The sequence below is a fragment of the Cryobacterium sp. SO1 genome (assembly GCF_004210215.2).
In the GTDB taxonomy this organism is placed as follows: domain Bacteria; phylum Actinomycetota; class Actinomycetes; order Actinomycetales; family Microbacteriaceae; genus Cryobacterium.
The window spans coordinates 3,913,548-3,967,132 of sequence record NZ_CP067394.1 but is presented as its reverse complement, the minus strand read 5'-3'; the positions used below and the strand labels follow the sequence as shown (position 1 = coordinate 3,967,132).

Genomic DNA, 53,585 nt, shown 5'->3' with positions numbered 1-53,585 from the left:
GCCGGTGGAGGTGAGGGTGGTCGAGGTGGCGAACAGGGTGGAACCGAGGATACCGAACCGGGTCTCCTTGCCCTCCATCGCGCCACCGGCCAGGCCGGGCGCGGCGCCGGCGCCGTTCAGTTCGAACAGGGTGAGCGCGGTGAGCGAGATCACGAAGATCGTGGCCATGGTGGCCAGGATCGTGTAGCCCTGGCGTTTGTCGCCCACCATGATGCCGAAGGTGCGCGGCAGGCTGAACGGGATGGCCAGCATCAGCACGATCTCGAACAGGTTGGTGAAGCCGCTCGGGTTTTCGAACGGATGCGCCGAGTTGGCGTTGAAGAATCCGCCGCCGTTGGTGCCGAGCACCTTGATCGCCTCCTGGGAGGCCACCGGGCCTCCCGGGATCGACTGGGTGGCGCCGGTCAGAGTGGTCCCATCGGTGAACCCGGTGAAATTCTGGATCACCCCGCCAGCCAGCAGCACGATCGCGGCCACCACCGCCAGCGGCAGCAGCAGCCGCAGCACCCCGCGGGTCAGGTCCACCCAGAAGTTGCCGATGGTGCCGGAGCGGCGCAGCATCAGGCCGCGCACCAGGGCGATCGCCACGGCCAGTCCCACGGCCGAGGAGACGAAGTTCTGCACCGCCAGGCCGGCCAGCTGCACCGTGTAGCCCAGGGTCACATCGGGGGAGTACGACTGCCAGTTGGTGTTCGTCACGAACGAGATCGCGGTGTTGAACGAGAGCCCCTCCGGCACGGCGTCAAAACCCAGCGAGTACGGCAGCACCGCCTGGGCGCGCTGGATCGCGTAGACGAACAGCACCCCGATCAACGAGAAGGCGAGCACGCCGCGCAGGTATGCCGACCAGGTCTGCTGGCTGCGGGCATCCACCCCGATCAGCCGGTAGAAGCCGCGCTCGATGCGTAGGTCCTTGTGCGAGGTGTAGACGGTGGCCATGTAGTCGCCGAGCGGGCGGTAGATGACGGCAAGAACGGCAACAAGGGTGAGGGCCTGCAGGATGCCCAGCCACACGGACACTAGAACCGCTCCGGTTTCACCAGGGCGAAGACCAGGTAGCCGATGGCGGCCACGGCGAGCACGGCCGCAATGATGTCAAACACGATCACAGCTTGGCCACCCCCCAGGCCACCAGGCCGATGAGCGCGAACACGGCGATCACGCCGAGCACGTAGACAAGGTCGAGCATGTGATTATCTCCATCCGTTGGCCGCCGGTCTGCCGGCCGGCACCCGTGCTCCGCACGAGCACGAACCGAGTAAACACCCACCCGAACCGCCCCACCGGTTTCCTAACGAACCCCTAACGCCCGGCTCGATCCGGCGGCCCGTGGCCGCCTCACGCCCGATCCGGCCCGGCCGTTGTGCATAACTCCTGCTGGATTCTTGGAACACGCCAGAACCGGCCGATACGCCCTCATCCGGCCGGATTGCAGGAGTTACGCACTATGCCCGCGGCGTGCCGGGCATGAAAAAGCCCCGGTGTCGCTCGCGCTTTGGGGGAAAGGGAGCTGGCACCGGGGCCAATCATGGGAGTGGGGGAACTCCTGGTGTAACCGTACGCCCTGTGGGCTGCATATGCGCTGCACAGAACCTAAGAGTTTTCTATATGCCACCCGTGATACCGCTCTTAGACGGCTGGCTGCAGTGACGCTGCTCAGGCGCCCTTGGCGGGCGAGCGCAGCAGCGTGAATGAGCCGTCCCGCACGATCAGGGTGCTCACCGGAGCCGCCACCTGCTGGGCCGGGTCACTCGAGGCGGCGAGTTCCCACTCCCCGTTGGGTGCCGCGGGAACGGTGAACTCCACCCCATTGGCGGCGGCGTTCAGCAGCAGTGCACAGGCGTCCGCGCCGTCGTGCTCGAGCACGAAGGTGAGCGCGTGGGCGTCGTCGTCGGTCCAGTCCGCGTCGGTGAACTCCTCGGCATCCGCCCTGAGAACCCGCACGGTGTCCACAGCGTCGGGGCCCGGCGCCTGCCGGAACCAGGCCGGCCGCAGCGCCGGGTTCTCCCGGCGCAGCTCGAGCAGGGTGCGGGTGAAAGCCAGCAGGTCGGTGTCGGCGTTCGCCCAGTCGAACCAGGAGATCTCGTCGTCCTGGCAGTAGGCGTTGTTGTTGCCGCCCTGGCTGCGGCCGAGTTCGTCACCGCCGAGGATCATCGGCACGCCCGCGGAGAGCAGCAGGGTGGCCAGGAGGTTGCGGCGCATCCGCTCGCGGCGTTCGTTCACCTCGTTGTCGTCGGTGGGACCCTCGACGCCGTTGTTGGTGGACTGGTTGTCGCTCTCACCGTCGTTGTTGTCTTCGCCGTTGGCCTCGTTGTGCTTCTCGTCGTACATGGTGAGGTCGGCCAGGGTGAAGCCGTCGTGCGCGGTCACGAAGTTCACGCTGGACAGCGGCGAGCGGCGGTCGGCCTCGTACACGTCGGGGCTACCGAGCACCCGTTCTGACAGGGTGCTGAGCAGCGAGGCGTTGCCGTGCCAGAAGCCGCGCACGTCGTCGCGGAATTTGCCGTTCCACTCGGACCAGTCGGCCGGGAAGCCGCCGACCTGGTAGCCGGCGGTGTCCCAGGGCTCGGCGATCATCTTCACCGGCGCGAGCACCGGGTCCTGCTGGATGAGGGTGAGGAAGGCGCTGTGCAGGTCGGCGTCGCCGCCCTGCCGGGTGAGGGTCGTGGCCAGGTCGAAGCGGAAACCGTCGACGTGCATCTCGGTGACCCAGTAGCGCAGCGAGTCCATGATCAGGCCGAGCGCGGCCGGGTGGCTCACGTTCACGCTGTTTCCGGTGCCGGTGGTGTCGAAGTAGTTTCCCTTCTCGCCCTCCACCAGGCGGTAATACGCCTCGTTGTCGATACCCTTGAACGACAGGGTCGGGCCCAGGTGGTTGCCCTCGGCGGTGTGGTTGTAGACCACGTCGAGGATGACCTCGAGGCCGGCGGCGTGCAGGGCCTTGACCATTTCTTTGAATTCGTTCACCTGCGCGCCGGTGTCGCCGGCCGCGGCGTAGTCGCCGTGGGGCGCGAAGAAACCGATGGTGTTGTAGCCCCAATAGTTGCGCAGGCCCTTCTCCTCGAGGTGGCTGTCCTGCACGAACTGCTGCACCGGGATGAGTTCGACCGCGGTCGCGCCGAGGTCGGTTAAGTGCTTGATTGCCGCCGGGCTGGCCAGGCCGGCATAGCTGCCGCGGATGTCTTCGGGCACGTCCGGATGCGTCTGGGTGAAGCCCTTGACGTGCACCTCGTAGATCACCGATTCGGCCAGCGGGGTGAGCGGTGCCGCGTCGTCGTCCCAGTCGAAGGCCGGGTCGGTGATCACGCAGAGCGGCGTGCGTCCGGCGGAGTCGCTCGTGTCCATCTCGTCGGGATTCTGCTGGTCGTGGCCGAAAACCTCCTGGCCCCAGGAGTAGTCTCCCGACACCGCGGTGGCGTGCGGGTCGAGCAGCAGCTTGTGCGGGTTGTGGCGCAGTCCGTTGGCGGGATCCCACGGGCCGTGCACCCTGAGGCCGTACCGGGTGCCCACTGCGGCGCCGGGCACGATGCCGTGGAAGACGTGGCCGGTGCGCTGGGTGAGCGCCGTGCGGGTTTCGGTGCCGTCGTCGTCGAAAACGCAGAACTCGACGCTGTCGGCGGTCTCGGAGTACACCGCCATGTCGACGCCCTCGTCGACGAGGGCGGCACCCAACGGGTAGGGCAGGGAACGGGACGCGGCGACGGTCATGATGCTCTTTCGTTCTCAATAATTCGCACGAGGGTGCGAGAGATTGGAAACGATATCCGTCCGACAGCCGGCGAAACTGAGAAGAGGCTGAGTCCCGATCTTGTCGGTGGACGCTGCTAGTGTGCTGTCTCAAACAGGCGGGACGCCGGCTGAACCGTCGGCCGCCTCCGTTCCCGCTGGTGAAGAAGGGAATCCCATGAAGGCATCCGCAGAGCTCGGCAGCAACCTGCAGTCGGTCCTCGTCGACCTGATCGAGCTGCACGTCCAGGGCAAGCAGGCGCACTGGAGCGTGGTGGGGAAGAACTTCCGCGACCTGCACCTGCAACTCGACGAGATCATCGACGACGCCCGGATCTTCACCGATGAGCTGGCCGAGCGGATGCGTGCGCTGGACGCCCTGCCCGACGGGCGCACCGAGACGGTCACCAAGACCACGCATCTGCCCAAGTTCCCCGCCGGCGAGGTCGACACCACCGAGACCGTGGGACTGGTGACGGCTCTGCTGACCGCAACCGTCGACAACATCCGGGAAGTTCACGAAGCTGTCGATGAAGAAGACCCGGCCAGCGCCGATATCTTGAACGGCTTCATTCTCAAGCTGGAGCAGTACATCTGGATGGTCAGCGCGGAGGACCGGAAGCCCCGGCAGCCCACCGCGAAGGATTCCACCCGTCCGGTCGGCAAGGCGTAACTCGCCTCCGGCGGTCGGATCCACCGGAATCCGGCCGCCGCCGTGACGAATGGGCGCCTGGATGCGTCATAGGTAGACGAGACTCGCACGCTCCAGTCCGCCCACCCGGTGTGACCTGCCCGCCAGATGCGATCGGCGAAGCAGGGCACGCTTTTCTAGGAACAGAGGATGAACCCCGTGACCCAGGTAATCGAAACGATCGACGTAGCCGTTCCCGTGCGCACCGCGTACAACCAGTGGACCCAGTTCGAGTCTTTCCCGCACTTCCTCGACTTCGTCGAGAGCATCCGTCAGATCGACGACACGCACACCCACTGGAAGGTGAAGATCGGCGGAGCCGAACGTGAGTTCGATGCAGAGATCACCGAGCAGCACCTCGACGAAAGGGTGGCCTGGAAGAGCATTTCCGGCGACGAGAAGCACGCCGGCGTGGTCACGTTCCACCGCCTGAGTGACACGACGTCGAGGGTGACCGTGCAGCTGGACTGGGAGGCCGAAGGCTTCCTGGAGAAGGTCGGCGCCGTGTTCGGCGTCGACGACCACGTGATCCGCAAGGACCTCAAGCAGTTCAGAACTTTCGTGGAGGACCCGGCCAACCAGAGCGGCGGCTGGCGCGGGGACGTCTCCGTCTGACCGACCCGGCGGTGCACGCGTTGCCGGGAGTCGGTCCATCGGCACCCCGGGCCGACCTCTGGCCGGGATGCAGTGGCCAGACTATGCTCCCCTCCGACGGACGCAGCAGCTCGCGGCGTTGAAATCCGTCTGGAGCAGCGCTCCGAGGGTGCTGCGGATGGGCCGGACCGGTGACCGAAGTGCAGCACACGACGGGCGGCGCCCGGCACGGGCGACTGAAGAGGTCGCACGCCGTGACGGGCATCCTGAGCACTGTGGCCCTGAGCCTCGCGGTGCTTCTTGTCAGCACCACCGCTCTGGCGGCGTTCGCGCTCTGGCAGGTCAGCAGTACGGTGGCCGCCAACTCGATCGACATCAACAGCGACGGCGACGGCATCGGCGACGGCCCGCCGCCGGGGATCGGCAGCTACGAGAACGGCTTCAACCTGCTTATCGTCGGTGTGGACAACGACGCGTCCCAGGGGGCGGCGTACGGCGAGCGGGCGACCACCCTCAACGACGTCAACATTCTGGTGCACGTGTCGGCGGACCACACGAACGCCGTGGTCGTGAGCATTCCCCGGGACCTCATCGTGGCGCATCCGGAGTGCACCGACGCCGGCACCGGCGAGGTGTACGGCGCGCTGCAAGCTGCCCCGGTCAACGAGGCGATGGGGCGCGGCGGGCTGCCCTGCGTGGTCGATACTGTGGAGGAGCTCACCGGGCTCGATATTCCGTACGCGGGGCTGGCATCCTTCGCCGCCGTCGTGCGGCTCAGCGATGCCGTCGGCGGCGTGCCGGTCTGCCTGACCGAGCCCGTCGACGATCCGCAGGCAGGCCTGTCGCTGCCCGCCGGCACCAGCATCGTGGCCGGCGACACAGCCTTGGCCTTCCTGCGCAGCCGCCACGGCGTCGGCGACGGCAGCGACCTGTCCCGGATCACGTCGCAGCAGCTCTACCTGGCCTCGCTGATGCGCACCGTCCGCGGTGACGGCACCTTCACCGACCTGCCCAGGCTGTACTCGCTGGCGAACGCGGCGGCCGGCAACATCCACCTCTCCACCAGTCTCGCCCACACCGACACCATGGTGTCGATGGCCCTGGCGCTGGCGGACATCGACCTGGACCGGCTGGTCTTCGTGCAGTACCCGGGCAGCACGGAGGATCCGGACTTCCCGGGCCGGGTGGTGCCCACGCGGGACCTTGCCGACATTATGTTCGCCAAAATCGCCGCCGACGAGCCGTTCTCGTTGGCTCCCTCCGCAGGGACCGACGAACCCCTGGTGCTCTGGCCGCCCGCGGAGACCGCAGAGGTGCCGGCCGGCGCGGAACCTGCCGAACCGGATGCCACGGCGCCGCCGACGGCGACACTACCGGCCACGGCGGCCCCGGAGCGGCTGGACGGCCTCACCGGGCGCACGGCCGCCGACGACTCGTGCGCCCAGGTGAAAACGGGGTGAGCGGTTACCTCAGTTCCGCCGACTACACGTGGTCCATGTCGTCGAAGGCCTTGTTCGCGCCGGCCATCGCCCAGACGAACGAGTAGCTGCCTCGTTCACCCTGCCGTCGTCGGTCGCGGCGACCCTGGTCTACGTCACCCGCTGGCTCACCCTGGAGCCCGGCGATGTGGTGCTCACCGGTGCTCCGGGCACCGATCTGCTCGGTCTGCGCCGAGTTGCCCGCGTGCGGCCCAACTCGGGGACGCGGACGTACTAGACCCGAACGGCGGCTCAGCCGGCCTTGGACCAGGCTTCACGCAGACACTCGAGCACGCCGGGGTCCAGGTCCGCCGGTGAGTGCAGTTCTAGGTGGTGCATGAAGTGGTTGAGGGTGGGCTCCACGACCTCGTTCCACCGTGCCGACGTGTCAAACCTGTCCAGGTCGACCGACAGCACGAGCGGGGCGACGTCGCCGGGGAGGTACTGACCCGGCAGCCACGTCCACGCGAACGACCGCTGCCGGCGGAAAGCGATTTGACTGGTGGTGACGCGGACTTCGGTCTCGCCGATCGACAGGATGACCGACCGCACGGCGTCGAACAACGCCCGCGCGCTCGGATCCCTGCCCACGAAGTACTGCTCGAGTGGAATCAGTTCCCCGTGACTGGTCATGCCTGCAGGGTAGTCCCGTCCGCCCGCACTGGAGTAGTTTGGCCGCGGAACGACCGGGGAGCGGGCGCATCCGGTGCAGTGGGCGTGCCTTCACCAGGAGTGCGTTCATGAGTGGCGCGTTCACGAGGAGCGCGTTCATGAGTAGAGGACGGCCATGTTGCGAAAACTGGGTGTGAACGTCGCCCGCCATCGTCTGATCTCCCTGCTGTGCTGGGTGGTGGCGCTCGGCGCCTGCGTGGCCACGGCGCTGCTCGGGGTCGGTGGCGAGACCCTCTTCCAGCGGCTCTCCAGCGCGGGGCCGTCGGTAGAGGGCGAGGCGTCGACCGCCGCCGACCTGATCGCGGGCCCGGAGAACGAGCAGACCGAGTCCCTGTCGCTGCTCGTGCACCCCACCGATCTCGGCTCGCCCGACCTCGCGGCGATTTTGGACTCCGCCACCCTCCGCCTGGAGCAGGTCAACGGGGTCAGCCAGGTTATCAACCCGCTTGTCATCCCACCCCTGCCCGACGGGAGCCCGAACCCGGCGGCCGCGCCGCTGCTCTCCGCGGACGGGGAGGGGATGCTCTTCACCGTGGCCATGGAGACCACCGACGGCACCGTCAGGGACCCGCTGCTCACCTACGTTCAACGCCGGCTGCAGGTGGCCGCCGACGAGATCGGCCAGCTCGACCCGAACGCCCAGGTGGAGGTCGGCGGCACTCCCCTGATCGTGGAGTCATTGATCGCCGTCGCCGAGTCCGACCTGCAGAAGGGCGAACTGATCGCCCTGCCGATCGCGCTCCTGGTCATGCTGATCATCTTCGGCGGCTTCCTCGCGGCCGGCATCCCGCTGGTCGGTGCCATCGCGTCGATCATCGGCGCGCTCGGGATGCTCTTCGCGTTCACGTTCGTGATGGACATCGGCATCACCGTGATGAACGTGATCACCGTGATCGGCCTCGGTCTCTCGATCGACTACGGGCTGCTGATGGTAAGCCGGTTCCGGGAGGAATTCCGGGCGCGGCTGGGCGGAGGCGGCCCCGGTGCCCCGCCGGGCCCGCACGGTGAGCCGTTTGCGGAGGTGCCGCCGCTGCAAACCGCAGAACTGGCCACCCTGCCGCACCACCGGCACAGCCGTCACGAACTGATGCTCCAGGCCGTGGGCAGCACGGTCAACACCGCCGGCCGCACCGTCCTCTACTCCGGGCTCACCTTCGCGATCGCCACCGCGGGGCTGCTCGTGTTCGAACCGTCGATCATCCGCGCCATCGCCATCGGTGCGGTCTGCGTGGTGCTCATCGCCATCCTCACCGCACTCGTCCTGGTGCCGGCGCTGCTCGGCTACCTCGGCGAACGGCTGGTGCAGCCCGGGGTGCTCACCCGCATCCCGGGCGTGGGAGCCTGGCTCACCCGGTTCGGCGACATCGCGCCGGAGGAAGGCGTCTTCTCGAAGCTGGCCCGGCTCGTGCAGCGGGCGCCGGTGCTCGTGGCGCTCGGCGGTACCGCCGTGCTGCTGCTGCTCGGCAGCCCGGTGCTGTCGGTGACGGTGGCCAACAGCGCCGACGACGCCATCCCCCGGTCGTCGAGCCAGTACGACTTCATCACCACTCTGAACGAGGAGTTCCCGCTGGCCACTGCACCACGGGTGCAGCTGGTGTCCAGCACCGACGAGTCCGGGGCGGCGGCTTGGGCGGCCGACGTCGGCGCCCTGCCCGGGGTGACGGATGTGGCGCCGCCGGTGGAGACCAACGGCTACTGGGTGTCCAGGGTCACCGTGGACACGCACCAGGGCGCCAACGTGGTGCGGGACATCCGGGCGGACCGGCCGGCCTTCGACAACCGGGTCGGCGGCGCGGACGCGCAGGCCGTGGACTACCTCGACTCGCTGGCCAGCGGTGCCCCCTGGGCGGTGCTGATCATCGCCGTGGCCACCTTGGTGTTGCTGTTCCTGATGACCGGATCGGTGATCATCCCGCTCACCGCCCTGGTCATCAGTGTCATCTCGCTGGGCGCGGCGGCCGGCGTGCTGGTGTGGGGGTTCCAGGAGGGCAATCTGTCTGGGGTGCTGAACTTCGATCCCGACACCATCTCCGGTGTCGACGCCCTCGTGCTCACCCTGGTGCTCACCTTCGGCTTCGGCCTGGCCATGGACTACGAGATGTTCCTGCTCGCCCGGATCAAGGAACACCACGACCGCGGCGAGAGCACCCGCACGGCCATCGAGACCGGCCTGCAGAGCTCTGGCCGCATCATCACTTCGGCGGCGTTGATCATCGTGCTGGTCTTCGCGGGCTTCGCCACCGGCGACCTGATGCAGATGAAGCAGATCGGCACCGCCCTGGCGGTGGCGGTGTTGCTGGATGCGACGCTGGTGCGGATCGTGCTCGTGCCCGCGGTGATGACCTCGCTCGAGCGCATCCTCTGGTGGGCGCCGCGCTGGAGTGCCCCCATCCACACCCGCTTCGGCCTGCGCGAATAGCCGACCACGCGCCCACCCAACTGTTCCCGCTCCGGACTTCTGCACCCGGCGCACCGGGCGCACAAGTCCGTTTGGGGAACAGTTGGGCCGCGCCGGGGGCGGGACAGTGCAGCCGCGCAGGTCGACCAGAGTCGCATCGTCTGCGGCCGTTTCCATGGCAATGCCGGCGACCTCGGCGAACGGCAGCACCCGGTCGGGCGAGGCCGCCCCGATCTTTTCGGCGCTGGCCACGGGGCCGCCGTCATCGAACCGTTCGCTGTAGTGCGGGTTGCCTGGATCGTTGCCGGACGCGGCGCCGAATGATCTCTTCGGCCACCGCCAGGTTCAGCAGCCAGGCAAGGCCCATGATCACCGTCCGGGAGGGCTCGTCGGCGGGCCCGAAAAGCATCGCGCCGGGGATGAGCAGGAGCGCCTGGGTGCCGGCTGCCACCGCGATCGCGTAGGCCCGGGTCATCCAGCTGCCGTGGCCGACGAGGTCGCGGCGCGAGATCGCGCGGATGCCCAGGGCGAGGCTGGCCACCATCGCGGCCCCGAAGAACAGGCGGAGCAGCGACATGACCAGGCCGTCGCCGGGCGGGTGCGGGTAGAACGCGGCCATCCACATGCCGGAGAGGGCAGCGAACAGCCCGGCCGGGAGCAGGAGGATGCGGCCCGCGACCCGGTGCCAGCCGGCGCGGCCCCGGCGCAGGGCCGGCACGAACTGGAACGCTCCGACCAGGCTGAAGACCGTGGCGCCGACAATATGCGCCAGCACCGGAACCGGGGAGTCGAGGAACCGGGCGTTGTGCACGGTCGGCACGGCCCCGCCGGTCAGTTCGCCGAGCCGGGCGGCCCCGGCCAGGACCGGGATGAGGCTGAGCAGGATCAGCCCGGCCGGCACCGGCCAGGTGGGGCGCGGGCGCGGTGTCCGGAGCGTTTCAGTGATCTGTGTGTCGTTCATCGGGGACCAGCTCCTCGGGGTGGGACGGCGTCGGATTGACCGAGAGCAGGGTGAGTCCCACGTCGCCGATGCGTCGCAGGATCCCGTGCAGGGCGGCCTGGTCGGTGACCGGGCCGGTCAGGATGGTGGTTCCGTCTCGGCCGGCGGTCAGCTCGAAGCCGTCGAACCAGTCGCTCCAGCCCGCATCCAGCTGCCCCTGGATGCGGATCTCGAAGCGGTGCGGATCAGCGGGTCTGGGCGGCACGGCGGATGCCTCGTTCGGTGCCCGTGATGCCGTTGGTACCTTCGGCACCGTCGGTGGGCTGCTGCGCCGCCCGGCGCTGGGTCGACCACAACGAGTAGCCGAGCCAGATCAGCGCGAGACCCATCGGAATCGCGGCCATCCGTTCGACGGTGTGCGGAAGCAGGCCGGCCACGGGCGTCAGCACGGCAGCAACGATGAGCAGGATGCTCGCCCCGCGGGACAGGACCCGGGCCCGGAGGACCGCGATGCCGAACAGCAGGGCGCCGACGATGTAGAGGGCGCTGCCGACGGGCACGACCAGGGCCAGCGGGCCGAGATCGGTCGTGCTGGCGTAGCGGCCGAACAGGCCGACGAAGTCCGTGGCGAACTGGGGCGCGACATCCGTGAGCAGGGGCGCGATGAGGGCCTCGGCGAAGTTGAAGGCCGACTGCAGGATGAAGAAGAGGCTGAACATGAGGTAGCCGATCAGGCCGAGCACCCCGAGCCGGCGCACCTGGCTGAGGTACAGGCCCGCCAGCCCGATCAGCGCCAGGATGGCCATGCTCAGGCTGAGCAGGTGCACGACCAGCCACATCGGGGTGGTGATCGAGGTGATGACGTCACGGGGATGGATGAACTGGATGACGATGTAGATCAGTCCGGCCAGCGCGGCGGATGCGCCGGCGGCGCGGGTGAGGCCGGCCGGGGTGACGGTGGCACGGGCCGGGGCCGAAGAGGTGGATGCGGAACGGGTGGGACTCATGGCGGTTCTCCTTGACGGGTGAGGTCGATTGTCTCCAGGCGGCAACCTGAGGATGACTGGAATCTACGGAGACACCTGGTGACGCGGCATCACCCGGCATGGTGATCGACGTGGTGATTGTGCGGATGGCTGCGCCGAAGATTGTGCGGATGCCTGTGCGGATGCCTGTGCCGATGGCCGTGCGGTGGATCGGGCGGATGGCTACAGCTTGAGCAGGCCCAGCGCCTCGGCCCGGCGCACGGCCGCGGGGCGGCTGTTCACCTCGAGCTTGCCGAAGATGTGCCGGGTGTGGGTGCGCAGGGTGTTCAGCGAGATGTAGAGCTCCCGGGCGATGTCGGGGCCGCTCAGCTCGCTGGCCAACAACCGCAGCACGTGCCGTTCGCGCTCGCTCAGTGGGGCGGCGAGCTCGCCCACCGGTGCTTCGCTCCCACCCGCCTGCAGGCCGCCCGGCACGAGCGCGCCGCTCAACCGTCGGACGGCCTCGGGAGCGATGCCCGCGGCGGCGGCGTGCCTCAGCAGCGCCGCCATTGGTTCACCCTCGTCGAGGAACAGCCGGCAGTACCCCTCCGGCTCCGCCCGGCGGAGGGCCTGCTCCAGGGACTCGAGCGCCCGGGCGATGTTGTCGTTCGCCGCGTGCGCGAGCGCCTGCAGCAGCTGGATCTCGATCACGCTGTCCCAGCGCCGCCCGGTCTCGGCGGTCGCGAGCAGCCGGCCCAGCAGGTGCAGCGCCTCGCGGTGCCGGCCGACGCCGGGGTCGGCCCGGTGCCCGGCGATCAGCAGCCGGGCCAGGGTGAGGTGCTCGAATTCACGCAGGTAGGTCGGGGCATCCGAGCTCGACAGGCCCCGCGCCCTTGCCCAGGCGGTGGCCTCGCCCAGGCGTCCCTGGCTGATCCACACCCGGGCCGTCTGCGCGTGGATCGGGTGCAGTTCCGGCAGGAACCCGCGCCGGTAGTGCCGCTCCGCCGTGCCGAGCAGCTCGAGCGCGGCCTCGGGGTCTCCCTGCGCCTGCCGGATGTGTGCCATCGACACGAACCAGCGGTACCGGTTCTCGTGCGAATGCGCCTGTTCGCCGAGCGCCTCGCTCGCGGCCAGGTGGGCCAGGGCAGCGGGCAGGTCGTTCTGCTCCCGCAGGATGTCGCTGAGCCCCACCTCCAGGTCGCCGGTGGACTGCGGGGGAGTGCCCTCTGCGGCACTCAGCCGGAGCGCCTCCCCGAGCGCGTCCTCATAGGACCGCTGGGCATCCCGCAGTCGCCCCTGGCCCAGGAGCATGTCGGCGGTGGGGATGGTCGTGCTGAGCGCATCCGCCAGGTTGCCGGCCCGCCGCAGGCTGGTTCGGACCTCGCCGAACGCCCGCACCCCGGCGTCGAGGTCGCCGGTGGCCCACGCGGCGAGCCCGAGGAACCCCGCCGCCGCACCCCGGCCCAGATGGTCGCCGGGTTCGGTGAGGTCCAGGGCCCGTTGCGCGTGGGTTCTCATGCCGGCCAGGTCTCCGCGGGCCTGCGCCACCGCGGCCCGGTACACGGCGATCGTCACGGGCAGGGTGCGCAGTTCTTCGCTCGGCGCCGAGTCGTGCGCCGGCCGCCCCGCGGCATCCCGGGTGGCCAGGGAGCTTTCCGCGGCGGCCAGCTGTGGTTCAACGGCCTCCACATCGCCGGCGACGAGCGACGACCACGCGCGATAGACGCCCAGAACCGGCCGGCGACGGATGACGGGTGCCGGCAACAGCGCCAGCCAGCGCAGCAGGGTGGCGTCGTGCCGGCTCAGCCGCACGGCCGGAACGGCGAGCTCGATCAGCCGGGCCGCCCGCTCGACGTCGTCGGCCGCCAGAGCGTGTCTCACGGCGTCCTCGATGAGGTCGTTGCGTTCGTACCACTCGCTCGCGCGAGTGTGCAGAACGTGCAGGCCGGGGTCCTGGCCGGCCAGCCGGGCCCGAAGCACATCGGCGAACAGGTGGTGGTAGCGGTACCACTGCCGCCGGTCGTCCAGCGGAACCACGAACAGGTTGTCACGCTCCAGGGCGGCCAGCATCTCGCTGCCGCCGGTGAGCCCGGTGACGGCGTCGCAGAGCGCACCGTTCAGCCCGTCCAGGACGGAGGTCCGCAGCAGGAAGTCGCGCACCGTCGCGGGTTGGCGCTGCAGCACCTCCTCCACGAGATAGTCGAGGACAAACCGGTTGCTGCCGGCGAAGCCCGCGATGAAGCCCGATGCGTCGTCACGCTCCCGCAGTGACAGGGCGGCCAGCTGGAGCCCGGCGATCCACCCCTCCGTGCGGGCCTCGAGCACCGCGACATCCGCGGCGGACAAGTTCAGCCCCATCATCTCGTGGAGGAAACCGGCGGCCTCGCCCGGGGTGAAGCGCAGGTCGGCAGCCCGCAACTCGGTGAGCTCACCGCCGGCGCGCAGCCGGGCCACCGGGAGGAGCGGGTCTGACCGGCTGGCCAGGGCGAGGTGCAGCGTGGGTGGCTGGTGGTCGAGCAAGAACGAGACGGCGTCACGGACGGGTTGCGCCTCGATGGCCTGGAAATCGTCGATCACCAGGATGATCGGGGTGGTGCCCTCGGCGAGGGCATTGATGAGGGCCGTCAGGGTCTGGTCGACCGAGCCCGGCTGGCCCGCCACGGCGACCGGCTCGAGCGCGGGATCGGCTGCCTGCAGGGCGCTGACCAGGTATCCGAGGAACCGGGCCGGGTCGTTGTCGGCCGCGTCGAGTGAGATCCAGGCGACCCGCAGCAGGGGATCCCGCCGCCGGGCGTCGGCGATCCACTCACTGAGCACCGAGGTCTTGCCGAACCCGGCCGGGGCCGACACCAGCGTCAGCTTGCGGCCGGCGCGGCGCCCGTCGTGCAGCTTGTCGATGAGCCGCGGGCGGGACACGGCGTGGGATCGGACGGCCGGAACGAACAGTTTGGTGGTCAGGACCGGCAGTGCCATGGCCGGTCAGTTCGATGTGGCCGGTGTGGCGCGGGCGCGCAGGCGGATGCGTTCGCGGCGCGCGCCGAACCGGCCCGAGCCCGGGCGGATGGTCTCTGCACTCGGCTCGTCGGCGATCCGGGAACTGGGCCTCATGGGCTCACCTAAACACACCGCCATGGTCTTGGCAACGAATGGCGCCCGACCACCGCACCGGCTCAGTCCATTCGGGCGGCCGAATGCTGCCCGTGTGTGTGCGCCTCGGTCTCGGAGAGTTCCCGCAGTGCGATCAGGGCTCGGGGCCACATCTCGGCGAACATGTCGGCGTAGCGGTTGTCCACATCGATGTCCACCACGACGGTGGTGACCCCGTCGGCCTCGGTGAAGGTGTACTTCTCGTGAGTACCGGCCACGGCACGGGCGTCGTCGCTCGTGGTGTCCTCGATCCCGTTCACGATCTGCCCGCGGTATTCGATCGAGACGAACTCGTGTGGGCGGTGTTCGGCGATCACCCCCACCATGCCGCTCGCCGTGCCGTCTTCGTTGTCACCCAGGAAGAGGATCTCGCTGCCCGGCAACCAGGAGCCCTCGAAGTAGGAGCCGGGCTGGAACGTGCTCGCCCAGAGGCGGTAGGTCGTATCGTCCAGCATCGTCTCCCACACCACCTCGACGGGTGCGTGGACAGCGATCTCATAGCGTTGGCTCTGCATGCCGGGAGTGTAGCCCGCATCCGATCGACGCTCCAGGTCGATGCCGCTGTGGAGCTGTACAGGTTCGTATTTGCATTCGTGTGCGCGCCTGTGGATAAGCCTGTGCACAGGGTGTGGAAACTCCCGCCCTGACTGCTCACGGGCTGTGGATTGTGCTGTGGATATCCTGGGGACAGTGCTGTGCAATCGGTCCGGAGGGCTTCGGCGCGGCGCGACCGGGAGCGTGCCCGATCGTGCTAGGAGTATCGAAGATGGCTTCGTCGGGGCTCCGTTCGGATGGCGCGCCGCTCCCGCCGGTCGGCCCGTGTCGGTCCCACGGTCTAGCCTGAGCACTAGCGGCACAGGGGCCGTGGGCGGGCGCGCACCGGAGCGCTCTCGCAGAGGGCAGCCAGTGAGTGCGACGGATATGAGCCGGTCGGCGGAGTTCGACGCGTTCGGCCCCTGGGTAGACCGGGTGCACGACGCCACCGAGGTCCCCGGCCTGTACCGGGACTATCCACTGGATTTCACGACCAGCCGACTGGTTCTCAAGGTGCCCCGCAACATCAGCCGTCGAGACGCGCAGCCGACCATGGACCTCTACGACCACCTCATCGTGGTGGCGCCGGAGGCGCTCATCGTGCTGAGCCGGGCAGACGCCGGCTACACCAGGAGCGTGTTCGGCTACGCCGACATCGTGGCCCTGACCGACACCGTCGACCTGGTCGACGGCCGCCTGGACATCCTGGCCGGCACCGGGGACACCTTGACGGTGCCGTACAACGGGTCGTCCGAGGACGTGATCACCCACCTTGTCGACGTGTTGAGCGAACTCTCCCTGGCAGCGATGCGACGCACCCCAGCGCTGCCTCTCCCTGCGCCCGATGACCCGCCAGCGGACCTGGATCTGCTCGACCTGGGCAAGGAGGATGTGGGCCTGGTCACCTCGTACTTCGACCTGATGCGCCACGAGTTGGGGGCGAGCCTGCTCGCCGCCCATGGCCGCACGGTGCTGCCACCGCGTGGCGGCCGGATCAGCCGCGCCGTGCACGAGTTCTATCCGATGACCCTGCAGGGAGCGGTGCTCTGCCGCACCGAACGCGAGCTGCACATCATCGGCCGCAAGACCTGGCTGCTCCGCGGCAGCGCCCCCGACCTATCGCGCTCCCACACGACGATTCCGCTGGCAGCGATCGAGGAGATCAACCTGCGCCCGCACCCCGACTACCTGGGCGCATCCGTCGTTGCCCTGCGGCTGGGCACGACCACGCTCGACATCGTGCTGCCGGAGGGATCGGCCGCGGTGCAGGCGCTCGCCGGGTAGCCGGGCGGGTCCCAGGTCATTCCCAAGACTCCGCCGCGCGGTTATCGTTGGTGGCATGAAGCTCATCACCTACGCCGGCGGCACCATCCTCACCGGCGACCACGTCGCGGAGGCCCTGCTCGGCTACGTCACCGCGCACTCCAGGGGAGAGGAGAGCATCGCGGTCGACATCAAGGTACTCGAATCCGACGGCAGCACCCGCACGCACACCCTGGTGCTCGGCCCGGCCACCGAGCTCGATGTGGCGGATGTGGCCGAAGAGAGCCTCGCGGGGGAGATCGAGCTGTTTCCGTTGCCGGTCTTCCCGCCCGCCCGCGTCCTCGCGGTGGAGGAGTCTTCGGCCCAGACCGAAGCCGAGGCCGAGCTGCACGACGCCGACTTCAACGAGGCCGTCGAGGAGATCGACCAGGGTAGCGACGGGCGCCGGTAGCCCAGCGAGTGTTCCGGCCGGCTGCACGTTCTAGCCAGCCGGACCGCCTCGGCCTACACTCCGTGGTGAGACACCGGGCCGCACCGGTACTCGGATGCTCCTGCGGGCCTCCAGCCGAAACGAGGAATGCGATGGGCAAGTTCATCTACGGGTCGCCGGCGATCTCGGTGGAAATCGATGATCGCACGCTGGCGCACCTCAAGGTCGTGATCGTGGCCAAGCTGCGCCGGGGCGAGAGTTTCGCGTTCTCGTGGGAGAGGTCGAAGGAGTCCGGCAGCGGCCACAGTTCCATCTGGTTGAACCCCGCGGTGCCGCTCGACTTCGAGTTCTCCGGCAAGCGCGAGGCCACGCTCAACCGGGCCTGGCTTGACGATCTCGTACAGCTGGCGAACACCCCGGCCGGCCTGCGTATCCTGCCCGAACCGCCAGAGCGCAGCCCGAGCCCCACCTGACCGGCGCCCCACCTGACCGGCGCCCCACCTGACCGGCGCCCCACCTGAACGGAGCGCAGGACACCTCAGGTGAGGTGGTCGAAATCGCCGCGCACCCAGCCCCAGTGCCTGTCGGCCGATCGGCGCACGATGGCGCGGGCATCCGTCTGGATCACGGTGTCGAAGTTGCCGTAAAGCCTGTCGAAGTCGAATCTCTCCAGGCTGCGGGCTACGCGCTCCACCACCGGGCCCGATAGCGGCAGCCGGTTGGGGTAGCTGCGCATGAAGCTCACCGAGGTGCGATCGGGGTTGGCGAACACGGTGTCGCCGCTGAGCAGCACGCCGCGCCCCCTGGCTCCGGCCGCCCAGTGGATCACCCCGCTGCCGGGAAAATGCCCGCCCACCTGCACCAGGGTGACGCCGGGCAGCAGGTGCACCTCGGTCGACCAGGGTTCGATCACCGGGTCGGGCCTGGCAACCCAGGCCAGGTCGGCTTCGGCCACCAGCACGGGCACCCCGCCGAGCGCCCGGCTCCACTCCACCTGTACGCCGAACATGTGCGGATGGCTGGCCACGATCGCGCGCACCGGGCCGTGCGCGAGTACCTGGCTGGCGATGTCGTTGTCCACAAACCCGATCGGATCCCAGAGCACGCTCCCCGTGGGGGTGTAGAGCAGCTTGGCCTGCTGACCGATGCCCACGTGCGGGGTGCTCTCGATGCCGAACAGAGCGGGTTCCAGCTCGCGGAGGTCGGCCCGGACGCCGGCCTCGTGCAGGTCGTAGAGCGTGCTCCAGCGCTGGCCGGTGGCCGGCACCCCCTGTCGTTCATCGGCGCAGATGGCGCAGGCGCCGGAGTCCTCGGCATGCTCGACGCCGCAGGTGGCACAGATCCAGAAGCTCACGGGGTCCTTCCGAGGTGCGGCGGGGGCGGGTGTTGCCGCCAGTATGCCGCCGAACGCACCGAGTTGCCCACCTGCGGACGAGTTGCTCCCGTGCTCCGGGGCAAGTCGTCCGAACCGGGGCAACGCGGCGAGAGGTCAGACCGACTCGACCAGCCCGGCGGACACGTCCCACAGCCGGTGGGCGGCATCCGGGTCGAGTGCGTGCGGCAGCACCCCGTGGATGCCGTCGACGATGCCCGGCACCACGGCTGCGGGGTGGCAGTCCTCGTAGTAGCCCGGCGTCCCCACGCCGAGTGTCGCCCGGGTGGCCACGAACACCGACGTCGCGGCGCCCTGCTCCGGGCTCTTCCCCGGGTACCGGCGCTTCATCCCGGCCAGCATCTCTGGATCCCAGTGCCGCTGCAGGTTCGTCCAGATGCCGCCGGGCATCAGGGCGGCCGCGGTGATGCCGTCGTCCGCCCACCGCCGCGTGGCGTCGAGGGCGAACAGCACGTTCGCGGTCTTCGACTGGCCGTAAGCGAGGCCCGAGTCGTAGGCATCCCGCTCAAAGAACAAATCGTCGAACCGGATGCCGCTTGACCCGTGCCCACTCGAACTCACCGCCACGATCCTGGCGCCGCCGGCGGCGGCCAGCGCGGGATGCAGCGCCGTGGCGAGCGCGAAATGGCCCAGGTGGTTCACGGCGAACTGCATCTCCCAGCCGGCCGGAGTGCGTAGCTCGGGGGTGTGCATGATCCCCGCATTGTTCACCAGGATGTGCAGAGGCCCGGACCAGCCGGCGGCCAGAGCCCGCACCGACTCGAGGTCGGCCAGGTCGAGGTGGGCCACCCGTACCGCGTCGTTACCGGTGCTCGCACGGATGTCCGCGGCCGTGCGGGCGCCAGCCGCGAGGTCCCGGACGGCGAGCGTGACGCTCGCGCCGGCTTCGGCCAGCGCCCGGGCGGTCTCCACCCCGATGCCGGAGCTTGCACCGGTGACGAGGGCGGACCGGCCGTGCAGGTCGATCCCCTCCACCACTTCGAGCGCGGTGGACTCGGCCCCGAAGGATACAGCGCCCTGAAAAGCAGCGTCGGTCATCGCGGGCCTCAGCCGAGCCGGGTGTTGACGATGCCGCCGTCGACATCGAGCACGGTGCCGTGCACAAACGTCGCGTCGTCGGAGACCAGGTAGCGCACCGCGAAGGCGATGTCGACGGGGCGCACCGGCCGGCCCGCCGGGGTGCCGGCGGTCATCGCCTCGAGCACCGCGGCGCTGTCGGCGTTGCCCGGCGTGTTGGTTGCCCCGGGTGCCACGGTGTTCACGTTCACACCGCTGGGCCCGAACTCGGCGGACCAGGTGCGGGTCATCTGCTCGACCGCGGCCTTCGACGCCGTGTAGACAGCGCCGAAGGGCACACCCACCCGCGACATCCACGAGCCGACGTTCACGACCCTGCCGCTGCCACGTTCCGCCATCGCCGGCGCGAGTTCGGCGACAAGCACGTGCGGAGCGCGGATGTTGGTGGCCAGAACCGCTTCGAGGTCGGCATCCGCCAACGCCGCGGTGGCCGTGGCGGGGTAGATGCCCGCGTTGTTGACGAGGATATCGACCTGCCCGCCGAGCGCGGCGGTCGCCTCGGCGGCGAAGCTGCGAATGTCGGCGTAGGTGCCGCCGAGGTCGCCGACCACGGCATGTGCGCGGCCGCCGGCGGCGATGATCGTGTTGACGACGGCCTGGGCGCGGCCGGCATCCCGGCCGCTCACCACCACCTCGGCACCGGAAGCGGCGAGCACGCGGGCGATGGCTTCGCCGATTCCGCTGGTGGAGCCGGTGACGACGGCGGTGCGTCCCGCCAGGCGGGTATCGGGGGAGAGGGACTGGAGTTCTTCGCTATTGGACTTCATGGTCCATTCCTACCACAACGTGGACCAAACGGTCCAGTGGGCTACGATCAGAGGATGGAGGACAAGAAGATCACCGCCCGGGGCCGGGCCACCCGGCAGCGGATCATCGAGGCCACCGGTGAGCAGATCCTCGCCGCCGGGATCGGCGGCACCACCCTCGACACGGTGCGAGCGGCCACGCTCACCAGCAAGAGCCAGCTCTTCCACTACTTTCCCGGCGGCAAGACCGAGCTGGTGCGCGAGGTCGCGACCTGGGAGGGCCAGCAGCTCCTCGAGGCCCAGGAGCCGTTCATCCATGACCTGAGCACCTGGGAGTCCTGGAACCAGTGGCGCGGAGCCCTGGTGGAGTACTACCTGGGTTTGGGTCGCTGGGCCTGCCCGATCGGGTCGCTGGCCACCCAGGGCGCCATGACCGATCCCGACCTCGAGGCCTTCCTCGGCGCCAGCATGGCCGAGTGGCGGGACCTGCTGGCCGCGGGTGTGGCGAAGATGCAGGTCGCCGGCCAGATCGACCGGGCGGTCGATCCCCAACGCATTGCCGTCGTGATCCTCGCCGCTATCCAGGGCGGGCTCGTGCTCAGCCAGCCGATGCGTTCGGCCTGGCCGCTCGAAGCGGCCCTCGACTCGGCGCTGGAGCCCTTGCACCAGGCCGCGACCTAGCTCCCTGCGCGAGGCGCTAGGGTTCGGAACCGGTCCGCACCGGCCGGCGGAGCCGGTACCGGTACCGGCCCGAGAGCACCCCGATCAGCCACTCGATCGGTCCCTTGCCCACGAACCGCCACCAGAGGATCCCCAGGATCGGCACGCCGATCACGAGCACGACCCAGGCGACCGGGTCGGTGCTGCCGAAGTGGATCCCATTGGCCGACATCCACCCGACCACAGCCACCTGGAATACGTACAGCGACAGTGAAATGGAGCCGATCGCCTCGAAGGGCAGGAATACCGTCCGCACGGCCGCGGCGGTTCGCCGGCCGCCGAGCGACGCGAGCAGCATGATCACACCTAGCACCCCGAGCACCAGTCCGGCGTCGTGCAGGGTGTCGAGGTAGCTTCCCGACGGGCTGAACTCCTCGCCGGTGGCGCCGCGCCACAGCGGACCGAGCCACCAGGCCGGCACCGAGAGCGCGAGCAGGATCCAGCCGGCGCGGCGGCCACCGAAGCGGATGCGGAACAGTAGCGCCCCGAATAGGAACCACGGCAGCAGGTTGGTCACCCGGTAGTGCGGGCTGAGGAACAGCCACTCGAGCAGGAAGCTCGCCGGGGTGCGCTCACCCACCGTGATCAGCGGGCCGGTGGCGGCCAGCATCAGCGCGTTGAGCGGGGCGCCGACAACCAGGACCGCCGCCAACACGGCGACCAGCGCTCGGGTGCCGAGCAGCACCAGTGGCGTGCCGATGGCGAGCACGATCCCCAGGAACGACAGCACGATCGCGATCCAACTGCCCCAGGTGGCCAGGAGCAACCCGAGCAGCACCAGGATGGCGCCCCGGATGACGTTCTGCACGATCACCGTGCGCTGGGCGGCCGCGGTGCCCGCCTTGGCCAACACGATCGCCGCGGCCGCGCCCATGGTGGTGGCGAACAGGGGAGAGGCCACGTCATTGAGCTGCCCCTGCAGGAACAGGGTGGCGGCCGGTTGCTCCGCCATGATCGGGCCCGCGTGCGCCACCAGCATCGCGATGATGGCCACACCGCGGGCCACATCGGGAACCAGGAAGCGGCCGGGCTGCAGGCGCGGGGCGAGGGGGACGACAACTGCCCACCCGGTCATGCGGTCACCTTTCGACGGTGCTGGTCTGGAACCTCGCCGGTGGGATTCCTGATCGCAGGTTCACTCACCGTACTGCAGATAACCTGACCCCGGCATGCAGTCAGCTCAGGGCGATAAGACCCGTCAGGCCTGCCAAGACGACGCACAGCGGCGCCATGGTCCACCGCTCCGGCCGTGACCGGGAGGCCGCGTTCAGGACGATGCCCAGCAGGAAATAGCCGGCCAGGACCCAGGTCGCGATGCTGACGACCGCGGGCCACGGGATGACCTCGGCCAGCCCGGCCCGCTGCAGAATGAGTACCGCGAAGATCAGGTACAGGCCGATCGAGGTGGCGCTGCCCAGGCGCTTGCGGATGGGTAGCACCCGGTCTTGCCCGCCCCAGGCGAAGTGCCCCAGCGGAGCTCCGGCGATGAGGGCGGCCTGGAAGATGATCAGTGCGACCATCAGCACGCAGAAGGTCACGGCGGCGCCCGCCACGAGACCGGCGCTCATCGCGACACCGCGCTCGAGCCGGCGATGCCGTCGAGAACGTCCAGCGCTTCATCCGCCCAGGCGAGCGAAGCGCGTGCGGCGTGCTCACCGGCCAGCACGGTGAGCAGGATGTACGGTGCATCCGGGCCGGGGTCGGCCTGCAGTTCGGCGCGGATGTCCCGCAGCCTGGTGAGGTCGGCCTCGGCCTTGGCCCGCGTGTCCATCACGAGCCGCCGGCAGGCCTCCTCGCCCAGTTGGCGCCCGAAGAACAGTCGCAGCAAGACGCCGTTCCGCGGCTTCACCGGGTGCGGCGCCTCGGCCAGGAGGTCGCGCAGGCGCGCACTGCCCTGCGGGGTGATGGCGAACGTGGAGGAGCCGGCCCGGAGGGCAGCTTGGCGCTCGATCAGCCCGTCGCGTTCGAGCGCCGCCAGGGCCGGGTAGATCTGCCCGAAGCTCTCCGCCCAGAACTGCCCGAGGGCATCCCGGATCTGCTCCCGCAGGGCGTAGCCCGTCATCGGGGCGATGCTGAGGCCGCCGAGGACGGCCATCTGGGTTTGGTCTGAGGGTGCCACAACGTCTCACTTTCTATCTAGTAGAGATATCTAGCAGATAATGACGCTTGACGCCAGTCCGCGATGTGTTCCGTGTCGACAATCCGGAGTGCACCCGACGGCGATCTGGTGTGAGCGCGCCCTCACGCGGCGGGAGACTCACGGTCCAGTGCGCCATTTCTTGCCGCCGGCCCCCTGAAATACGTCATGCTGCACCCCGCGAGCAGCGCCCCGGCGCCGCCCCAGACCAGGTCTCCGATCGAGTCGTTGTAGCCGACAAAAATCTCTGGATCGAGGAAGGTGTGCCCGACCCACTCGAACACCTCCCAGAGCACGCCGAGTGCCAAGCCCAGCGCCGTGGTCACCACAGCGGCCGACAGCAGGGGCCGGGGCAGCGTGCCCGCGTCGGCCAGAATGCCGAACTGCACAAGAACGACGTAGAACAGCGCGGCGCACAGCCCGTTGGTGAGGAAGTGCACCGGCAGGTCCCACCAGCGGGTGGTGATGTAGATCCCCAGCACGCTGCTCCAGACCGCCACGAGCACCACGGCGCCGAAGGCGATGTCAACGCCCGGCCGGAGCTCCAGCATCCGGGGGAGTAACGTCGCCCCAGCCACCACCGCCAGGCTCAGTCCCGACATGGGGCCCCAGCCGATGCCGGCGACGACGATGCCGACCACGGCCAGCGCCCGCAGTGCGTCGGCCGTGCCTTCCGCGACGCCGGACGGCCGGCGCAGCAATGTGTGGATCATGGCCAGCACACTAGTCGGATCGGTCGCCGGCGGAGGGGTGTTCCGGGCGCAGCACCGATCGGCGCAGTACCGATTGGCGCAGCACCGCTTGCACCGGTTCGTGGTCGGACGCCGAGCGTCCGTCGAACCTGGCCGCGTTGATGCCCGTGCTCGCCACCTCGACGCACGGCCCCACCAGTACGTAGTCGATGCGAGCCCCGCCGCGCCGCTGGGGTCGGTACCCCGAGAAGGTGCCCCACTGCGGGGTCAGGCGTTCGGCGGCCACCACCCAGGAGTCCCGGAGCGCGCCGTCCCCCGTCAGCCGCCGGTACACGGCGGATTCCACGGTGGCGTTCAGGTCGCCGGTCACCACGATCGCGGCGTCAGGTTCGGCGGCGTGGGCGCTGTTCACCAGGGCCAGGATGAACTCCGCCGAGGTGAGCCGGGAGCGCCAGGAGAGGTGGTCGAAGTGGGTGTTGAAGGCCAGCAGACGGTTGCCGGTGCTGAGATCAGTGAAGTCGGCGGACACCACCACCCGCCGGGTGAGATTGCCCCACGAGCGCGACCCGTGCGCGTGGGGCGTTGCCGAGAGCGCCCGCTGTTGCCACGCGGTCAGCTGCAGGCGCCGGCTGTCGTAGAAGATCGGGTTGTGCTCATCGTGCCCGGCGGCATGCCGGCCTCGGCCCACCCACCGGTACTGCGGGCCGAGCGCGTCGGCCACAAAATCCACCTGGTCGACCAGCGCCTCCTGCGCGCCGAGCACCGTCGGCTGCTCAGCCGCGAGAAGCCGTTTCACCAGCAGTTTGCGGGCATCCCACCGGTCGGGGCTGCCCGGCCTCAGGGTGGGCACCCGGCGGCGGATGTTGTAGGTCATCACCTGCAGGTCGGGCGCGCTCACCGCACCGATCAGCGCCGCATCGGTCATGCGGCCTACCGTATCGAACTGTGAGAAAAGCACCAGGATCCGCGAGTTTTTCGGGGCTCAACTCACAGCTCGCGTGCCCTACGAGCGGGGTGCGAGCGGATGCCCGCGTAACTGCGCCCGAAGCGGACAAGTGGCCCCGGTGTGCCGGGTGCAATTGTCCGCACGGGGACCAGTTCCGCCGGGCGCGTGGGCGCGGGAGCGCGCGGCTATGCCGCTTCGGTGTCCAACGCGGGCAGCTCCAGCTCGGCCCTGAGCTCCGCCGCGGTGTGCCGGCCGCCGAAGACCGGCGAACCCGGTTCGAACGCCACGCCGGCCTCGAGCGGTCCGGCGTAGACGGCGTCGAAGCCGAAGCGCTCGATGACCTCGGCCACAACGGATGCGGCGTCCGCGTCGCCGGCGATGGCCAGCGCATGCCGGTCGTCGGCACCGGCGGGCCGGGCGTCGGTCTCCAGGTCGTGGTAGCCGATGTGATTGAGCGTCTTCACCAGCCGGGCGCCGCCGAAGTGCTCGGCAACGACCTCGCTGCTGCCGCGCGGGTCGCCGGCGAACTCGTCGAGCCGGCCGTCGATGGGCTGCCAATAGTTCATGGTGTCGAGCACAAGGCGGCCGGCCAGGGTGGTCGGGTCGACCGAGCGGAACTTGTGCATCGGCACGGCGAGCACCACCAGGTCGGCGCTGGCGGCCACCTCGGCGGCGTTCATGGCCACGGCGCCGGGGGTGACGATGTCGACGATCAGCTGGATATCGGCGGCCGGGCCGGAGCCGGCGATGTGCACGGCGTAGCCTGCCCTGAGAGCGGTGCGGGCGATGGCGGAGCCGACGCGGCCCGCTCCGAGAATGCCGATCGTGGTGACCATGGGGGCCTTTCTGCAGGAACGTCGGCGCCCGAGTGCGAACGCCGGTATCCCACGATGGCAGACCCTGCCGCTTAGCGCCAACCAGTGGTAAGCTGCTAATCAATAGTTAGTGAGGTGCTCGGTGAACGAACCCGTTGGACAGGGCATGAGCGAGTCCACCTTCGCCCTCGACGAGGAAGAATGCCGCCGGTTCCAGATCTCCGTGGAGCTGGCCGGCCGCAAGTGGAGCGCCGCGATCCTCATGGCTAGTGCCCGCGGCGCTCGCCGGTTCTCCGACTACCGCACCCTCGTGGAGGGCATCTCCGACCGGTTGCTCGCCGCCCGGCTCAAGGAGCTGCAGCAGGAGGGCCTCATCGAGCGCACTGTACAGCCCACCACGCCGGTGTCGATCAGCTACAACCTGACTCCCTCGGGCCGCCAGCTGATCTCGCTGCTACGCCCCCTGGTCACCTGGAGCCGTGCCCGCCAGGGCGCGGTGACGGCGTAGCGGCTACTTCACGCGCCGCACCAGCGCCGCCGTCGACCAGAGTGCCCAGGCGATGAGCAGCGGCTGGCCGAACAGCCGGCCGATCCGCTTGGCGTCGGTGTCCAGCCCGAACGCATCCTTGTGGTGCACGGCCTGGGCGATGTTGCCCGGAAAGATCGCGGTGAAGAAGGTGGCGGCGAGCAGCCCGACCTTGCCGCGCAGGCTGGTCGGGGCGAACAGCAGTGCGCTGCCGAGCGAGATCTCGGCCACGCCGGAAAGCAGCACCGTGGTGTCTTCCTTGAGTGGCACGAACTCCGGCACCTGGGCGCGAAAGTCATCCCGCGCAAAGGTCAGGTGACTCGTGCCGGCCACGACAAGAATCGCGCCGAGCGCGATCCGGCCCGCTGTGCGTGCTTTGGATGCGGGCGGGTTGCGTCGGTTCGTCATGGGGACTCCCTGTCGATCGGGCGAAACGGGTTGATGAGAATGTGCTGCGGCTAGCGGATGCCCGCGATGCGCTCCAGCCCGGCGCGCAGGATGAGCTCCTCGGGGTCGGCCAGCAGGTGGTGGTTGAGGTAGAGACCCTCCAGCCACTCGAGCACCTCGGCCTCGGGCAGGCCAACGGCGTCCCAGTCCACACCGGGCCGGGCGAGCACGGCCGGCTCCCCGTTGGCGGGGTCGGTCCAGGCCGAGGCGAGGGGTAGGTCGGGCTCCTCGTGCTCGGCGTTCCAGAGCAGCGCGATGCGGTGGTTGGGGCCGTCGATGTGGTCGTGGCCCACATGGCCGGCGCCGAGCCATGGCAGCATCAGCTGTTCGCCCTCGAGTTCGAGGTTCACGACCTCCAGCTGGGTCGGTTCGTCCGGGCTGGTGGCGTAGACGGTGAGGCCCAGCGCAGCCCACTCGGCCGCCTCGGCGGCGTCCATGGTGAGCTCTTCAAGCAGCGCGCTGACATGGTTCACGAACGGCACCGACCAGGCCAGCAGGGCTTGAGTGTCGGCGCGCGGCCACGGGCTGATGTCGCTGTCGACGCCGTCGGCGTTGTGGAAGTGGTGCTCCATGCCGCGCTCGGTCACGTCGAAGTGCAGCTCACCCTCTTCGAAGCCGATGTAGACCGCGGCGCCGTCGTCCAGCCACTGGGCATCCAGCACCGGGTGCGCGAAGCGCGGCGGCAGGGGTGGCGCGACCAGGGGAAGTAGACCCAGGTTGAGCACAGCGCAGAACTGCGTGTTGGGCAGGCGAAGGCTGGGGTCTGACACCGGTTTCATCTCCGTGGATCGTGGCGGGCGCGTGCCCATCTATCCAAGTATGGGGCAGACTGCCGACGGCGCGGATGCCGGGGGGCGCGCACCGGGTGCAGCGTGTGGTCAGGACCGGGCCAACCGGGTGCGTACCTCGGCGGCGACCGAGGTCAACGCGTCGGTGAAAGCGGTTAGTTGATCGGCATTCAGGCTTGCAGTGGACGCGGCGAGCATCTCGGAGAAGTCGTGGTGGAGGCCGCCCATCACGTCGTGCCCGTGCGGGGTGAGCTCCAGGTAGAGGCTGCGGCGGTCGCCGGGATGGTCCACCCGGTGCAGCAGAGCGGCCTCCACCAGCCGGCGGGCGATGGCCGTGATCGCCCCGGTGGTCATGCCCAGATACTCGGCCAGCTCCTTGGGCGTGATGCTCACCGACCTGGACACCATGAAGAGCGCGCGTAGTTCGGTGGCGCTCACGCCGGCATCCTCGGCGATGCGCTGCCGGTTAGCGTCGAGGGCGCTGACGAACGCCGTTGCGGCGGCCGGAAAGCCTGTTAGGGTGTGCGCGAGCGGTGCGGATGAGGTCATGGCATCTCCGGCCGGGTCGGAGCGAGGTGATTCACTCACGATGGATAGAAATTATTCTACCGAGTACTTCCCAAACTAGCTGATAATGTAGTTTAATGACTAAGCAACTTATTTACTAAGCGACATCAGGCATCGTCAAACCGCACCGTCAAACACGGATGGAGTACCTCATGATTCCCGACATCCTCTCGCCCGGCCAGTACGACACTGTTTACAATTCCCTGTCGCTGGTGATCGCCGCGCAGCTGTTCACGGCGGTGTTCCTGCTCATCGCGCTGCCGCGCATCCTGCCGCGGTACCGGCAGGCGATCACCGTGGCGATCATTGTCTGCGGTATCGCCGCGTACCACTACTTCCGCATCTTCGACTCGTTCAGGGAAGCCTTCGTGACCGAGGCCGCCGGTGGTCAGGGCGACTACACACAGGCTGCCGGAGCCGGGTTCAACGAGGGCTACCGGTACGTGGACTGGTTGCTCACGGTGCCGCTGCTGCTGGTGGAGCTCATCGCCGTCCTCGCCCTGGCCCGGTCGGTGCAGCGTGGCCTGCTGATGCGGCTCGTTCCCGCCGCCGCGCTCATGATCCTCCTCGGCTACCCCGGTGAGATCAGCGGCGACAACGGCATCCGCGGCCTGTTCGGGCTGCTCTCCACCATCCCGTTCGCCTACATCCTTTACGTCCTGTTCGTGCAGCTCACGAAGTCGCTGAACAAGCAGCCCGTGGGAGTGCGCAGAATCCTCAGCCAGCTGCGCTGGTTGCTGCTGTTGAGCTGGGGCGTCTACCCGATCGCCTACCTGCTGCCGATGCTGAACATCGAGGGCGCGGATGCCTGGGTCTTCAAGCAGGTCGGCTACTCGATCGCCGACATTCTGGCCAAGGCCGTCTACGCGTTGATCATCTTCAGGGTCGCCCGCATCAAGTCCTTCGACGATGACCCCGCTTTCGCCGAGGTTGAGGGCTCCGTCGACGAGAAGCCCGTCCGCGTCTGAGTCGCCGGTGTGGGCGGTGTGATCGGGAGCAGCATGGGTCAGACCTCCAGTGACCCGGACCCGGCGGCCCGGCGCCGCACCGCCCGCACCGGCTTTGTGCCATCGCGGTGCGGCCTGGCAACACCCGGGCCGGCGGAGGCCCGCTGCAGCGCCGCGATCACCGTGCCGATGGCGAGCCGTCGGGCGCTGCCGGTGCGCACCGCCGCCACGATCTGCCGGTGGGCCAGACCAAGCACCGGGCGGGCCACGATGCCCGCGCGCGGGTCCACCGCGAGCTCGGGGAGTACGGCCACCGACAGGCCCGCGGCCACGTGGTCCAGAAGTACCCGGTAGCTCGAGAACCGGCCGGCCACGACGGGTTCGAATCCTGCCAGTCGGCAGTTCCGGGGAACAAGTTCGCCCAGGTATGTGCCCGGCTCGTCCAGCGCCCACCGCTCGGTGGCCAGATCGGCCAGCGACACGCTGTGGAGCTCGCCCAGGGGATGGCCGGCCGCGGCAACGGCCATCAGCGGGTCGGTGGCCAGCGGGATCACCGTGATGGTGGGGCTCAGCAGTGTGCCGTCTGCCTCGTCGACGGTCACGACGAGGTCGCACCGGCCCTGGTCCAGCGCCGTGGTGGCCGCGCGTGGTTCGATCTCGAGCAGTTCCAACGTGAGCCGGGGGTGTGTGCGGGCCAGCTCCTTCGCCGCCCGGATCAGGATCGGCGCCATCGAGCTGGCGAAGCCGCCCACCCGCAGGTACCCGGCGGGCTCGGTGCTGATCTCGGCGATTTCCGCTTCGATGGCGTCCATGTGGTCGCGCAGCTCTCGCGCCCGCTCCACCAACAGCACTCCGGTGGCCGTGAGCGTGAGGGTACGGCCCACCCGGTCGAACAGGACCACTCCGGTCTCGGCCTCCAGCGCCGACAGCTGCTGCGACACCGTCGACGGGCTCAGCATCAGCTCGGCCGCCACCGCCCGCACGGTGCCCACCCGCGCGAACACGTCGAGGAGCCGCAGCCGCCATGGATTCAGGGTCATGGCCCGAGTCTACTGTTCGGCCAGACCGAACAGCATGGTGGAGAAGCTGGTCTAGACATGCACAGGGCCTCGTCGTTACCGTCTACCCATGTCTTCGAGGACGATCACCCCCGCCGCCACATCCGATACCGCGTTCTGGGCGGATGTCGACCGGCACGTGGTGCGCTACGGCAGCCCGTTTGTGCCGGAGATCATCGATTGCGCGCGAGGGAGCTTCGTCTACACCGAGGCCGGCCGCCAGATCCTGGACTTCACCTCCGGACAGATGAGTTCCATTCTCGGCCACTCGCATCCGGAGATCGTGGCCACGGTGCAGCGCCAGATCGCCAACCTCGACCACCTCTACAGCGGCATGCTCTCCCGGCCGGTCGTGGAGCTGTCCCGGCGGCTGGCCGAGACCCTGCCGCATCCGCTGACCAAGACCCTGCTGCTCACCACCGGGGCGGAGTCGAACGAGGCGGCCATCCGGATGGCCAAACTCGTCACCGGCAAGCACGAGATCGTCTCGTTCGCACGCTCCTGGCACGGCATGACCCTGGGCGCGGCCGGCGCCACCTACAGTTCGGGCCGACAGGGCTACGGGCCGGCGGCACCCGGCAACATCGCCATCCCCGTGCCCTACGAGTACCGGCCCGATTTTGTGGATGCCGAAGGCCGGCTCGACTGGCGCCGCCAACTAGACGTGGCCTTCGCGCTGGTCGACGCACAGTCCACCGGTAGCCTGGCCGCCTGCATCGTCGAGCCGATCCTCAGCTCCGGTGGCATCATCGAACCGCCGCTCGGCTACCTCGCGGCGCTCAAGCAGAAGTGCCAGGAGCGCGGGATGCTTCTCATCCTGGACGAAGCCCAGACCGGACTCTGCCGCACGGGCACCTGGTACGCCTTCGAGCGCGACGGTGTGGTGCCCGACATCCTCACCCTCTCCAAGACCCTGGGCGCCGGCCTGCCGCTGGCCGCGGTCATCACCACGGCCGAGATCGAACAGGCCGCCGCCGACCGTGGTTTCCTCTTCTTCACCACCCACGTCTCCGACCCCCTGGTCGCCGCCGTGGGCAACACCGTGCTCGACGTTCTGCAGCGCGACCAGCTTGATGTGCGCGCCGCCGAGCTCGGTGCGCTGCTCCGCGCCGGCCTGCTGTCGATCCAGGACCGGCACGCCGTGGTCGGGGATGTGCGCGGCCGTGGCCTGTTGCAGGGTGTGGAGCTCGTGCTCGATCGGGACACCAAGGAGGGCTCAGACGAGTTGGGCGCCGCGATCACTCGCCGGTGCCTCGAGTTGGGCCTGCACATGAACATCGTGCAGTTGCCCGGCATCGGCGGCACCTTCCGCATCGCGCCGCCCCTCACGAGCACCGAGGCCGAGATCGCATGGGGTCTCGAGATCCTCGACCAGGCGATCGGGGAGCACACTCCCGACTGACGCCTAGAGCTCGTCAGCCCAACGGAACCCGCCCGCTGGTCGAGCTTGTCGACATCGCACTGAGCCTGCCGAAGCAGACTCCGCGACTCGCACAATCACCGCACCTCCCTTAGCTGGCCGCGCGCTCATGCGGGCGCGTTACCCCAGCTCCCCGGTCCCACCCACAACCACGCGATCTCCGAGCGGCTGCGTCGGCCGCGCGTTGTGGTTGTGCACGCCCTCGAGGGTGCCGATCTGCCCCGCCGACATCGAAATCGGCGTACTCAGCACTACCCACTGCACGTCCTCGGTGCACGGCGGCGTGGTGAGGCTGCCCGAGTACTCGTAGTTCTCCAGCGACGCCGGCAGCACGGCCGAGACATCCAGCGTCACGACTTCTTCATCCGTGACATGAGTCGTCTCCTCGATGAACGGCGCCAGCGCGCCGGATGCGTCGCCCTCGGCCACCAGGACGCCGAGAACCAGCAGCTTGCCGTCGGCATCCGTGTTCACCAGGTGCAGCTCGGCCGCGGCCGGCTGGCCGTTCACGGTGTGCTCCGACGGCACGTGTGCGTGCATCTGCTGCAGGCTGTACTCGTCGCCGCCGAAGGTGAGGGTTTCGCCCTCCCCGTCGGCCTCGAACTCCACCGCGTGCCCGGTGTCGAAGACGTCACCCTCCGCGTTCTCCGCGCTCAACCGGATGCTGGTCGTCGGCGCGGGCACTGTGGCCGGCAGGTCGATCGGTGACTGGTCGGTGCCTACGGCGCAGGTCTCGAAACTGGCGTCCACGTCGCCCCACGACACGGGGCCGGTGTCGCCGTCGTACGACCAGTGGGCCGGCTCCGCCGCCGGTGTCGCGGTCGGCTCCGGGGCGGCTTGGGCGCAACCGGCAAGGGTGACGGCGGCCACGGCGAGGGCTGAGGAAAAGAGCCGGAATCGTACGGACATGGGAACTCCTAGAACTGTCTAGACGACGCCGCACCGAACATGCGGCGTGACCACCCTCCAACGAGGGCCGCCTTCCCGAATCATCCTCTGTGGACACAAGGCGAACTGCCGCGGCGTGGGGCCGAAGGGCCCGCCGGCAGCGTCGACGGGCGCGCGCCGGTACCAGCGGATGCGCTGCCCTGGCGGCGAGTTGCCACTTGAGGTCCTCTGAGTGCGCCGAACGCGCCTCAACTGTCATCTCGCGGCAGGGCCAGGCCCCGAGATGGCACTTTCGGCCAGTTGAGCAGCTCGCAACTGGCCTCAGCTGGCTTCTCGGCATTCAGCCACGCGTCAGGCGGCGGCGAGCGGGCCATCCGTAGCGGGGTTTGGTATTGCAGCGCGGGGCAGCGAGCAGGCTCGTGGTGGTGGTGTCGCGCTCCATCGACTGCAGCACCGCGGCGATCAACGCCACCACCCGGTACACGTCCGACGGGGTGCGGATCGGGGCATCCGCGGTCATGCCGTCGGCGGTGAGGAACTCCGGCAGGTCGCGGCCGGTCACATGCAGCCACCACAGCGTCCACGGATCCTCGGAGGAACTTCTTGCCGTCGGCACCCGAGTGGTGCGAATGTGGGGGTGTGATCGGTGTCGTTCGAAGGTCAGGTCACTAGGTTTCGACAAGCTCAACCAGCGAGATATTCAGCTCAAACCAGCGAGACAGGCTTGACCGCGAGGCGGGGGACGTCTCAGATTGTGGAGAATCCGATATGCGCACACTCACTGCGGGCCTCTTCTACTCCGTCGACGGGGTCGTGGAGTCGCCGAACCTCTGGCAGTTCGACAGCTTCGATGCCGAGATGAGCGAGGAGATGGGCGCGATGATGAGTCGCGTCGACACGGTACTTCTCGGCCGGGCGGGCTACCAGGAGTGGGCCGAGTACTGGCCGAATGCCGCCGCTGACGACCCGTTCGGCGGATTCATCAACCCGATTCCGAAGTTCGTCGCCTCCCGCACCCTCACCGGGGATCTCGACTGGCAGAATTCCCAGCTGATGGATGCGCCGCTGGAGGACTTCGTCACCGCGCTCAAGCAGTCTGAGGGCGGCGAGATCAGTGTCATGGCCAGCATCTCGTTGGTGCGGCAGCTGTTGTTCGCCGGCCTGCTGGACTCGTTGACCCTGATGATGCATCCGGTGGTGGCGGGGCAGGGCCGGCATCTCTTCGAGCCCAGCGATCCCGTCACCAAACTGGTCCTGCAGAAATCCAGCGTGACCAGCAAAGGCAACACCATCCTCAGCTACGGGCTCCGTATCGACTAGCCCGACAGACGGGCATGGTTGTATGGGTGCGAGAGGCGGTGCCCATGACTAAGGCCGTGTCAACCCGTGAGGTATACAGCAACGCTTGGATGACCGTGCGGGAGGACGTGGTGCGCCGGCCGGACGGCTCGACGGGCATCTACGGTGTCATCGACAAGCCCGACTTCGCCATCGTCGTGCCGTTTGTCGACGGCGGGTTCTGGCTGGTCCAACAATTCCGGTACACCGTGGGGCGGCGCGCGTGGGAGTTTCCGCAGGGCTCCTGGCCCGGTGCGAACGACGGCAGCCAGGAAGACCTGGCCCGCGCCGAACTGCAGGAAGAGACCGGGATGCGCGCCGGCGACGTGCGGCACCTGGCGCATTTCTACAGCGCCTACGGGCACAGCAGCCAGGGCTGCGATCTGTACCTGGCCACCGACCTGACGCCCGGGCCGCCGGAGCGGGAGGTCACCGAGCAGGACATGGTGCACCGTTGGTTCAGCGAAGAGGATTTCCGGCGGATGATCCGGTCCAGCGATATCGTGGACGCCGCAACCATCGCGGCCTACACCTACGTGCTGCTCGACCGGCAGGCCTGATCAGCTCCGCAAAACCGAACGGACACTCATGTTCTACGGGCACCCGCTGCAGTTCGGCACCTTCCTCACGCCCAGTAACGCCGACCCGGAGACGCCGGTGCGGCTGGCCGAGTTGAGCGAGCGCCTCGGCTACGACCTCGTCACCTTCCAGGACCACCCGTACCAACCCAGGTTCCTGGACACCTGGACCCTGCTGAGCTGGGTCGCCGCCCGCACCGACCGCATCCACCTGTCGGGCAATGTGCTCAACCTGCCGATGCGCCCACCGGCGGTGCTCGCCCGCGCGGCCGCGAGCCTCGACCTGCTCTCCCGCGGCCGGTTCGAGCTTGGCCTGGGCGCCGGCGGCTTCTGGGACGCCATCGGCGCCATGGGCGGCCGCACCCTCGCCGCCGGGCAGAGCGTTGACGCGCTCAGCGAGTCGATCGACGTCATCCGTGCTATCTGGAACGTCGACGACCGGTCGGCGCTGCACGTGGGCGGCGAGTTCTACCGGCTCGACGGCGCCAAGCGCGGGCCCGCCCCGGCGCACGACGTCCCAATTCTGCTCGGCGCCTACAAACCGCGGATGCTGCGCCTCACCGGCCGGAAGGCTGACGGATGGCTGCCGTCGCTTGCGCGTATGGAGCCCGGCGATCTCCGGCGGGCCAGCGCCATCATCGACCAGGCTGCCGTCGACGCCGGGCGCGATCCCCGGGCGATCCGGCGGCTGGTGAACATCAGCGGCACGTTCAGCCCGGCCGGCGGCGGGTTTCTCACGGGGCCGAGCAGTCAGTGGGTCGACGACCTGCTGCCCTACGTTCTGCAGGATGGCGTGGGCACGTTCATCGTGCTGGGCGACGAGCCTGCGGTGATTGAGCGCTTCGCCGCCGAGGTGGCACCGGCCCTGCGCGCCACGGTCGCCCGGGAGCACCCGGGCGCCGCCGGCTAGAAGTGCGTGAGGCAGTGGGCGGGCCGCTCCACGGCGAAGAGCCTGGCGGCCAGGAACGCGGCACCCGCGGTGTGTTCGCGCACCTTGTTCGCCGCCGCCAGTGACACAGGATTCACCGCGCCCAGGTAGATGGAGGAGAGCGCGGCGATGTCCAGTTCCAGGTCGGGCGCCTCGGTGGATGCGGTGACGCGCGCCGTGCCGCCCTGCACCTCGAGCGCGAAGGTGCCCGCGGTGAGACTCAGGCCGTCGGTGACCTTGAGGACCAGCGTGCCCTCGGCGGCGAAGTGGCGTGCTTCGAGTGCCTGGCGCACATCCAGGATGCGCAACCAGAGCAGGTCTCGCGGGTTCGACGCCGCGACGCAACGTGGGTCGGTCAGTGCCCAGGTGAGCGGGTTGTCCACCGGCGCCTCGTTCCAGGTGATGCGTTCCACCAGGTCGATGGCCGCCAGATACTGCCAGAGTTCCAAGTAGGCCGCCGGGGTAGCGGCCACCAGGTCAATGATCTCCATGGTTGCGGGTGTCTTGTCCCAGCCGCCGAATCGGTAGGAGACGTAGCCGTCGACTGTGCCGTCGACTGTGCCGTCGACTGTGCCGTCGGGCGTGCCGTCGGGCGCGTAGTGCAGCGCCGCCTTCACCTTGGCGTCGGGGCCGCCCTCGCGGCTTGTCACCCCGGCGGCCACCTGGCGGTAGAACTCCTGCCGGCCGATGGACCCCGGCTGTTCGCCGTGAACCCGAGCGAAGACCTGCGGTGCCAGCTCGAGAAGAACCTTGGGGTCGACGACCTCCACGGTTCCCGCCCGCACATGCTCCAGCCGGAACTTGGCACCGGTATCCACCGTGATGCTTTGCTCGGCGGTGGCCATGCCGAAACCGAATCGACCGTAGATCGACGCCTCCGACGCGGTGAGGGCCGCGATTGCGATGCCGGTGCCCTTGGCCAAGGCGAGGTCCTCCGTCATCATGCGGCGCAGCAGACCGCGCCGCCGGTGTGAGGTGCGCACCGTCACGCCGGTGATCAGGTGCGCATCCAGCAACCTACCGAAGCCGATGTTGAGCGTGCTCTGCTGAGACCCGAACGTGGCCACCGGCACCTCGCTGCCCAGCGAGTGCGGGGCCGGCTGCCCGGTTTGGTAGGCGCCCGTGAAGACGGCGCCGTCCACACGGCTCCTGTTGATGGACTCCTGAACGCGCTCGTCGGTGCTGCGCTCCTCGTGGAACCCGAAGGAGACCGCGCTATCCCAGGCCACCGCTTCGGGATATCCGGGCTCGCCGGGGGCTGCCGGCTCAAACCGACGGATCTCGTATTCTGCGTTCATCGGGGACATGCATCCGAGTGTACGGAACCGCGTCTCGGACCACCCGGCGAACGCTTAGAACGGCGGGTTTTCGGGGACCGGTGGTGTCGGTGTCCGGGTTGGCCGGTGCCGCGGAGGCATCAGGTAGCTATCCTCCGGGGGGCGTTTCCGGGTTTTCGGCCCCACCACCGGGAGTTGCGGCCGGGGTGGTCCCATGGGGTTGGCGGGGTCGGTGCGGTAGCTGCGTTTGCCCGGGTGAGGTCCAGAGCAGGATCCCGCCGGGTTCCTGAGTGACCCGCCAGTGGGTGAGGTGTTTGAGGCGGTGGTGGGGTTCGCAGAGATGGGCGAGGTTGTCGCAGTCGGTGGTGCCGCCGTCGGCCCAGTCGTGGGTGTGGTCGATGTCGCTGGTGACCGCGGGCCGGGAGCAGCCGGGGAATCGGCAGGTTTCGTCTCGCACCCTCAGCCATTTCTTCATGGCTTTGGTGTTCTTGTGTTGGGTTTTGCCCAGGGAGAGCACGACTCCGGTTTCGGGGTGGGTGAGTAGTCGGGTGAAGCTGGGGGCGTGTCCGGCGATCTGTCGGGCGATTTCGGGGGAGATCGGGCCGTAGCCTTCGAGGGTGGCGGGTTCCTCGTCCAGGCCGAGCAGGGTGAGCACGGGCACGGTGATCATCACCGTGCCGCGGATCCCGGCGCCCATCCCGTCGGGGGTGATGCCGTCCAGCAGGAGGGCCCGGGTGATGTCGGCGCGGAGCTGGTCCAGGGTGCGTTTCGTCTCCTCCGCATCAGCTGCCGCATCTGCCGTCGCGCCGGTCCCCGCGTTCGCCGTCGTGCCGTTCCCTGCGCTCGCGTCCGCCTCCGTGCCTGTCCCCGCGCTGGCGTCCGCGCCTGCCTGCCCGCTTCCCAACCCGACGGCTTCCCCGGCCGCGTCGCCGGCCCGGGTGGGGTCGCCGAGTTTCTTCAGACTCGCCGCCATCGTGTTGATCCGGGTGTAGGCGGCTTTGGTGTCGTGGGCGGTGCCGTACCAGTGCAACCAGCCCATCCCATCCGGGGCTGCCTCCCACCGGGTGTGCCTCTCGGCCAGGGCGTTGGTGGTGCGGATCACGATGGACTCCGGGTGCAACCGCTCCCGCAGCCGGCGGGCCCTGTCCGTGAACCGGCTGACCGGGAGTCGTTTCGCGTCTGGCAGTACCTTGTCCTCGAAGGCCTCCTGGTCCTCCACGGGCAGGGTGCGCATCTGGTCGATGAGCACGGTGGCGTGCCGGTAGCTGATCTCGCCGTTGGAGAGGGCGTGGAAGGTTGCCGGGGCCGACAGGAGCCAGAGTGACTGCTCCATCAGGTGTTCCACCGTGCGTTCGGCCATCCGTAGCAGGCAGGCGGTCTCACTCACGATCGTGCGCCGGGCCACGTCCCGGTCCTCCCACCGGCCATAGAAGGCCGCGCGGGCCTGATCCTCGGTCATGCTGGCCGCGTTCACGTCGGCCAACCGGATGCTCTCCGGGTTGCCGTGCAGCCGGGAGGACACCTGCGGGTCCTCGCTCCAGCTCTGCAGCTCGACGAGGAACTCGGCCTGCCGGGCCTGCGCGTGGGCGATGGCCCGGGCCTCGGCCGCGATCAGCTCGGTGCGGCGAGCCAGCTCCGAACAGACCCGCTCATCCAAGGTCGGATTGGGGACATAAGCCTCACGCCCTGCCGGTGCGTGCCCTGCCGGTGTCGGCCCGGCCGCGGTGGACTCGAGTCCGGCCGGCTCGAGTGCCGGTTCAGCTGCGGGGGACTCCGCCGACCCAGCTTGCGTCGGGTCGGCGGGGGCGGGGGTGTTGCCAGGTGGAGCGGACCCCGGAGAGTAGTGGTCATCATCCGGAGCGGGCGGTAGTGCCTGGTCGGGGTTACTCATAATGAGATCGTCTCACCTACCACCGACACTGCCCCCGCACGCCCCCACACCCCACCCGACCCATCCGCGAACCGTGAGAAAAGCACCCAAAATCGCGAAAGTGCGGTGCTTAACTCACGGTTCGCGAGGTGGGAGCGAGGGGGAAGGGGACGCGTCAGGCGCGGGCGGCGAGGGCTTCGCGGGCGCGCTTCATCGAGGTGCTGAGACCCCACTGGGTGCTCAGCTCCTCCAGCTTGTCGACCTGCTCGGGCGTGCTCAGGCGGATGCGGGCGTCGAAGGCCGGCAGCTCCAGGTTGCGCACCACGTTCACCACCGCCGGAGCCACGACCAGGTAGTCCGCCGCGGCGAGGATCTTCGCCCGCACGGACGCGCTCAGCTTCACCTCGGGGTCGGCGGCGGCCGCGACGATGCCGTTCAGGTCGCCGAACTCGGCCAGCAGGGTCGCCGCGGTCTTCTCACCCACCCCGGCTACCCCGGGCAGGCCGTCGGAGGCGTCGCCGCGCATCGCGGCGAAGTCCGCGTACTGCAGAGGGGTGACCCCGGTCTTGGCCGTGAGCGACGCATCGGTGAGGATCTCCAGCCGGGCCATGCCGCGCCCGGTGTAGACCACCCGCACGTCGCGGGAGTCGTCGACGAGCTGGAACAGGTCGCGGTCGCCGGTGATCACGTCCACGGGGATGTCGGCGTGCGAGGCGAGGGTGCCGATCACGTCGTCGGCCTCGTGGTGGGCGGCGCCGACAATGGGGATGCCGAGTGCGGTGAGCACCTCGCGGATGATCGGCACCTGCGGGCTGAGCAGGTCGGGCACGACCTCGATCGACGGGTCGGCATCCGCAACAGGCCCGGCATCCGTCGCGGGCACAGCCGCCACCCGGTGGGTCTTGTAGGTGGGGATGAGGTCGACCCGCCACTGCGGGCGCCAGTCGTCGTCCCAGCAGGCCACGATCTCGGTGGGCTGGAACTCGGTGGTGAGCCGGGCGATCATGTCGAGCAGCCCGCGCACGGCGTTGACGGGCTCGCCGTTCGGCGCCCGCACGGTGTCTGGCACCCCGAAGTACGCGCGGAAATAGAGCGAGGCGGAGTCAAGGAGCATCCGGCGTTCGGGTTGAGTGGTCACGGCGGCATCCTGCCACATCGGCCACGCCGGATCCAGACTGGGCGTGATCATCGGCGCACGGATGGCTGCGGCCGGTCAGTCGTACCGAACGGCTCCACGATGTAGCTGCGGCCGGCGGCGAAGTTCGATTCGCGCCGGGCACCAGCCACGTCACCGACCGCCAGTTCGGCCTTGGTGCCGTGGAACAGTGCCCCCGACTCATGCACTTCGAACGGTATCGGGCCATCAGCCAGGTGTTCCTCCAGTGCGGTCGGTCGGGCTGGCGGTGGACGACCAGTCGGCGTCCCGGAGTCGCTCACAGCCGTCCAGGAGTAGGTCGAGGGCGAACTCGAACTCGAATCTGTCGTCGCAGCCGCGCGCCACGACCGAGTTGTCGTGCCTGGCCACGCCGCTGATCCGCAGAATGTGCGGGTATCGCCCGGCCATCGCCTGCAGTTGCGCCGCCTGCGCGTCGGGATCGGCAGGCGGCTGGTGCGGCCCGGCCGATGTGTCGAAGAGCTCCTGGGTGAATCCCCACATGCGGCTTCCCAGCGCGTGCATCACGTGGTGTGTGAGGTCTGCCGAGAACCCGCCGGCCAGAAAGATCCCGATCGTGGACTCCAGGTAATCCAGCACGGTCGGCGTCTGGCGGGTGCGCGATTCGAGCACCGACCGGGCCCACGGATGCCGCAGCAGCATCTGCCGGGCCGAGAGCACCCGCAGGCGCACCGCGGCCTTCCAGCCGAGGGCGACGTCGGGCGGGTCGATCTCGGCGACGATCACGTCGACCATCCCATCAAGCAGCTCGTCCTTGTTCGCCACGTGCTTGTACAGCGCCATCGGCACCACGCCGAGCTCCTCGGCCAGCCGGCGCATGCTCAGTGCGTCGATGCCGGTCCGATCGGCCAGCTCCACGGCGGCCTGCAGCACGCGATCACGGTTGAGACGCGCCCGCGGGGCGACCAGAAGTTGAGCCATGGAGGTTCCTTTGCGGCGAGATCGGACTCGCCCATTGACAGGAGTACAGCGTACACCTTAGAGTCGAGCACGCCGAGGTGTACGCCGTACACCTATCGCCTTGACCAAGGAGTCCACCATGACCGCCACCCGCAGAGCCGCGATCCTCATCGGCGTGTTCTTTCTCCTCACTGAGATCGGCGCGATCGCCGCCCGCCTGCTCTACGCCCCGGTACTGACCATCCCCGGGTACGTCCTCGGCTCCGGCCGGGACCCTCTCGTCTACACCGGGGTGCTGTTCGAGGTGCTGCTCGTGATCGCGGTCGTTGGCACCGCCGTGGCGGCCTACCCCGTGCTCGCCCGGCACAACCGCGCGGTGGCGCTGGCCTACGTGACCGCGCGCATCCTCGAGGCGGCGATCATAACGCTGGGCACCCTCAGCCTGCTCACCGTGCTGATGCTGCGGCAGCAGCCCCACGCCGAACCGGGTGCTCTCGAGACCGTCGCCGACGCGTTGCTGGCGCTGCAGGACGGCACTCTGCTGTTCGGACCGGGCTTGGCCCTGGGCATCGGTTCGATCCTGCTGGCGTCTCTGATGTACACCTCCCGCCTGGTGCCCCGCGGCATCGCGGTGCTCGGCCTGGCGGGAGGGGCGGTCATCACCCTGTCCACCGTGGCCGTCATCTTCGGCCTGTACGGCCAGTTTTCCGCAATCGGGCTGGTTGTTGCACTGCCCGTGTTCGTCTGGGAGATTTCGCTGGCCCTCTGGCTCATTTTCAAGGGCTTCAATACCGCCGCACTCGAACGGATGCCGCGCCGCAGCGTCGACGCCGCAGGGGCGGAGGTGGCCTCATGAGGGCCGCCGTGTATCGGCGGTTCGGCGCGCCGGATGTCGTCGAGCTCGCCGAGATTCCCACACCAACGCCCGGGCCGACTGACCTGCTCATCAAGGTCGTCGCCAGCACCGTGAGCGCCGCCGACCACCGCGCCCGGTCCCGAGAGGTGCCCACGGGGCTCGGCCTGCTGGCCAAGGTCGGACTGGGGTTCTTCCGGCCGCGCCACCGGGTGCTCGGCATGGATGCCGCTGGGGTCGTCGAGGCTGTGGGGGAGAGGGTCACCCGGTTCAACCCCGGCGACGAGGTCATCGCGATGCTCGGCGGCGCGTTTGGAGGCCACGCCGAATACGCCCTGATCGGCCAGGACCGAGCGATCGCGGCCAAGCCCGCCGGGATGGCGTTCGACGAGGCTGTTGCCCTCGTTTTCGGCGGCATCACGGCGCGGGCCTACCTGAACCGCGTCGACATCCGGCCCGGCGCACGGGTGCTGGTCAACGGCGCATCCGGAGCCGTCGGCACGGCTGCGGTGCAACTGGCTGCGGCCCTCGGCGCACAGGTGACCGCGGTCTGTGCGGCCCGGAACGCCGAACTGGTCACCGCGCTCGGCGCCAGCCGGGTGATCGACTATGCCACCGAGGACTTCGCTGCGGACCCTGCCGGAATCGCCACCTACGACGTGATCATCGACTGCGTCGGCAACGCGTCGTTCGACCGGGTACAACGCCTGATCGCCCCCGGCGGCGCCCTGCTGGCGATCATCACCGACCTCGACGGCATCCTTCGCGCGAAGTCCCGCACCCGCCGAAGCGGCAAGCTCCTGAGCGCCAGCGGTGTGGAGTATCGCGCCGACGACTTGGAGTACCTCGTGAGCCTCGCGGACTCCGACCGGCTCCGGCCCGTGATCGACCGGAGCTACGACCTTGCCGAGATCGTGGCGGCCCATCGATTCGTCGACGCCGGCCACAAGCGCGGTGCCGTGGTGCTGCGCATCGTCGGCGAGCCGCACCGGCCATCCGCGGCGCCGGAAGGCAAGGCTGAGCCCGACTGACCGGAACGCTAGCCGTTCTGGCTGACCAGGGCCTGCGCCGAAATGCTGCGGTTCACCACGCCTTCGGCCGCGGCTCGCAGGGTGATCTCGTGCACCCGGGCGTAGTCGCGCAGAGCCGTGAAGGCCTCGGTCATGGTGCACGTGCGCATTTGGGCGAGCACCCCCTTGGCCTGCTCCACCAGGATCCGGGTGTCCAGCGCGAGGTGTAGCTGGGCAGCCACGACCTCGGGCTGACGAAAACTGCGTTCGTGCAGGATGCCGACGGTCGCGACATCCGCCAGTGCCTGGGCGAGCTGGGCGTCGCGCGCACTGAGCACGCCAGGCACCGTGCTGAGCAGGTTCATCGCGCCGATGACCTCACCGTGCAGCCGGAGCGGGGTGGCGTGGGCGGCCCGAAAACCCTGGTCAAGCGCCGTTCGGCGAAACCGCGGCCACCGGTCGGAGTCTGTGGCGATGTCGGGAATGCTCACCACCGAACCTGTGGCGTAGCAGTCGATGCACGGGCCGGCCCCGGCGGCGACGATCATGACCTCCACGGTTTCGGCCTCTTCGCTGGTCGAGGCCACCAGCTCGAGGGCGCCGGCGCCGTCGGCCAGGAGGATGCCGCCGGACTGTACCGAGAGCAGCTCGGTGCACGTGTGAACGAGGGTCGACAGTAGGTCGACGACATCGTAGTTTTCGACCAAAGTGCCGGCCACGCGCACAAAGGCGTCGTTGATTCTCTCTTCACGGGGGCTGTCAGCCGCGTGTTCAATGTCGTGCATATCTGCCTACTCTGGAAGTTCTGCGAAATTGAGTCGTCGGCTGACGACGGCGTGGGCAATCTCTTGGACGGTGTATCCGCTGGAAAAAGCGTAGGCCCGAATTCGTGAGAACGCATCCGTGGCGCTGACCTCCAGCTGGCCCAGCACCATTCCGGTGGCCTGGTGGATTTCTCTGCGCGATTCGATCGGCTCCTCGTGGTCGGGAGACTCGTGCTCGGCCAGGAGGATAGCGCGGCGGAAGGCGGGCCCGGCGACGGCGCGACAGAGCGACGCGCCGATCTCGGCGGAGCGCTCACCGAGGATTCCGGGTGTGCTGCGGTAGCACGTGACCGTTCCGGTGCACGCGGCTCCCAGCATTAGGGGGAAAGTGAAAATCGCGCCGACGGTCAATTCGGCGGCGCTCCGCAGGAACGCCGGCCACTGCTCCGTGGCCACGAGATCGGGAGCCGACACGAGTGTCGCGGTCCTGAAGGCATCGAATGAGGGACCCTCGCCCAGGTCGAATTGCATCTCTTCCAACCGGGCGGCGGTGGCGTCGGTGGCGTGAATCAGCGAGGCTCGGCGGCCCTGATCGAAGACCGAAATGGCCGCACCGGTGATGGGCAGCAACTCGACGAACGGCGAGGCCAACCCGCCCGACGTCGGCGGTGTTACCGAGACCTCAATCATCAGCACCCCCTGCTGTGTCACTGGTCATTTCCTGGCGGGCAGGTGTTTCTGTGCAATCCCTACCCAACCCAACGTTAGTCCTGGTGGGCACGCGACGACCAGCCTGACCCGCTGCGACAACGGATGCCCGGCGCTACTGTCGTGGTGTTCGACCCGCGGCTGCCCGCGCCGCCGGCTCATGTCACGAAGGGTTCCCGCCATGTCCCACGCATCGCCGATTGCCGACCCTCCAGGTGCGCCTCGCGGCGACCGCGTGGAGACTCCGGAGGAGCGGCTGGACCGCAACTGGAACGAGCTGCTGCAGGAGCTCCGGGTGATCCAAACCGGCACCCAGATTCTGACCGGCTTTCTGTTGGCCGCTGTCTTCCAATCCCGGTTCGAGGAGCTCGATGACTTTCAGCGCAACAGCTACCTGGTTCTGGTGGTCACCTCGGTGCTCACGACCCTGGTGGGACTGGCGCCGGTGAGCCTGCACCGGGTGCTGTTCCGGCAGCACGCCAAGGGCCGCATCGTGCGCTACACCGACTATTTCGTGCAGGCCACCCTGGCCGGCGTGGCGATCACCGTCGCCGGCATCGGTCTGCTCATTTTCGACGTGGTGCTCGGCCGGGTGTGGGGTCTGGTCTTCGGGGTGCTGATTCTCATCGCTGTCGTCATGCTGTGGATCGTGGTGCCGCGCCTCATCCGGCGGTCGGCTTAGCCGCCCGTCGCCTCAACCTGGCTTATCTCGCCGGGGGCCTGGGTGGGGGCGGGCGCTGTCGTGATCGCCTGAACGATTCGTTCCACTCCGAAGTCCCAGGCCCGATCGATGTCGCCGCCGAGCTGAAAGCCGCCGTTCAGTTCCAGCGTGATGAAGCCTGCGGCCCACGCCGTCAGCGTGCGGGCGGCCTCGAGGGCGTGCTCCTCGCCGGCGAGGTCGCGGGCGACCCGAAGGAGGGGCGCGCTCAGGGCCACCCGGAAGGACCGGTCGGCAACCGGGGTGCCGGCCTCGGGAGTCATGACCAGCTGGAACGCGGCGGGCTGCTGCCGGCCGAACGCGCGCAGCAGGTTGGCGAGCTGCGCAGCGGTCGTGGCGATGGCCAACCGCTCGGTGAGTTCGGTCAGCGTGGTCTCGGCCACCAGCTGGATCAGCCGGTTGCGGCTCTGCACTCTTTTGTACAGGGAGGGTGCGCGCACGCCCACCCGGTGGGCGACGGCCTGCATGGTGATGCCGGCCAGCCCGTCCTGCTCGAGCAGGTCGCGTGCCGCGAGCACGATGGCGTCAAGAGAGGTGCGGTCTGGCGTGGGCATATCTGAAGTATAGCTATTGACGGTAGCCATGATGGCTATGTAGCATAGCCATCATGAAACTAGGTCCTCACCTCCATCGCATCGGCAACGACATCGTGGCCGTCTATCTCATTGACACTCCCGAGGGGGTGACCGTGATCGATGCCGGCCTCGCCGGCCTGTGGCGTGAACTTCTGGCCGAACTCGTCAGCATGGGCCGCACCCTCGCCGATGTGAAGGGTGTCATTCTCACGCACGGCGACAGTGATCACCTCGGCTTCGCCGAGAGACTGCGGCGCGATCACGGGGTGCCGGTCTACGTGCACCCCGGCGACGCGGACCGTGCCAAGGGCGGCGCCAAGCCGGCGACCGCCCGCCAGTCGATGAAGCTGGGGGCCACCCTGGGTTTCGCGGCCTATTCGCTGCGCAAGGGCGGGATGCGCACCACCTACCTGACCGAGACCGTGGACGCGCACGACGGGGAGACCCTCGACCTGCCCGGGGCGCCCCGCATCATCGGCCTGCCCGGCCACTCGGCGGGCAGCATCGCCATCCACGTGCCGATCGCCGATGCGGTCTTCGTGGGCGACGGCCTCACCACCCGGCACGTGCTCACCGGCACGATGGGGCCCCAGCCGGCGCCGTTCACGGATGAGCCGGACCAGGCGATCGCATCGCTGCGGGCGCTCCTGCCCACGGGGGCCACCTGGGTGCTGCCCGGCCACGGCACGCCGTGGAATGCCGGCGTCGCGGCGGCCGTCGCCGCGGTAGAGGAGACGGCCCGATCCTGATCGGGTGCCGATAGGGTGACGTATGACCGTCGCTCCCGCAGTGCTCGCTCCCGCAGTGTTGCTCGCCGGCCCGCGTGGGCGCCGATTGTGCCTGGAGTGGGCGCGGACCTGGTCTCAGAACGACGATGAGCGGCTGAGCAGCGCGATCTTCTACGCCGCCCACAATCTCGACCCGGGCCGGGGAGTCTCTCGAGTGCTCTTTGGGGTCGGCACCGACGGCAGTGATCGCGACGCCGATCACGGGTCCAAGCCTCCTGCCCCCGGCGACGTGGCGCGGCTGCTGGCGGACGCTCCGCTCACCGAGCCGGACGGCCCTACCCTGATGCCGGCGCTCGCCGCGGCCGTGGGTAACGCCCGCTACTGGGAGCCGCCCGACGGTGAGGATGTCCTCGCCGCGGCGCCGGACATGCGTGCGGCCCTGGCTCGCGTGGCGCACCTCCTCGCCGGGTCGCCGCACGCCTCCTGGTGGACCACCCCGGTCGGCGACCCGGCTGGCGACCCGGCTGGCGACCCGGCTGGCGACACTGCGCAGTGGGCCGTCGAGTTCGCCGGCACCACGGTCGACGGCGAACCGGTGCGCGCGGCCGCCGAGATCCTGGAACTCTCCCGCGTCGGCCGGGCCGAGGAGGGGGAGCTTGCCGAGCGCGACTGGCCGGCCGACCCGCGCGCGTCGTTCAGCGGCCCGTGGTGGTCCAAACCGCCGTCTGCCCTCACCCGCACAACCCGCGCCCTGGCCGGCGGGGGGCCTGTGGGACTCGCCCTGGTCGAAGACGCCCTGGGCTGGGATGCAGCCACGGTCCATCGGATCAACCTGCCGCGTGATGCACGCGTCTACGAGATCGATGGCCCCGACGACTGGGCGTACCTGTGCCGGCGCTACCCGGTCCGCGTCACGGCCGCACGCCGTCAGGTCTGGTACCAGACAACCGGCCGTATCGGGCTCTGGGTCATGCCCGACTGGGCGGCAGTGGCGCAGGACGTCGACGCTGTGCACCTCACGGTCGCCGGCTATCTGGCTACCGCCGGACGCGCCATCCAGGTGGCTGACGACTTCGCCACGGTGCTGGCCGGCTGGGACCCCGACCAGACCTATTGGCTCACCGACGTGGACCATGCCCCCGCCACCGCCCAGGTGTGGCACCGGGGCGAGAGCGACTGGACACGCGCCGTCGACGCCTGACCTCCACGATGACACCACCGGGTGTTGACATGACACCACTGTGGTGTCATGATGGTGGCATGGAACTTGGACCGTACGTCAACGACCTCCAGCGCCAGCTGGTGGATGCCGCAGAGTATGGCGCTGAAGACACTCGCGCCGTCGCCGAGCGTCTCGCCGCCGGACTGGATGCCGCTGCACGGCTCGTGCTCCTGGACGTGCTGTCGGCCGCGGTCGGGGAGATCACCCGCGAACTCGCCCCCGGCTCGGTCGACCTGAGACTGCGCGGCCGCGAGATCGAATTCGTCGTCACGGCGCCGCACATCGAGCCGGAGACCGATGAGCGGGCCGCCGCATCCGTCGAACTCGACGAGGTGAGCACCTCGCGCACGACGCTTCGCCTGCCGGATGCCCTCAAGGCACGCGTCGACGAAGCCGCCGCGGCAGACGGCCTGTCGGTCAACACCTGGTTGGTGCGCGCGACCGCGGCCGCCCTGCAACCCAAACAACGCCGCACCGCGCAGCGCACCCTGCGCACCGGCGACAACTTCGCCGGCTGGGCGCGCTAACCCGCCCAGCAGGCCGATACCACCAGCTCCGCGCACCAGCGGAGTCGGTCCGTTGTACCCAAACGCATAGCTCAGAGAGGGACGCATCAGCATGCCCACCTATTCAACCCCCACCCCCATCGATGTCGCCATCCACCTGCCTGTCGGCGCGATCGAGGTCATTGCCAGCGAGCGAACAGACACCGTCGTGACGGTGTCACCCACCAGCCCGGCCAAGGCGGTCGACCGTCGCGGGGCTGAGGAGACCACCGTGGAGTTCGACGGTCAGCGGCTCACGATCACCGCTCCGAAGCCACGCTTCAGCATCATCGGCCCCAGCGAGTCGGTGGACATGCTCATCGAGTTGCCGACAAGATCGCGGCTCACGGCCGAGATCTCCTCGGGCAATGTGCGCGCGACCGGACGTCTCGGCGCCACCCGCGTCAAATGCTCGAATGGCGCGGCCGAGATCGACAGCACGGGCGACCTCTGGCTGCGCGCCGGTAACGGCAACGCCACCCTCGGTGCCGCGGAGGGCGACATCGAGATCACCGCCGACCACGGTCAGATCCGCATCGGCACCGTCACGGGCGACGCCAGCCTCAAGGCATCACACGGCAGCATCACGGTCGGCCAGGCCGGCGGCGACCTCGACGCGAAACTCTCCTACGGCGACCTCGAGATCGCCCGGGCGCTCGCCGCGGTATCGGCGAAGACGGCGTACGGCAGCATCCAGCTGGGGGAGATCTCGAGCGGCTCGGTGCAGGTGGAGAGCGGCTTCGGCCAGATCCGCATCGGCGTGCGTGCGGGCGTTCCGGCCTGGCTCGACCTGGCCGCCAAAAACGGACGACTGCGCAACGAACTCGCCGGCGACAGCGCCCCGGACCCGTCCGAACAGACCGTCGCGGTGCGTGCCCGCACCGCGTTCGGCGACATCGGTATCCACCGTGCACAAACCGAAACGAGGGGAATGACACCATGACCACCACCGCGATCGCCGTCCACGGACTGCGAAAGCACTACGGCAGCAAGATCGTGCTCGACAACGTCGACCTCACCGTCGCTGCCGGCACCGTCACCGCACTGCTCGGCCCCAACGGCGCCGGCAAGACCACGACCGTGCACATCCTCTCCACCCTGGTGCGGCCGGACGCCGGCTCCCTCATCGTGGCGGGATGCGACGTGGTGCGTGACCCGGATGGTGTGCGGGCCGCGATCGGCCTCACCGGGCAGTTCTCCGCTGTCGACGGCCTGCTCACCGGGGAGGAGAACCTGCTGCTGATGGCTCGGCTCCGCCACCTCGGCGCAAAACGCGGCGCGGCCCGGGTGGCCGAGTTGCTCGAGCAGTTCGACCTCGTCGAGGCCGCCCGCAAGCCGCTCGTCACCTACTCCGGTGGCATGCGCCGTCGCCTCGACCTGGCGATGACCCTGGTGGCCGCACCGAGCGTGATCTTCCTCGACGAACCCACCACGGGCCTCGACCCGCGCAGCCGGCACACGATGTGGGACATAGTGCGCGACCTGGTGGCTGAGGGCACCACGGTGCTGCTCACCACCCAGCACCTCGAGGAGGCCGACCAGCTCGCCGACCACATCGCGGTGCTCGACGGCGGTCGCATCGTCGCCGACGGCACGCCGGACGAGCTCAAAAGACTCGTCCCCGGCGGGCACATCCGGCTTCGATTCGCGGATGCCGCGGCGCTCGACACCGCCGCCCGCCTGCTCGAGAGGTCAGAGGCTGACGACACCGGGCTCACGCTCACCGTGCCCAGCGCCGGCGGCGTCGGCGCACTGCGCGCAGTGCTGGACCGGCTCGACGCGGCCCACCTCGAGGTCGACGACCTCAGCATCCACACCCCCGACCTCGACGACGCGTTCTTCGCGCTGACCGGCGCGAAGACCGTGCCCGGCCGGGCCGACAGAAAGGAACGTGAGTCATGACCACCATCACGGCCCCGCGCCCCACCGCGCAGGGCCCCCGTCAGTCCTACGTCGTCGCCGATGCGATCACCATGCTGCGGCGCAACCTGCTGCACATGATCCGGTACCCGGGCCTGTCCGTGTTCACCATCGTGGGGCCGGTGGTGATCCTGCTGATGTTCGTGTTCGTCTTCGGCGGCACGCTCGGCGCCGGCCTGCCGGGCGTGGACCCGGCCGGTGGCCGCCAGGCGTACCTCGCCTACGTGATGCCGGGCATCCTGGCGATCACCATCGCCGGCACAGCCGGCGGTACCGCCACCACGGTCTCGATGGACATGACCGAGGGCATCACCGCGAGGTTTCGTACCATGGCGATCTCCCGCGCGGCCGTGCTCGCCGGGCACGTGCTCGGCAACACCATCCAGGCGATCATCGCCGTGGCGCTGGTGCTCGCCGTGGGTGTGCTGATCGGCTTCCGGCCCACCGCCACCCCACTGGAGTGGCTCGCCGCCTTAGGCATGATCGCGCTGATCGCGTTCTCCGTCACCTGGCTCGCCGTAGGCATGGGGATGCAGGCCAAGTCGGTGGAGACGGCCAGCAACCTGCCCCTCCTGCTGGTGCTGTTGCCGTTCCTGGGCAGCGGATTCGTGCCGACCGAGTCGATGCCGGCCGGTCTGGCGCTCTTCGCCGGGTACCAACCGTTCACGCCCATGGTCGAGACCCTGCGCGGGCTGCTGCTCGGCACCCCGATCGGCTGGAACGCACTTCTCGCACTGGGCTGGTGCGTGGTGATCACGATCATCGGCTACGCCTGGTCAATGGTCATCTACGAGCGTAAATCGGTGCGTGCGTAGTGGAGGCCGGCCACGTACTAGCAGTACAGCTAGCGCGCGAAGTAGCCGCGGTAGTACTCGAAGGTCCAGCCGACCAGGGTCACCACTCCCAATCCCACGCCGATGATTGACACCCAGAAGCCCACCGCGAGGCCGAGGAAGATGAGGCCAAGCGAGGCGGCGACGAGGATGGGCCACCAGCTGAACGGGCTGAAGAACCCGGACTCAGGGTCGCCGTCGTCGATGTTGGCGTTGACGTTGTCTTCGGGAAGCTCCCCGCCCTGGGCGTTGCGAACCCGGCCGAGGTAGAACGCGATGAACGCGGCCAGGACACCGCAGAGACCCAGAGTGATCGTGCCCACCCACTCGATCGGCGTGCCCGGGCCGCTGCTGGATGACGGCGCGAGCCGCTGTGAACTGAAGATCACGCTCCACACCGTGTAGCCGGCGGTCGCCACGAAGAAGAAACCGGCGAGAATCCAGAACAGGATGACGTTGGCTCTCATGGGCGCGAGTCCTTTCCAAGACGTCTTTCCACACCGTGCGGGACCGAACGAGGGCATGCACTGGGCACACTACGGCGGCATCGGACCGAATCCAGGGGGCTGACAAAAACCCGGTGAGGTGTTAGGCGCCAATGCGGCTGAGCGGTCGGCTAGGAGGGTTTGCTCAGGGGCATCGGCAAAACTAGGGTCCCAGCAACCCAGAAGGGCCTCTAGTGAGCAATTTCCAGCGCATTCTGAACATGGCATCACGAGCCCTCGACAGATCGGGGCGCTCATCGACCACCGGCTCCGGCAACGCGGACTGGCGCGATGTCGTGCGCGGCGCTGCCGACAAGGTCACTGGAGACTCTCGACCTGCCGCCGCGCAGCCCACCCAGCCTGCCCAGCCCACGCGGGCCCCGCAGCCGGCATCCGCTGCCCGGCAGAGCCCGGCACCAGCCCAGCCGGCCGCGTCAGCGCGCCCCGCCGACCCTGACGACGCGGCGGCTATCGCCCGGTACGACTACCTTCTCAAGACCGCGCAGCCCGAGCAGCTGGAGCAGGTGCACCGGGATGCCTTCGCCCGGCTGACTCCCGCGCAGCGTGACCAAGTCAACGCCGATCTGCGCGCGGGGCTGCCGGCCAGCGAACACCCGGCATCCGCCGCGCCCGGCGACCTCGCGCGCGCCGCCGCCCGCGGCGAGGCCCACAACCCCGGTTTTCTGCGCGGGCTGTTCGCCAAGTCCAACGGGCGCGGAGCGGCCGGCGCCCTCGCCGGTGTCGGGGTCGGCGCGGTCGCAGGCGCCGGACTGGGAGCGGCCGGCGGGTTGCTCGCCGCCGTGGCCGGTGGCGCCGTGCTCAGCAGTGCGGCCGCACCGATCCTCGACCAGGCCGCCGGGCTCGGCGTGGACTTCGAGAACCTGGCCGGCGGCCTGGGTGACCTCAGTGCGGGTGCCGAGGACTACGCCGGCGCGGCGGGTGACCAGTTGAGCGAGCTCGGTTCGAACGTCGAAGCGCCCGCACTCTCCGACCTGGCCTCGAACTTCGAGATCCCGGGGCTGGGCGACCTCGGTCGGCTCTTCGGCCGGGAGGGCTGACCGCGCGCCCGTAACCCCGGTCGTAGCCCCGGCGGCCGTCTTGTAGCCTGAGCGGATGATCAGAGCAGAGCCCGAGAACGCGCAGGACACGGCCCACGTCGTAGTGTGCGGACCGGTGTCCTGGAACACCCTGGTCTATCTCGATCAGCTGCCGGAACCGCGCCCGCACGTGACATTCGCCCTGGAGGATTTCGAGACCGTCGGCGGCACGTCCGCCGGCAAGGCGCTGCACCTGACCGGGCTCGGCCGCACGGTCGCCTGCCAGACCGTGCTCGGCGACGACCCCGCATCCGGCCGGGTGCGCGCCGTCTTGGAGGCGACGGGCATCCGGGTGAGCGCGCCTGTGGTGCCGGGCGCCGGCGAACGGCACCTGAACCTGATGACCCGGGCGGGGGAGCGGGTGTCCGTCTATCTCTCGGTGCCTACGTTCATCGACCCGGATGCGGCCGCGTTCACGACGTTGACCCGTGGTGCCGCGGCCCTGGTGATGGACCTCTCGGAAACCTCCCGGGCACTCCTGCCGGCGGCGGCGGCGACGGGCGTGCCGATCTGGACCGATATCCACGACTACGACGGCCAGGCGGAATTCCACCAGCCCTTCATCCAGTCGGCCGACTACATCTTCATGAACGGCGACGGCATGAGCGACCCGGCGGCCTTCATGCGCGCCCGGGTGGACGCCGGCGCCACGGCCGTGATCTGCACCCTCGGCGCCGACGGAGCTGTGGCCGTCGACGCCGACGGTCAGCACCGGGTGTGCGCCGTGCCGGTGCAGGTTCGGGACACCAACGGGGCCGGCGACGCGTTCTTCGCGGGGTTCCTCAACGCCACCCTGGCCGGCGCATCCACCGCGGACGCACTCGCCGCCGCCGCCTCCCAGGCCGCGGTGGCGGTGGGCACGAAGCATCTGCACCCTGCGCTCGACGTGCTGCTTCCCTAGGGTTGCTTCTCTGGGGTTACTTCTTCGGGGTTACTTCTGGGAGAACCTGTTCGCCTCCATGCCGGCGATGCGCCTGGCGTGCTCCGCAACGACATCGTCAGCGACCTCGTGCCCGCCATCCGCGAAACGCTGGCGCAACGCGGCCAATACCTGCGCCTCGTCGTGGCCGGCCAGGTCGGCTTCCTGCTGCAGCAGGATGCCCGCCACCTTGTCGTTCTCGGTCGTGCTGTGCTGGTCCTGAACCGGTTCGTCCTGGGTGTCGTTGCTCATGCTGTTCTCCGCTCGCAGGTACTCGTTGGCCCATTCTGCCCCACGACCGGCCCCCCAACCGGGGAATCTGCCTCTTCTGCCAATTCTGCAGGCCGAGCGGCGCACGTTTATGAGGAGAACGGCCGCAAATAAGGAACCTGTGGCCGAACCCGTCCTTGTAATCTCACTTTTTCCTTATAACCCGGTGCTCGGGTCTGCTGTCGTGCGGGCCGGCGACCTGTCGCGTAGCCTGAGCGGATGAATGCGGAGTGGATGAATGCGGAGCGCCCGACCAGCATCCTGGCCGGCGGCAACATGAACGAGGTGAGCCGGGATGGCGACACCGTCCTGCGCACCGCCGGCCCCTGGACCCCCACCGTGCACGCCTACCTGGACTACCTCGCCCTGGCCGGTGTGACCTGGGCACCGCGACCGCTCGGCGTGGAAGGCGACCGCGAGCGGTTGACCTTCATCGACGGGCACGTGCCGGTGTACCCGCTGCCCGAGTGGGTGTGGGCGGAGCGTCTGCTCACCGAGGGCGGCCAGTTCCTGCGCCAACTGCACGACGCCAGCATCGGCTTCGCCCTGGACGACCGGATCTGGCAGTCGCGCACGAAGGTGCCCAGCGAGGTGATCTGCCACAACGACTTCGCCCCGCACAACCTCGCGTTCACCGACGGCCATCTCATCGGCGCGATCGATTTCGACATGTGCTCACCCGGACCGCGCCTCTGGGACCTCGCCTACTTCGCCACCCGGGCGGTGCCGCTCACCGGCTCGACTCCGCCGGACGCGCCCGGGATGGAGCACGCCCGCCGGCGCACCCAGCTGATCCTCGACGCCTACGGGTCGGATGCGACCTGGGCGGATGTGCTGCGGGTCGCGATCATCCGCCTGCACGACCTGG

The 53,585-nt window shown here is 69.1% G+C and carries 63 protein-coding genes (2 of these 63 cut by a window edge); 27 read left to right on the top strand and 36 right to left on the bottom strand.

The window, feature by feature from the left end; genetic code table 11:
• The 4 genes from kdpA to glgX form a co-directional block, all read right to left on the bottom strand.
• Positions 1-1,020, bottom strand: the 5' portion of a protein-coding gene (gene kdpA / locus BJQ95_RS18900; RefSeq protein WP_130176236.1) for a potassium-transporting ATPase subunit KdpA. It extends 654 nt beyond the left edge of the window; 1,020 of the gene's 1,674 nt are visible here — the first part of the coding sequence; the start codon lies at positions 1,018-1,020; its stop codon lies off the left edge, out of view.
• Entirely contained in the window at positions 1,020-1,109 is a 90-nt protein-coding gene (kdpF, locus tag BJQ95_RS18895; protein ID WP_130176235.1) for a K(+)-transporting ATPase subunit F, read from the bottom strand. Before kdpF ends, kdpA begins: the two co-directional genes overlap by 1 nt.
• On the bottom strand, positions 1,106-1,270 hold the full coding sequence (locus BJQ95_RS18890) for a hypothetical protein (protein ID WP_165384838.1): 165 nt from the start codon (positions 1,268-1,270) through the stop codon (positions 1,106-1,108). Before BJQ95_RS18890 ends, kdpF begins: the two co-directional genes overlap by 4 nt.
• A gap of 386 nt (positions 1,271-1,656) precedes the next feature.
• Positions 1,657-3,708 (bottom strand): glycogen debranching protein GlgX, encoded by a 2,052-nt coding sequence (glgX, locus tag BJQ95_RS18885; RefSeq protein WP_130176234.1) that lies wholly within the window; start codon positions 3,706-3,708, stop codon positions 1,657-1,659.
• A gap of 196 nt (positions 3,709-3,904) precedes the next feature.
• Here glgX and BJQ95_RS18880 point away from each other — a divergent pair, with 196 nt between their 5' ends.
• From BJQ95_RS18880 to BJQ95_RS18865, 4 genes are all read left to right on the top strand, one after another.
• Positions 3,905-4,399: a Dps family protein gene (locus BJQ95_RS18880; protein WP_130176233.1), complete on the top strand. Its 495-nt coding sequence runs from the start codon at positions 3,905-3,907 to the stop codon at positions 4,397-4,399.
• Between the two features lie 177 nt (positions 4,400-4,576).
• Positions 4,577-5,032: an SRPBCC family protein gene (locus tag BJQ95_RS18875; RefSeq protein ID WP_130176232.1), complete on the top strand. Its 456-nt coding sequence runs from the start codon at positions 4,577-4,579 to the stop codon at positions 5,030-5,032.
• Between the two features lie 170 nt (positions 5,033-5,202).
• Positions 5,203-6,471, top strand: a complete 1,269-nt coding sequence (locus BJQ95_RS18870) for an LCP family protein (protein ID WP_130176231.1) — start codon at positions 5,203-5,205, stop codon at positions 6,469-6,471.
• 28 nt (positions 6,472-6,499) lie between these two features.
• Positions 6,500-6,727 carry a fumarylacetoacetate hydrolase family protein gene (locus BJQ95_RS18865; RefSeq protein WP_240694576.1) on the top strand — a complete coding sequence of 76 codons (228 nt, stop codon included), beginning with the start codon at positions 6,500-6,502 and terminating at the stop codon, positions 6,725-6,727.
• A 14-nt stretch (positions 6,728-6,741) separates the two neighbouring features.
• Here BJQ95_RS18865 and BJQ95_RS18860 read toward each other — a convergent pair whose 3' ends face one another.
• Complete coding sequence (locus BJQ95_RS18860; RefSeq protein WP_130176230.1) at positions 6,742-7,122, bottom strand: DUF5655 domain-containing protein; 381 nt, start codon at positions 7,120-7,122, stop codon at positions 6,742-6,744.
• Positions 7,123-7,276: 154 nt separating this feature from the next.
• Between BJQ95_RS18860 and BJQ95_RS18855 the strand changes: the two genes are divergently transcribed.
• Complete coding sequence (locus BJQ95_RS18855; protein ID WP_130176229.1) at positions 7,277-9,580, top strand: MMPL family transporter; 2,304 nt, start codon at positions 7,277-7,279, stop codon at positions 9,578-9,580.
• A 241-nt stretch (positions 9,581-9,821) separates the two neighbouring features.
• Here BJQ95_RS18855 and BJQ95_RS18850 read toward each other — a convergent pair whose 3' ends face one another.
• From BJQ95_RS18850 to BJQ95_RS18825, 6 genes are all read right to left on the bottom strand, one after another.
• A complete protein-coding gene (locus BJQ95_RS18850) occupies positions 9,822-10,520 on the bottom strand; it encodes a DUF2306 domain-containing protein (RefSeq protein WP_130176228.1) in 699 nt (232 codons plus the stop codon).
• On the bottom strand, positions 10,498-10,764 hold the full coding sequence (locus tag BJQ95_RS18845) for a hypothetical protein (protein ID WP_130176227.1): 267 nt from the start codon (positions 10,762-10,764) through the stop codon (positions 10,498-10,500). The genes BJQ95_RS18850 and BJQ95_RS18845 overlap by 23 nt, the downstream gene beginning before the upstream one ends.
• A complete protein-coding gene (locus tag BJQ95_RS18840; protein ID WP_205750020.1) occupies positions 10,745-11,506 on the bottom strand; it encodes a hypothetical protein in 762 nt (253 codons plus the stop codon). Before BJQ95_RS18840 ends, BJQ95_RS18845 begins: the two co-directional genes overlap by 20 nt.
• A gap of 201 nt (positions 11,507-11,707) precedes the next feature.
• Positions 11,708-14,437: a LuxR C-terminal-related transcriptional regulator gene (locus tag BJQ95_RS18835; protein WP_130176226.1), complete on the bottom strand. Its 2,730-nt coding sequence runs from the start codon at positions 14,435-14,437 to the stop codon at positions 11,708-11,710.
• 6 nt (positions 14,438-14,443) lie between these two features.
• Positions 14,444-14,572, bottom strand: a complete 129-nt coding sequence (locus BJQ95_RS18830; RefSeq protein ID WP_256041465.1) for a hypothetical protein — start codon at positions 14,570-14,572, stop codon at positions 14,444-14,446.
• A 62-nt stretch (positions 14,573-14,634) separates the two neighbouring features.
• Positions 14,635-15,126 carry an SRPBCC domain-containing protein gene (locus BJQ95_RS18825; RefSeq protein WP_130176225.1) on the bottom strand — a complete coding sequence of 164 codons (492 nt, stop codon included), beginning with the start codon at positions 15,124-15,126 and terminating at the stop codon, positions 14,635-14,637.
• 391 nt (positions 15,127-15,517) lie between these two features.
• Here BJQ95_RS18825 and BJQ95_RS18820 point away from each other — a divergent pair, with 391 nt between their 5' ends.
• The 3 genes from BJQ95_RS18820 to BJQ95_RS18810 all read left to right on the top strand — a co-directional run bounded on the left by BJQ95_RS18820 (position 15,518) and on the right by BJQ95_RS18810 (position 17,311).
• On the top strand, positions 15,518-16,429 hold the full coding sequence (locus tag BJQ95_RS18820) for a hypothetical protein (RefSeq protein WP_130176224.1): 912 nt from the start codon (positions 15,518-15,520) through the stop codon (positions 16,427-16,429).
• Positions 16,430-16,484: 55 nt separating this feature from the next.
• Positions 16,485-16,859 (top strand): hypothetical protein, encoded by a 375-nt coding sequence (locus BJQ95_RS18815; RefSeq protein WP_130176223.1) that lies wholly within the window; start codon positions 16,485-16,487, stop codon positions 16,857-16,859.
• Between the two features lie 131 nt (positions 16,860-16,990).
• Entirely contained in the window at positions 16,991-17,311 is a 321-nt protein-coding gene (locus BJQ95_RS18810) for an ATP-dependent DNA ligase (protein ID WP_130176222.1), read from the top strand.
• A gap of 65 nt (positions 17,312-17,376) precedes the next feature.
• On the opposite strand, the gene BJQ95_RS18805 is transcribed toward BJQ95_RS18810, so the two are convergent.
• The 3 genes from BJQ95_RS18805 to BJQ95_RS18795 form a co-directional block, all read right to left on the bottom strand.
• The gene (locus tag BJQ95_RS18805; RefSeq protein WP_130176221.1) at positions 17,377-18,192 is read right to left on the bottom strand and encodes an MBL fold metallo-hydrolase; all 816 of its coding nucleotides are present in this window, start codon (positions 18,190-18,192) and stop codon (positions 17,377-17,379) included.
• A 135-nt stretch (positions 18,193-18,327) separates the two neighbouring features.
• The gene (locus BJQ95_RS18800; protein WP_130176220.1) at positions 18,328-19,269 is read right to left on the bottom strand and encodes an SDR family NAD(P)-dependent oxidoreductase; all 942 of its coding nucleotides are present in this window, start codon (positions 19,267-19,269) and stop codon (positions 18,328-18,330) included.
• An 8-nt stretch (positions 19,270-19,277) separates the two neighbouring features.
• Positions 19,278-20,075: an SDR family NAD(P)-dependent oxidoreductase gene (locus tag BJQ95_RS18795; protein WP_130176219.1), complete on the bottom strand. Its 798-nt coding sequence runs from the start codon at positions 20,073-20,075 to the stop codon at positions 19,278-19,280.
• Positions 20,076-20,129: 54 nt separating this feature from the next.
• On the opposite strand from BJQ95_RS18795, the gene BJQ95_RS18790 reads away from it, so the two are divergent.
• Positions 20,130-20,735 (top strand): TetR/AcrR family transcriptional regulator, encoded by a 606-nt coding sequence (locus BJQ95_RS18790; protein WP_130176218.1) that lies wholly within the window; start codon positions 20,130-20,132, stop codon positions 20,733-20,735.
• A gap of 16 nt (positions 20,736-20,751) precedes the next feature.
• Here BJQ95_RS18790 and BJQ95_RS18785 read toward each other — a convergent pair whose 3' ends face one another.
• The 6 genes from BJQ95_RS18785 to BJQ95_RS18760 form a co-directional block, all read right to left on the bottom strand.
• Positions 20,752-21,849 carry a hypothetical protein gene (locus BJQ95_RS18785; RefSeq protein WP_130176217.1) on the bottom strand — a complete coding sequence of 366 codons (1,098 nt, stop codon included), beginning with the start codon at positions 21,847-21,849 and terminating at the stop codon, positions 20,752-20,754.
• A 100-nt stretch (positions 21,850-21,949) separates the two neighbouring features.
• Positions 21,950-22,342, bottom strand: coding sequence for a hypothetical protein (locus BJQ95_RS18780; protein ID WP_130176216.1), 393 nt, complete (start codon positions 22,340-22,342; stop codon positions 21,950-21,952).
• Positions 22,339-22,893: a PadR family transcriptional regulator gene (locus BJQ95_RS18775; protein WP_130176215.1), complete on the bottom strand. Its 555-nt coding sequence runs from the start codon at positions 22,891-22,893 to the stop codon at positions 22,339-22,341. The genes BJQ95_RS18780 and BJQ95_RS18775 overlap by 4 nt, the downstream gene beginning before the upstream one ends.
• Positions 22,894-23,015: 122 nt before the next feature.
• A complete protein-coding gene (locus tag BJQ95_RS18770; protein WP_130176214.1) occupies positions 23,016-23,624 on the bottom strand; it encodes a hypothetical protein in 609 nt (202 codons plus the stop codon).
• A gap of 10 nt (positions 23,625-23,634) precedes the next feature.
• Positions 23,635-24,528 (bottom strand): endonuclease/exonuclease/phosphatase family protein, encoded by an 894-nt coding sequence (locus tag BJQ95_RS18765; protein ID WP_130176213.1) that lies wholly within the window; start codon positions 24,526-24,528, stop codon positions 23,635-23,637.
• 206 nt (positions 24,529-24,734) lie between these two features.
• A complete protein-coding gene (locus BJQ95_RS18760; protein WP_130176212.1) occupies positions 24,735-25,385 on the bottom strand; it encodes an NADPH-dependent F420 reductase in 651 nt (216 codons plus the stop codon).
• 145 nt (positions 25,386-25,530) lie between these two features.
• On the opposite strand from BJQ95_RS18760, the gene BJQ95_RS18755 reads away from it, so the two are divergent.
• On the top strand, positions 25,531-25,872 hold the full coding sequence (locus BJQ95_RS18755) for a helix-turn-helix domain-containing protein (protein ID WP_130176211.1): 342 nt from the start codon (positions 25,531-25,533) through the stop codon (positions 25,870-25,872).
• Positions 25,873-25,875: 3 nt separating this feature from the next.
• On the opposite strand, the gene BJQ95_RS18750 is transcribed toward BJQ95_RS18755, so the two are convergent.
• The 3 genes from BJQ95_RS18750 to BJQ95_RS18740 form a co-directional block, all read right to left on the bottom strand.
• Positions 25,876-26,298, bottom strand: coding sequence for a MauE/DoxX family redox-associated membrane protein (locus tag BJQ95_RS18750; protein WP_130176210.1), 423 nt, complete (start codon positions 26,296-26,298; stop codon positions 25,876-25,878).
• A gap of 50 nt (positions 26,299-26,348) precedes the next feature.
• A complete protein-coding gene (locus tag BJQ95_RS18745; RefSeq protein ID WP_130176209.1) occupies positions 26,349-27,107 on the bottom strand; it encodes a hypothetical protein in 759 nt (252 codons plus the stop codon).
• 108 nt (positions 27,108-27,215) lie between these two features.
• Complete coding sequence (locus tag BJQ95_RS18740) at positions 27,216-27,713, bottom strand: MarR family winged helix-turn-helix transcriptional regulator (protein ID WP_130176208.1); 498 nt, start codon at positions 27,711-27,713, stop codon at positions 27,216-27,218.
• Between the two features lie 131 nt (positions 27,714-27,844).
• Here BJQ95_RS18740 and BJQ95_RS18735 point away from each other — a divergent pair, with 131 nt between their 5' ends.
• Positions 27,845-28,660, top strand: a complete 816-nt coding sequence (locus BJQ95_RS18735; RefSeq protein WP_130176207.1) for a bacteriorhodopsin-like — start codon at positions 27,845-27,847, stop codon at positions 28,658-28,660.
• 38 nt (positions 28,661-28,698) lie between these two features.
• Here BJQ95_RS18735 and BJQ95_RS18730 read toward each other — a convergent pair whose 3' ends face one another.
• Complete coding sequence (locus BJQ95_RS18730; protein ID WP_130176206.1) at positions 28,699-29,679, bottom strand: LysR family transcriptional regulator; 981 nt, start codon at positions 29,677-29,679, stop codon at positions 28,699-28,701.
• Positions 29,680-29,767: 88 nt separating this feature from the next.
• On the opposite strand from BJQ95_RS18730, the gene BJQ95_RS18725 reads away from it, so the two are divergent.
• A complete protein-coding gene (locus tag BJQ95_RS18725; RefSeq protein ID WP_130176205.1) occupies positions 29,768-31,099 on the top strand; it encodes an aspartate aminotransferase family protein in 1,332 nt (443 codons plus the stop codon).
• Between the two features lie 138 nt (positions 31,100-31,237).
• On the opposite strand, the gene BJQ95_RS18720 is transcribed toward BJQ95_RS18725, so the two are convergent.
• Together BJQ95_RS18720 and BJQ95_RS18715 are read right to left on the bottom strand one after the other, a co-directional pair.
• Positions 31,238-32,026, bottom strand: a complete 789-nt coding sequence (locus tag BJQ95_RS18720) for a carbonic anhydrase (RefSeq protein WP_130176204.1) — start codon at positions 32,024-32,026, stop codon at positions 31,238-31,240.
• A gap of 319 nt (positions 32,027-32,345) precedes the next feature.
• Positions 32,346-32,567: a hypothetical protein gene (locus BJQ95_RS18715; RefSeq protein ID WP_130176203.1), complete on the bottom strand. Its 222-nt coding sequence runs from the start codon at positions 32,565-32,567 to the stop codon at positions 32,346-32,348.
• A 206-nt stretch (positions 32,568-32,773) separates the two neighbouring features.
• Here BJQ95_RS18715 and BJQ95_RS18710 point away from each other — a divergent pair, with 206 nt between their 5' ends.
• Genes BJQ95_RS18710 through BJQ95_RS18700 form a run of 3 tightly spaced genes read left to right on the top strand, consistent with a single transcriptional unit; the run spans position 32,774 to position 34,831 of the window.
• The gene (locus tag BJQ95_RS18710; RefSeq protein WP_130176202.1) at positions 32,774-33,325 is read left to right on the top strand and encodes a dihydrofolate reductase family protein; all 552 of its coding nucleotides are present in this window, start codon (positions 32,774-32,776) and stop codon (positions 33,323-33,325) included.
• A gap of 44 nt (positions 33,326-33,369) precedes the next feature.
• Positions 33,370-33,903: an NUDIX hydrolase gene (locus BJQ95_RS18705; RefSeq protein ID WP_130176201.1), complete on the top strand. Its 534-nt coding sequence runs from the start codon at positions 33,370-33,372 to the stop codon at positions 33,901-33,903.
• A 28-nt stretch (positions 33,904-33,931) separates the two neighbouring features.
• On the top strand, positions 33,932-34,831 hold the full coding sequence (locus BJQ95_RS18700) for an LLM class flavin-dependent oxidoreductase (protein ID WP_130176200.1): 900 nt from the start codon (positions 33,932-33,934) through the stop codon (positions 34,829-34,831).
• Here BJQ95_RS18700 and BJQ95_RS18695 read toward each other — a convergent pair.
• From BJQ95_RS18695 to BJQ95_RS18675, 5 genes are all read right to left on the bottom strand, one after another.
• Positions 34,828-36,147, bottom strand: a complete 1,320-nt coding sequence (locus tag BJQ95_RS18695; RefSeq protein ID WP_370688401.1) for a GNAT family N-acetyltransferase — start codon at positions 36,145-36,147, stop codon at positions 34,828-34,830. The genes BJQ95_RS18700 and BJQ95_RS18695 overlap by 4 nt on opposite strands.
• A 127-nt stretch (positions 36,148-36,274) precedes the next feature.
• Positions 36,275-37,783, bottom strand: coding sequence for an HNH endonuclease signature motif containing protein (locus BJQ95_RS18690; protein WP_256041464.1), 1,509 nt, complete (start codon positions 37,781-37,783; stop codon positions 36,275-36,277).
• Between the two features lie 388 nt (positions 37,784-38,171).
• Complete coding sequence (locus BJQ95_RS18685) at positions 38,172-39,110, bottom strand: 5'-3' exonuclease (RefSeq protein WP_130176754.1); 939 nt, start codon at positions 39,108-39,110, stop codon at positions 38,172-38,174.
• 71 nt (positions 39,111-39,181) lie between these two features.
• Entirely contained in the window at positions 39,182-39,340 is a 159-nt protein-coding gene (locus tag BJQ95_RS18680) for a hypothetical protein (RefSeq protein ID WP_205750051.1), read from the bottom strand.
• Positions 39,341-39,359: 19 nt separating this feature from the next.
• Entirely contained in the window at positions 39,360-40,091 is a 732-nt protein-coding gene (locus BJQ95_RS18675; RefSeq protein ID WP_130176695.1) for a TetR/AcrR family transcriptional regulator, read from the bottom strand.
• Between the two features lie 118 nt (positions 40,092-40,209).
• Between BJQ95_RS18675 and BJQ95_RS18670 the strand changes: the two genes are divergently transcribed.
• Positions 40,210-40,926, top strand: a complete 717-nt coding sequence (locus tag BJQ95_RS18670) for a DUF4386 domain-containing protein (RefSeq protein WP_130176696.1) — start codon at positions 40,210-40,212, stop codon at positions 40,924-40,926.
• On the top strand, positions 40,923-41,954 hold the full coding sequence (locus tag BJQ95_RS18665) for an NAD(P)-dependent alcohol dehydrogenase (protein WP_130176697.1): 1,032 nt from the start codon (positions 40,923-40,925) through the stop codon (positions 41,952-41,954). The genes BJQ95_RS18670 and BJQ95_RS18665 overlap by 4 nt, the downstream gene beginning before the upstream one ends.
• Positions 41,955-41,962: 8 nt before the next feature.
• Here BJQ95_RS18665 and BJQ95_RS18660 read toward each other — a convergent pair whose 3' ends face one another.
• Positions 41,963-42,718, bottom strand: coding sequence for a GAF and ANTAR domain-containing protein (locus BJQ95_RS18660; protein ID WP_130176698.1), 756 nt, complete (start codon positions 42,716-42,718; stop codon positions 41,963-41,965).
• A gap of 6 nt (positions 42,719-42,724) precedes the next feature.
• Positions 42,725-43,408, bottom strand: coding sequence for an ANTAR domain-containing protein (locus BJQ95_RS18655; protein WP_130176699.1), 684 nt, complete (start codon positions 43,406-43,408; stop codon positions 42,725-42,727).
• A 178-nt stretch (positions 43,409-43,586) separates the two neighbouring features.
• Between BJQ95_RS18655 and BJQ95_RS18650 the strand changes: the two genes are divergently transcribed.
• The gene (locus BJQ95_RS18650) at positions 43,587-44,087 is read left to right on the top strand and encodes a DUF6328 family protein (protein ID WP_130176700.1); all 501 of its coding nucleotides are present in this window, start codon (positions 43,587-43,589) and stop codon (positions 44,085-44,087) included.
• Here BJQ95_RS18650 and BJQ95_RS18645 read toward each other — a convergent pair.
• On the bottom strand, positions 44,084-44,677 hold the full coding sequence (locus BJQ95_RS18645) for a TetR/AcrR family transcriptional regulator (RefSeq protein WP_130176701.1): 594 nt from the start codon (positions 44,675-44,677) through the stop codon (positions 44,084-44,086). The two genes, BJQ95_RS18650 and BJQ95_RS18645, sit on opposite strands and share 4 nt — an antisense overlap.
• 53 nt (positions 44,678-44,730) lie before the next feature.
• Here BJQ95_RS18645 and BJQ95_RS18640 point away from each other — a divergent pair, with 53 nt between their 5' ends.
• From BJQ95_RS18640 to BJQ95_RS18615, 6 genes are all read left to right on the top strand, one after another.
• Entirely contained in the window at positions 44,731-45,447 is a 717-nt protein-coding gene (locus tag BJQ95_RS18640) for an MBL fold metallo-hydrolase (RefSeq protein ID WP_130176702.1), read from the top strand.
• Positions 45,448-45,469: 22 nt separating this feature from the next.
• A complete protein-coding gene (locus BJQ95_RS18635; RefSeq protein ID WP_130176703.1) occupies positions 45,470-46,627 on the top strand; it encodes a hypothetical protein in 1,158 nt (385 codons plus the stop codon).
• Positions 46,628-46,686: 59 nt separating this feature from the next.
• Complete coding sequence (locus BJQ95_RS18630) at positions 46,687-47,175, top strand: toxin-antitoxin system HicB family antitoxin (RefSeq protein ID WP_130176704.1); 489 nt, start codon at positions 46,687-46,689, stop codon at positions 47,173-47,175.
• Between the two features lie 91 nt (positions 47,176-47,266).
• The gene (locus tag BJQ95_RS18625) at positions 47,267-48,136 is read left to right on the top strand and encodes a DUF4097 family beta strand repeat-containing protein (protein WP_130176705.1); all 870 of its coding nucleotides are present in this window, start codon (positions 47,267-47,269) and stop codon (positions 48,134-48,136) included.
• The gene (locus tag BJQ95_RS18620; RefSeq protein WP_130176706.1) at positions 48,133-49,095 is read left to right on the top strand and encodes an ATP-binding cassette domain-containing protein; all 963 of its coding nucleotides are present in this window, start codon (positions 48,133-48,135) and stop codon (positions 49,093-49,095) included. Before BJQ95_RS18625 ends, BJQ95_RS18620 begins: the two co-directional genes overlap by 4 nt.
• Positions 49,092-49,928, top strand: a complete 837-nt coding sequence (locus tag BJQ95_RS18615) for an ABC transporter permease (RefSeq protein ID WP_130176707.1) — start codon at positions 49,092-49,094, stop codon at positions 49,926-49,928. Before BJQ95_RS18620 ends, BJQ95_RS18615 begins: the two co-directional genes overlap by 4 nt.
• Before the next feature lie 29 nt (positions 49,929-49,957).
• Here the strand turns inward: BJQ95_RS18615 and BJQ95_RS18610 are convergent, their stop codons facing one another.
• Positions 49,958-50,413: a cytochrome c oxidase subunit 4 gene (locus BJQ95_RS18610; protein WP_130176708.1), complete on the bottom strand. Its 456-nt coding sequence runs from the start codon at positions 50,411-50,413 to the stop codon at positions 49,958-49,960.
• Positions 50,414-50,625: 212 nt separating this feature from the next.
• Here BJQ95_RS18610 and BJQ95_RS18605 point away from each other — a divergent pair, with 212 nt between their 5' ends.
• Both BJQ95_RS18605 and BJQ95_RS18600 read left to right on the top strand, forming a co-directional pair.
• Positions 50,626-51,489: a cation-transporting ATPase gene (locus tag BJQ95_RS18605; protein ID WP_130176709.1), complete on the top strand. Its 864-nt coding sequence runs from the start codon at positions 50,626-50,628 to the stop codon at positions 51,487-51,489.
• 55 nt (positions 51,490-51,544) lie between these two features.
• Positions 51,545-52,429: a carbohydrate kinase family protein gene (locus tag BJQ95_RS18600; protein WP_130176710.1), complete on the top strand. Its 885-nt coding sequence runs from the start codon at positions 51,545-51,547 to the stop codon at positions 52,427-52,429.
• Positions 52,430-52,459: 30 nt separating this feature from the next.
• On the opposite strand, the gene BJQ95_RS18595 is transcribed toward BJQ95_RS18600, so the two are convergent.
• Positions 52,460-52,699, bottom strand: coding sequence for a hypothetical protein (locus tag BJQ95_RS18595; RefSeq protein WP_130176711.1), 240 nt, complete (start codon positions 52,697-52,699; stop codon positions 52,460-52,462).
• Between the two features lie 237 nt (positions 52,700-52,936).
• On the opposite strand from BJQ95_RS18595, the gene BJQ95_RS18590 reads away from it, so the two are divergent.
• Positions 52,937-53,585, top strand: partial view of a phosphotransferase gene (locus BJQ95_RS18590; protein WP_240694635.1) — the 5' portion only. It continues 107 nt past the right edge of the window; the window shows 649 of its 756 coding nt (coding positions 1-649); it begins with the start codon at positions 52,937-52,939; the stop codon falls past the right edge of the window.

Coding starts and splice junctions, on each gene's coding strand:
- glgX (WP_130176234.1), bottom strand. CDS start 3,708: ATGACCGTCGCCGCGTCCCGTTCCCTGCCCTACCCGTTGGGTGCCGCC.
- BJQ95_RS18880 (WP_130176233.1), top strand. CDS start 3,905: ATGAAGGCATCCGCAGAGCTCGGCAGCAACCTGCAGTCGGTCCTCGTC.
- BJQ95_RS18860 (WP_130176230.1), bottom strand. CDS start 7,122: ATGACCAGTCACGGGGAACTGATTCCACTCGAGCAGTACTTCGTGGGC.
- BJQ95_RS18855 (WP_130176229.1), top strand. CDS start 7,277: ATGTTGCGAAAACTGGGTGTGAACGTCGCCCGCCATCGTCTGATCTCC.
- BJQ95_RS18850 (WP_130176228.1), bottom strand. CDS start 10,520: ATGAACGACACACAGATCACTGAAACGCTCCGGACACCGCGCCCGCGC.
- BJQ95_RS18840 (WP_205750020.1), bottom strand. CDS start 11,506: ATGAGTCCCACCCGTTCCGCATCCACCTCTTCGGCCCCGGCCCGTGCC.
- BJQ95_RS18835 (WP_130176226.1), bottom strand. CDS start 14,437: ATGGCACTGCCGGTCCTGACCACCAAACTGTTCGTTCCGGCCGTCCGA.
- BJQ95_RS18830 (WP_256041465.1), bottom strand. CDS start 14,572: ATGAGGCCCAGTTCCCGGATCGCCGACGAGCCGAGTGCAGAGACCATC.
- BJQ95_RS18825 (WP_130176225.1), bottom strand. CDS start 15,126: ATGCAGAGCCAACGCTATGAGATCGCTGTCCACGCACCCGTCGAGGTG.
- BJQ95_RS18815 (WP_130176223.1), top strand. CDS start 16,485: ATGAAGCTCATCACCTACGCCGGCGGCACCATCCTCACCGGCGACCAC.
- BJQ95_RS18810 (WP_130176222.1), top strand. CDS start 16,991: ATGGGCAAGTTCATCTACGGGTCGCCGGCGATCTCGGTGGAAATCGAT.
- BJQ95_RS18800 (WP_130176220.1), bottom strand. CDS start 19,269: ATGACCGACGCTGCTTTTCAGGGCGCTGTATCCTTCGGGGCCGAGTCC.
- BJQ95_RS18795 (WP_130176219.1), bottom strand. CDS start 20,075: ATGAAGTCCAATAGCGAAGAACTCCAGTCCCTCTCCCCCGATACCCGC.
- BJQ95_RS18790 (WP_130176218.1), top strand. CDS start 20,130: ATGGAGGACAAGAAGATCACCGCCCGGGGCCGGGCCACCCGGCAGCGG.
- BJQ95_RS18785 (WP_130176217.1), bottom strand. CDS start 21,849: ATGACCGGGTGGGCAGTTGTCGTCCCCCTCGCCCCGCGCCTGCAGCCC.
- BJQ95_RS18780 (WP_130176216.1), bottom strand. CDS start 22,342: ATGAGCGCCGGTCTCGTGGCGGGCGCCGCCGTGACCTTCTGCGTGCTG.
- BJQ95_RS18770 (WP_130176214.1), bottom strand. CDS start 23,624: ATGATCCACACATTGCTGCGCCGGCCGTCCGGCGTCGCGGAAGGCACG.
- BJQ95_RS18765 (WP_130176213.1), bottom strand. CDS start 24,528: ATGACCGATGCGGCGCTGATCGGTGCGGTGAGCGCGCCCGACCTGCAG.
- BJQ95_RS18760 (WP_130176212.1), bottom strand. CDS start 25,385: ATGGTCACCACGATCGGCATTCTCGGAGCGGGCCGCGTCGGCTCCGCC.
- BJQ95_RS18755 (WP_130176211.1), top strand. CDS start 25,531: ATGAGCGAGTCCACCTTCGCCCTCGACGAGGAAGAATGCCGCCGGTTC.
- BJQ95_RS18750 (WP_130176210.1), bottom strand. CDS start 26,298: ATGACGAACCGACGCAACCCGCCCGCATCCAAAGCACGCACAGCGGGC.
- BJQ95_RS18735 (WP_130176207.1), top strand. CDS start 27,845: ATGATTCCCGACATCCTCTCGCCCGGCCAGTACGACACTGTTTACAAT.
- BJQ95_RS18730 (WP_130176206.1), bottom strand. CDS start 29,679: ATGACCCTGAATCCATGGCGGCTGCGGCTCCTCGACGTGTTCGCGCGG.
- BJQ95_RS18725 (WP_130176205.1), top strand. CDS start 29,768: ATGTCTTCGAGGACGATCACCCCCGCCGCCACATCCGATACCGCGTTC.
- BJQ95_RS18720 (WP_130176204.1), bottom strand. CDS start 32,026: ATGTCCGTACGATTCCGGCTCTTTTCCTCAGCCCTCGCCGTGGCCGCC.
- BJQ95_RS18710 (WP_130176202.1), top strand. CDS start 32,774: ATGCGCACACTCACTGCGGGCCTCTTCTACTCCGTCGACGGGGTCGTG.
- BJQ95_RS18705 (WP_130176201.1), top strand. CDS start 33,370: ATGACTAAGGCCGTGTCAACCCGTGAGGTATACAGCAACGCTTGGATG.
- BJQ95_RS18700 (WP_130176200.1), top strand. CDS start 33,932: ATGTTCTACGGGCACCCGCTGCAGTTCGGCACCTTCCTCACGCCCAGT.
- BJQ95_RS18695 (WP_370688401.1), bottom strand. CDS start 36,147: ATGAACGCAGAATACGAGATCCGTCGGTTTGAGCCGGCAGCCCCCGGC.
- BJQ95_RS18685 (WP_130176754.1), bottom strand. CDS start 39,110: ATGCTCCTTGACTCCGCCTCGCTCTATTTCCGCGCGTACTTCGGGGTG.
- BJQ95_RS18675 (WP_130176695.1), bottom strand. CDS start 40,091: ATGGCTCAACTTCTGGTCGCCCCGCGGGCGCGTCTCAACCGTGATCGC.
- BJQ95_RS18670 (WP_130176696.1), top strand. CDS start 40,210: ATGACCGCCACCCGCAGAGCCGCGATCCTCATCGGCGTGTTCTTTCTC.
- BJQ95_RS18665 (WP_130176697.1), top strand. CDS start 40,923: ATGAGGGCCGCCGTGTATCGGCGGTTCGGCGCGCCGGATGTCGTCGAG.
- BJQ95_RS18660 (WP_130176698.1), bottom strand. CDS start 42,718: ATGCACGACATTGAACACGCGGCTGACAGCCCCCGTGAAGAGAGAATC.
- BJQ95_RS18650 (WP_130176700.1), top strand. CDS start 43,587: ATGTCCCACGCATCGCCGATTGCCGACCCTCCAGGTGCGCCTCGCGGC.
- BJQ95_RS18645 (WP_130176701.1), bottom strand. CDS start 44,677: ATGCCCACGCCAGACCGCACCTCTCTTGACGCCATCGTGCTCGCGGCA.
- BJQ95_RS18640 (WP_130176702.1), top strand. CDS start 44,731: ATGAAACTAGGTCCTCACCTCCATCGCATCGGCAACGACATCGTGGCC.
- BJQ95_RS18635 (WP_130176703.1), top strand. CDS start 45,470: ATGACCGTCGCTCCCGCAGTGCTCGCTCCCGCAGTGTTGCTCGCCGGC.
- BJQ95_RS18630 (WP_130176704.1), top strand. CDS start 46,687: ATGGAACTTGGACCGTACGTCAACGACCTCCAGCGCCAGCTGGTGGAT.
- BJQ95_RS18625 (WP_130176705.1), top strand. CDS start 47,267: ATGCCCACCTATTCAACCCCCACCCCCATCGATGTCGCCATCCACCTG.
- BJQ95_RS18620 (WP_130176706.1), top strand. CDS start 48,133: ATGACCACCACCGCGATCGCCGTCCACGGACTGCGAAAGCACTACGGC.
- BJQ95_RS18615 (WP_130176707.1), top strand. CDS start 49,092: ATGACCACCATCACGGCCCCGCGCCCCACCGCGCAGGGCCCCCGTCAG.
- BJQ95_RS18610 (WP_130176708.1), bottom strand. CDS start 50,413: ATGAGAGCCAACGTCATCCTGTTCTGGATTCTCGCCGGTTTCTTCTTC.
- BJQ95_RS18600 (WP_130176710.1), top strand. CDS start 51,545: ATGATCAGAGCAGAGCCCGAGAACGCGCAGGACACGGCCCACGTCGTA.
- BJQ95_RS18595 (WP_130176711.1), bottom strand. CDS start 52,699: ATGAGCAACGACACCCAGGACGAACCGGTTCAGGACCAGCACAGCACG.